The sequence below is a fragment of the Pseudoalteromonas amylolytica genome, assembly GCF_001854605.1.
GTDB lineage: Bacteria > Pseudomonadota > Gammaproteobacteria > Enterobacterales > Alteromonadaceae > Pseudoalteromonas > Pseudoalteromonas amylolytica.
The window spans coordinates 61,205-112,749 of the sequence record NZ_MKJU01000032.1; the positions used below are offsets into that span (position 1 = coordinate 61,205).

Genomic DNA, 51,545 nt, shown 5'->3' on the forward strand with positions numbered 1-51,545 from the left:
TACCGCCGTGAAAGGGCGGTGTCCTAGGCCTCTAGACGAAGGGGACGCAGAAATTGATTTGCAAATCACTGATTTGCTATTTCTGCGTTAGATGAGACCGAGCCTGCGAGGCGAATGGCCTTATTCAAAAAAGCAGAAATTGATTTAGAGTATCGAAGATGCTCCAAGTTGAGTATCGAAGATGCTCCAAGTTGAGTATCGAAGATGCTCCAAGTTGAGTATCGAAGATGCTCCAAGTTGAGTATCGAAGATGCTCCAAGTTGAGTATCGAAGATGCTCCAAGTTGAGTATCGAAGATGCTCTATTTCTGTGTCACTAGGACTGGCTATTTTAGCTCTCACCATATGAGCTTTATACATCTAAGTATTACTCGAGAATACTTAGAAAACATCACTTAAATTAAGTGGCGTCCCCTAGGGGATTCGAACCCCTGTTACCGCCGTGAAAGGGCGGTGTCCTAGGCCTCTAGACGAAGGGGACACAAATATGTGTTCTAGGACATTGCACTGTAAAATGGTGGAGCTATGCGGGATCGAACCGCAGACCTCTTCGCTGCCAGCGAAGCGCTCTCCCAGCTGAGCTATAGCCCCATTTCTAACGGACTTTGCAAAGTTAATCGCTCGTCTGTATCGCTGAGTGCGGGGCGCATTCTATGCAGGGCCACAAACAAAGTCAACAGTTTTTCACGAACTTTTTATCAAACGTTTTAAAAAACACCAATTCGATGACAATATAACCATCAAGCCATTAAAAAACAATAAAAAGCCTTGTTTTCGCTCAAAAAAACGACTGTAGGAAAGAGCTATAAATGTAACTTCACTCGAGGCCAGCTCACCTGCTGATTAATTTATTCCTCTTAGTCGTATCTTGTCGCGAAATATTTTAAAAACCTGACAGTGGTTCTTGCACTTTTTAATCGCTGCCGCCCTGCTCTTTCCAAAGCATTAGGTTTAGTGTGCCATAAATGAATGTGCTCCTAACCGAACAATTTCAATCTACAATTCAGAGTGTTTTTTCTACTCACGTTAATAACGTAAGCCCACTTCATTGATGAATAGGGTAATACGCTTATGTAGAACCACTTATATTTTTCGCGACGAATTTGCTTATGTAATAATGAAGAGCAATTACGAACTGGCGATAAAAACCGCACATAAACTAAAATTGTAACTTCAAGTATTGACACTATTTCAAGTCTCCCTATAATAGCGCCCCACAACGACGCAGCAATTGTCGTTGTAACTTAGATATGGGTCGTTAGCTCAGTTGGGAGAGCATCGCCCTTACAAGGCGAGGGTCACTGGTTCAAGTCCAGTACGACCCACCACTTTCAAAGGTGGTGTGTATTATCTAAGGTTCTATATCGGGTCGTTAGCTCAGTTGGGAGAGCATCGCCCTTACAAGGCGAGGGTCACTGGTTCAAGTCCAGTACGACCCACCATTTTAAAATGGTGAATTTGGGAGAGCATCACCGCCCTTTTAACGAAAGGCGAGGATAGCTGGTTAAATCCAGTAAAACCCAGTATTTTAAAATGGTGAATTTGGGAGAGCATCACCGCCTTTTTAACGAAAGGCGAGGATAACTGGTTAAATCCAGTAAAACCCACCATTATAGAACAAACCGATTAGGGTGATTAGCTCAGTTGGGAGAGCATCGCCCTTACAAGGCGAGGGTCACTGGTTCAAGTCCAGTATCACCCACCATCTTCTAAAGGTGGTAAATTTGGGAGAGCATCGCCGCCCTTCATAACGAAAGGCGAAGATAACTGGTTAAAACCAGATCACCCACCATCTTCTAAAGGTGGTAAATTTGGGAGAGCATCGCCGCCCTTCATAACGAAAGGCGAAGATAACTGGTTAAAACCAGATCACCCACCACTTTCTACAGAAAGTATAAAATCTAAATGGGTCGTTAGCTCAGTTGGGAGAGCATCGCCCTTACAAGGCGAGGGTCACTGGTTCAAGTCCAGTACGACCCACCATTTTAAAATTTAAAATGGTGAATTTGGGAGAGCATCACCGCCCTTTTAACGAAAGGCGAATATAACTGGTTAAGCCAGCCTCACCCACCATTTAGATACTCTTTGCGGGTCGTTAGCTCAGTTGGGAGAGCATCGCCCTTACAAGGCGAGGGTCACTGGTTCAAGTCCAGTACGACCCACCATTTTAGAATGGTGAATTTGGGAAAGCATCACCGCCCTTTTAACGAAAGGCGAGGATAACTGGTTAAACCCAGTAAGACCCAGCATTCATTTGGTAAACGCAAAGAACTGATTATTTGGGGTCGTTAGCTCAGTTGGGAGAGCATCGCCCTTACAAGGCGAGGGTCACTGGTTCAAGTCCAGTACGACCCACCATTTAATCAAAAGCATCTTCTTATAACTCCTTATTGAATATCCACCATAAAGCGCATCGCCGCCCCCTTTAACAAAAAGGCGAATGTCATTGGTTCATCTCCAGTACGACCCACCATTTAATCAAAAAGCACCTTCGTATAACTCCTTATTGAATATCACCATAAAGCGCATCGCCGCCCCTTTTAACAAAAAGGCGAAAGTCACCGATTCATCTCCAGTACGACCCACCATTTAATCAAAAGCATCTTCTTATAACTCCTTATTGAATATCCACCATAAAGCGCATCACCGCCCTTTTAACAAAAAGGCGAAAGTCACCGATTCATCTCCAGTACGACCCACCATTTAATCAAAACTCGCTTGCAAAAATCATCTCTTAATATTTTATGACTGGCGTTGTAGTTTTCGAATCCACGAGCATGCGTTTATCCTCCGTTGCAGAATTCTATATAAAGCTTACAGCACACAAAAACTAATACATTAGGATGGTTTGGTTTTATCAAATCCCTCTAAATATTTTAAATCCATAGATAAGCGTCTAGACTTGGAACAGGTCTTTCATCAGAAGTTGCTTTGGTAAGTGAGTATACAGCCCTTTGTTAATTCCAAAATTTTGATTGTTGAAGAGCAGCCACTCGCATTGAGTTATATGAAACGCTCTTTAGAACAATTAAGCTTTAGAGATATGCAGTTTGCAGAGAATAGCTCCGTTGCCAAAGACCTATGCAAAACGCATAACTTTGAACTTATCATTTGTTCATTTGATCTCACCCATGGGCAAGATGGCTACCAACTTTATGAAGAACTTAAGCATAAGAAGCTTATAAAAAAAACCACTGCGTTTATCTTTGTGTCTGCTGAAACCAGTCCTGCTGTAGTGCATAGTATTCTAGAACTAAACCCTGACGAATTTTTGGTAAAACCCTTCTCAATCAAAGAACTGAAAACCAGAATTGACAGAGTACTTAGACGTAAGCATGCACTCAAAAACATCTATGCATTGATCGATGACGGTAATGACTCTAAAGCGCTCAAGCTCATTGATAATGACCTTGATAAGCAAGATCACGCTTACAGTCCTATTTTATTGAAGCTTAAAGGTGAAATATTATTACGTCTTCGCCGTATAGACGATGCCAAACACTTTTATAAGTCAGCCCTTGAGCTGCAAAAGTTTACTTGGGCAAAAGTTGGGTTAATTGAAGCGCTCATCATAAATAATGAAGATGCGATTGCACATCGTATGCTGGCAAGCATGTTAGAGCAACCTGAGACACGCTTGGTCGCGCTCGACTTACTAGGCAGACTAGAGATTAAGCTAAACCTGCTTGAGCAAGCACAACAACGGCTTAAAGAGGCCTCAATTATTGCGCCGCGTAACATTGACAGGCAAAAATCACTAGGACGTGTGGCGTCACTTAATCACGACTATGAATGTAATTATAATGCCATGAAGGACATAGCTCATTTTGCTAAAAACTCTATTCATGACGGGCCCGAAGTATATTTAAACGCAGCAAGAGCGGGTATCGACTTTGCGTTAACCACCGATCAAGCCGAGTTGATCAACCGCATCACTAGGCAAACCCAGCAATATCTTGGCGATTTAAAAAAGCAATTTCCAGATGCCACTAACCAAGAGCAGATAGATGTGCTCCATGCCCGTATTCATTATCTCAAAGATGAAAGCAAAAAAGCACGCCAGCTCATTGAGCAACTTGATGATGAGCCCTCTATTCGCTCAGTCGATGCCGCGCTTGATAAAGCTAAAGCTTTACATGAGCTTGGTTTTCACTCTAAGGCACAAGATTTGTTTACTCAGATCACCGAACACTGTAAGCGCCACAAGCAGGTTAGCGACCCAATCACAATGCGCTACATACAACAGCAGCAAGATGAACGCCGCGACATTACTATGGGTCCAAAAGAGCTAAATAACCATGCCGTTACCCAGTTTAAAAAAGGTCAACTGGAAGTTGCTATGGAGGCTTTTGCACAGGCATTTAGGATTATGCCCAAAAACCCCAGCATCGCTTTAAATCTACTGCAATGTATGTTGGACCACACTGGCAAGAGCGGACAAACTTTTAATTCAGCTTTAGCAAAAAAATGCTACAACACCTTAAGCACAATGTCACTTGATGCTGAGCAACATACTCGCTTTGCAAAAATACTCTCACACATGCAAGAGCTTGGTCTGTCACTCGACTAAAGCTTTTTCATAGACAATGCATTTACACAATAGCGCAGCCCACTTGGCGGTGGCCCGTCAGGAAAAACATGCCCCAGATGTGCATCGCAAACATTACATACTATTTCAATACGCTGCATACCATGTGAACTATCGCTGATGTAAGCAATGGCATTAGTTTGGGCAGGCTGGGTGAATGAGGGCCAGCCAGAGCCACTTTCAAACTTTTCATCGCCATCAAACAATACATTACCACAACACGTACACGCATACTTACCCGGCTCAAACACGCTACAACTCCCCCCACTAAATGGCCGTTCAGTTCCTTTGTTACGCGTAATTTGGTAAACCTCATCACTGAGTTCACTTTGCCACTGCTGCGGGGTTTTATCAATTTTGTGACTGGGTTGTGGGTTGCCATGATTGGCAAAGTTTAAAATATCGCGCCATTTAAGCATAACCGCTCCTTATTTTTTCTTATTCTGCTGCTCTGATTCCGGCCAATCGTTAAAAAAGCAGCCTAAGTATTTGCTTTTGAGTAAGTATAGAATGACCCAAAGCAACATCACCATCTGCACCGCAATATACATAGAAAATTGATAGTGGCTTTGCGATGCTTGCATCACCAGCCAGCTTAAATCTGCAATCGCAGTAAACACGAGTGGCCAGCGCATGTAGCGCCAATATTTGGCAAGCTTTTGGGAGCTGCTAGGCCGGCGTAACGAAAAGAGCACCGTCGGTACTAATGCTATCGCACCGATACCTAAAGACACAAAAAAGTGTGTTTTTGATTGAAAAAACAAAGACATTAAATCTAAATCAGGACGACGAGCAAGGGCTGAGAAAATCCATAATAAGTAGGCCCGCAACAGCACCACGAGCGTTAAGTTAAATCCTATCGGCGTACGATACACTCCATACTTATCCCAGTATTCTGGGCCATACTGCTTCATTTATTCTCTCCCGCCGCCGACTCGTACTTAATTTAAATACATTTATTTTTTGATGTAACCGAAATGGAGGCCGTTTTAACATTATTCAAGACCATCATGCAGCCACTTTACCACTTGTTGCTGAGTGTTGCTGAGTGTTGCGAAAGCTCGCTAAGTGCAAACGTCTGTGCAAATGAATAATCTATTGACGCTTTATGATGTTATTCATAGTGTTTGTAGCTACATTTGATAATCACACACTGCAAGCAAACATAGTCTGGAGCTATTGCCTTTTAGCGCTATAGTGGCTATCAGAACAAATGAGAGGCTGGGAATTGTCAACTATTAAACTAAAACCTTTCTTCTTTGCTACGAGCTTAAGCGTGTGTGTCGGCCTTTCGCTACTGCTACTCATTGTTATCGTTGATTACTTTAAGTCAGGAGAATTAGAGATAGCTCGTTCTTTTACAGAGAATATGATGACACTGGTTTCTTGGATGGCAGTGTTGTTCTACGCTGCACTAGTTCTCCCAAAAGAATCTAACGAAAAAAAGAAAAGTTTGTATCGAATCAAATTCACCTTAAGTGGTGTTTTGTGCGTGTTGTTAATCAACACTGCAACAAGATATGAAAATGAGTTTGGTCATACCTTGGTTCCTTTTACCATAACCGACTTCATAACTTGGTTTATGATTGAAAATATTGGCTTCCTTGTTATTTTTCCGATACTTTTCTGGCATCTATCAGGAAAGTATTGGGAAGAAGTCAATCATCAATAAAGGTTGCTCACCTTGTAAGGGCTGATGGTCAAAAGTGCAGACTTGTGTCTGCACTTTTTAGGCACTCATCGTTACTCGTATTGTGCAAGCAATGCTATCAGTGCATCTTCATCCAGCACATCAATACCCAGCTCTTGTGCCTTGGTAAGCTTAGAGCCCGCCTTTTCACCGGCCACCAGCGCATGGGTGTTTTTAGACACACTCCCAGAGACTTTCGCGCCCAACGCTTGAAGTCGCGCCTTCGCATCGTTTCTATTTAACTGGCTCAGTGTGCCCGTCAATACATAGGTTAGTCCTGCCAATGGCTGTTGTTGCTCCGATTTTTGCTCTATGTCGGGCCAATTTAAGCCCACGGCTAATAGTGCACTGACTACCTCTTGGTTATGAGGCTCATTGAAAAACGCGTGAAGATGCTGTGCCACGATGACCCCTACATCACTCACCTCCTGCAAGGCATCTATCGATGCACTCATCACCTTATCAAGGGTTAAAAAGTGATTTGCCAAGTTTTGCGCGGTGGCTTCCCCGACTTCGCGAATACCCAGCGCGTAGAGAAATTTCGCTAGCGTTGTGGTTTTCGCAGTTTCTAAAGCCTCTACAAGGTTTTTCGCAGACTTTGGACCCATACGCTCAAGGGATTCAAAGTGCCCTTGCTTTAACACGAATAAATCCGCTGGCGTATGCACCAGCTCCCTATCCACCAACTGTTCGACAATTTTGTCGCCAAGACCATCAACATCCAATGCCTTACGAGAGGCAAAGTGCTTAATGGCCTGTTTGCGCTGTGCTTGGCACACCAAGCCACCCGTACAACGCGTCACCGCTTCTCCCTCAACGCGCTCCACATGTGAGTTACACACAGGGCAATGCTCAGGAAACTCAATATCACGGACATTGTCGGGGCGGCGATCTAAGACCACCTGTGTCACCTGAGGGATCACATCTCCTGCACGGCGCACAATCACGGTATCACCTATTTTTACACCTAAGCGGTCAATTTCATCGCGATTATGTAATGTCGCGTTTGATACCGTCACGCCGCCGACAAACACAGGCTCTAGCCTCGCAACGGGCGTGATGGCACCGGTTCTACCAACTTGAAACTCAACATCTAATAATTGCGTGATCTCTTCCTGAGCGGGAAACTTAAACGCAATCGCCCAACGTGGCGCTCGTGCCACAAAACCTAATTGTTCCTGATAGGCCTTATCATTGACTTTGATCACCACACCATCAATTTCATACGCCAACTCACCACGGCGAGTCAATATGTCTTGATAATATTCAATAACTTGCTCTGTGCCTTCAACAAGGCGTGTCTCTGGGCACATCGGAAACCCCCACTCGGTGAGTTTCTTCAACTGCGCAAAATGCTCATTAGGCAGCTGCGCGCCTTGCACAACACCAAGCGAATACGCGTAAAACATCAAAGGACGCTTAGCGGTAATTTTTGAGTCAAGCTGTCGCAAGCTCCCCGCCGCTGCATTACGCGGGTTGGCAAAGGTTTTTTCGCCTTTTGCTGAGGCGGTTTCATTTAGTCGTGCAAACCCTGCGCTATCCATGAATACTTCACCACGCACTTCTAACTCTTGAGGAATATCCTCACCACGCAGTCGCAGTGGAATATTACGGATGGTTTTAACGTTCTCGGTAATGTTTTCACCAACTTGACCGTCACCACGCGTGGCAGCCTGAACCAATACCCCATCACGATATAAAATCGATACCGCCAAACCATCCAGCTTAGGTTCGCAGCAAAACGCCAATTCTTGAGTACTTAACAAACGCTCTTTGATACGTCGATTGAATGCTGTAAATTCAGCCTCATCAAAGGCGTTGTCTAAAGACAGCATGGGAACTTGGTGTTGGACTTGCTCAAACTTACCCAATGCTTCACCACCCACTTTTTGCGAAGGTGAGTCTGCGGTTAAAAGCTCTGGATGTGCCGTTTCAAGCTCGATAAGCTCTCGCATTAGGCGATCATATTCCGCATCCGGTACCGTTGGATTATCCATCACATAATATTGATAGTTATGCTCTTCTAACTGCGCCCTTAGGCTGAGGATTTGATTATTAATTGGCTCTGACATTGGCACCTCTAAAACACAAAAGCCACGAACACACTTTGAGGCTTCGTGGCTTAAAAAATAATTACTTATAAATAATCGGGGTTATGAAAACTCACGTACCCTTTCAACATATGCGCGCACAGTGTTCACACTCAGCGGCTCGCGGTTGCTATCTAATACAGTTGCGCCAAATTCATCGGCTAGCTTCTTGGCTGCACCATGTAACATGTTAAAAGCAGCTAAGCCATCACCATCACAAGGCAATGTCATAAACAGGCTCACCCCAGCGGTGCTGAACTGTTCCATATTATCTATATCGAACGTGCCTGGGTTAAACATATTTACCAATCTAAACAATACAGGTCCATTGCCCGAAGGCTCCACATGGCGGTTAAAAAAGCCCTCTTCAGAGTATTTAAAGCCCAAGCTTAACACCGAAGGTAGTAGACGGGAGCCTGCCATACTTAGTCCCTCTGGCATCTCGATATGCAAAATAATAAAGTCTTGAGGCTCTTGTGCAGGCTGTGCCTGATCATCATCTGTTTCGTCTTGTTGAACGGTTTCAGCTTCGTCCTCAGCCACATGCGCCACGTTATCTTCTTGATGTTGCGGCTCGTCGTCCGTGGCGGCAAAGCTTAACTCACCTAATTCAGGTTCATCATCAAACGTCGCTTTGGTTGTGCTTGGCTCATCGGTAGGCTCTGCTTTGTTGCTTGCTTGTGTAGATTCTTCGCCGCCCTTTTTACGTACCGACCAAAGCCCATGGATCAACAGTCCACCAATTACCAATGCGCTGATCACAATTAACGCCCATCTTAACTCTGTGGCCATCACTCACCTTTTTTATTATTACGCTTGTGCCATCTGCACCGCTTGTTCAATATCTACAGCAACCATACGCGAAACACCAGGTTCTGCCATGGTTACCCCTGTCAACCGTCCAGCCATTTCCATGGCTATCTTGTTATGGCTGATATATATAAATTGCACCGTTTGCGACATTTCTTCAACCAGACGACAAAATCGTCCTACGTTGGCATCGTCAAGTGGCGCGTCAACTTCATCGAGCATACAAAATGGTGCTGGATTAAGTCTAAATATAGAAAACACCAATGATAATGCGGTCAGCGCTTTTTCTCCACCACTTAACAGGTGAATTGTCGAGTTTTTCTTACCTGGCGGCCTTGCCATGATAGAAACACCGCTTTCAAGTAGATCGTCACTGGTCAATTCCAGATATGCACTGCCGCCGCCAAACACTTTTGGAAACAGCTCTGCTAAGTCTTCATTAACTTGATCAAAGGTTGATTTAAAACGCGTTTTTGTTTCTCTGTCAATTTTCTTTATCGCCCCTTCCAAAGTATCTAGCGCCGCAGTTAAGTCATCTAATTGGGTATCTAAGTACTCTTTTCTGCTTTTTGCCTGTTCAAACTCATCAATCGCAGCAAGGTTTACCGCCCCCAGCTCAGATAAATTTTGACTGACTTTGTTCAGCTTTGCTTGATGTGCTCCCTGCTGAGCGTCATCAGATAACTGCTCTAACACGCTTTTTAAGTTTTGCTGTAACTCTTGCAAAGGCTCCAACGCGGCCTGTGCTTTGATCATTAAACCTTGTTCATCTAACTTAAGCTGTTGTAACTTCTCATTTAGCCCTTGTACTTCAGACTGCGCACTTTTCAAGCTAGCTTGTTTTTCTTGTAGTTCGCACTTTGCCTGTGCAAGCTGTTGTTGTAACTGTTCAAGTACTTGTTGCTGCGCTTGTTGAGTTGCCAACAATTGCGCTATCTTTTCATCCGCTTCAGCCAACGGCTCTTGCAACATCATTTGCTCTTCTAACAACTCCTGCAAGCGTTCTTGGCCTTGCTCTAAACTGTTTTGAAGATGTTCTGCCTTTGATTGGCTTAGCTGCCAGTCGCTATTGGTCTGTTGCTGAACCAACTTTGCATCGTGTAGATGCTGTTGCGCCTTTTGTTTGGCGGTTGCCGCTTGCTGCTGAGCATGTTTGGCGTCAGCAAATTGCTGTGAAAAACGCGAGCTCTCCTGTTCAAGCTGCGCCAAGTGTTCATCACATTGCATTAACGCTTGCTGACATTGCTGTTCTTTTTGCTCTTGGAGGTGTTGCCTCGCCACGCTTTGCTGCTGTTGCTCGCGTAACATTTGGCATTGCTCCTGCCATTGCACAACCTGCTCCTTGAGCATATCAATTCGAGTTTGTGCGCTGGCCATGTCCTGAGCCAGTTGATGGATCTGATCTTTGTTTTGCAGCTGGCGATGCTCACTTTGTCTGAGTGCCTCAGTTATCTCTGCCAGTTCACTCTGTACTTGCTGCTGTTGCTGTTCAAGTTCCGGTCGCTGTTGTTCCAGCTCCCTCAACTTGGCATGTTGTAGTAATACGCCGCTGCCCTGCTGAGTATCTGTTATGCCCGCTCGCCAATTCTTGCCATACAATGTGCCTTGCCTATCTACAGCCATCAACCAGTCTCCATCACTCTGATATGACTGATTACTTTCAAGCAGTTGAATATGATTCAGTAAATCGGGGTAGCAGCCCGACTCCACCATGGTTGCAACGCTGCCCTCTCGCGGCTGTGTTTCGCTAGGCCAAACCGCGTTATTACTTTCACCTACAGCTTGTTTTAGCTCTGTCAGCCCCAGCAAAGCGCGCTCTACCACACTTTCATAACCTGGTTTAACGCGTAAAGTGTTTAAATAACTTTCTTCATCGCTGGTGCTGTGTTCAGACAACACTTGGGTGAGCGCGTTAATGTTAGCAATACAGTTTGCATAGTCGGATTGGCAACTTTGAAAACGCTGCTGTAGCTGCTGCTGTTGCGCTTGCAATTGAGCAGCACGCTCTGAAAACTCTTTTGCTTGAGACTGCAAACGAGCCATACTCTGCGCTTTACTACTATAAGACTGGCGCTGCTGTGCCAACTCTGCGTCAGGGTTTTGTAATTCCAGTAACTTAAGTTGTTCTAAACTGGCCTGATATTTCTCTTTTTCATGGTTCAGCGACTGCTGCGCTTGAGATAAATTTTGCTGTGCTTGATGGTGCTGCTGCTGAGCCTGTGATTGCTCGGTTTGTAACGCGTGTTGACGCGCCTCTAGCTCAGCAAAGCGCTCTAATAAGGATTGGTAGCTTTGCTCACATTCTTGGTACTGCGCCTCATAAACAAGCATCTCTTCGGTACTTTGTTGCAATGCATCGTAGTACTCTTCCACCCGCTGCTTTTGCTGAGCAAGTAAATGTTCAGCTTCGCGATATGTTTGTTGCTGTTTGTCTAGTGCTTCTTGCAGTGCACGTAACTTGTCTAGCAAATGAATTTTTTGCTGCTCGCTACGTGTTAATTCGGTATGCGTTGCATGGATGCTTTGTTGTTGCACGCCGACGCCATCATTTATTTGCGCCACCTGTCCTTCGAGACTCGCCAGCACGTCATCATGACCACCATGCGCATTGTTAAAAAAGTCTAGCTCTTGCGTGAGCTTGGCGATTTGTTCTGACTTTTGCTGCTGTTTTTGATGTAGGGCTTGCCACTTCAGTACCGCAAGCTCCCCTTTTAGCGTGCGCTCTTGTGCTTTTAGGCTGCGATACGCTTTAGCGTCCTCAGCTTGCAGTGCTAACTTGTCCAGCTGTGCTTGCAGCTCCTGTCGCATGTCCAACAAACGTTCTAGGTTTTCTCGCGTACTTTTGATGCGAGTTTGCGTTTCTCTGCGTCGCTCCTTGTATTTTGACACACCTGCGGCTTCTTCAAGAAAAACTCTGAGCTCTTGAGGTTTACTTTCAATTAGACGAGAGATCATGCCTTGTTCAATAATGGCATAACTGCGTGGACCGAGTCCTGTACCTAGGAAAATATCGGTAATATCGCGCTTACGACACTTACTACCATTTAAGAAGTACAGTGATTGCCCATCTCTGGTAACCAAACGTTTTATCGCAACTTGGGTTCTATCGGCTAACGTGCCTGGTAGCTTTCCCGCAGCGTTGTCAAAAACCAGCTCTACAGAGGCCTGAGAGATGGCTTTACGATTAGTTGAGCCATTAAAGATAACATCGGTCATCGCATCGCCACGCAGGTTTTTTGCCGAGCTTTCACCCAGCACCCAGCGCACCGCATCAATCACATTAGATTTCCCGCAGCCGTTTGGGCCGACCACACAGGTCATAGGGTCTGGAAATGGGATCTTGGTTGGCTCGACAAATGACTTAAAGCCCGCCAGCTTGATACTGCTTAACCGCATATTGTTATTTTTATCCGCTACTTAAATGAAAGATAGCAAAGTGCACGATAAAAATTAACTACCACGCTTAATGTTATCCAAAATAATGCCCGTTGCCATGGCTACATTCAAAGACTCTGCGCCACCAAACGCTGGAATGGTGATGGGTGAGTTAATATATTGGCCTACTTGTTCGCTAATACCGTGTGATTCACTGCCCATCACCAGCACACCTTGTGTAGCAAACTGAGTGCTGTGAACGCTTTGTCCATCCAAGTAGGCACCATAAATTGCGCCATCATAGTCCGCTAAAAATTCTACTAAATTAGTACGCACCACACTTACTCGAACAAAGGAGCCCATTGTAGCACTGATCACTTTTGGGTTGAGATGATCAGCACATTCCTCGCTAAGCACAATCTGTTTAAATCCATACCAATCTGCAACGCGAATGATAGTGCCGAGATTGCCAGGATCAGATACACCGTCGAGGGCTAAAATCATACCCGCTCTATCGATAGGTTGTGTGTCTGGAAATTGGACTACCGCAATTGCAGCATTGTTGCTGGTTAACGTACTGGCTTTGGTTAAGCTGTCACTATCAGCTTCAATCACATTGATGCCTTCTAGCTGTGACTGGTGTTTGGCGATAAACTCAGCGCTGGCGAACAACTGCTCGGCAGGTATATTCGCTCCTAGCAACTCTAATACATTTTTTTCACCTTGTACTAGATACAAGCCGTGTTGTTTGCGATATTTTTTCTGTGCAAGCGCACGCAAGAGTTTTAGTTGATTTTTAGAGATCATAACAGCCCCGATAGATGAGCTTCGAATTATACCTGAGGCGCAGAAGATTGCGAGGACTCAGCACCACGTCCATTTTATTACCTCTGTGAGTAACTCTCTTAATCAGGAAGTGATGTTTAAACTACTTCTGAACACTTTAAGTTTCTATTTGAAAAATAAATAAAAATTTAATTACCCCCCAAAACAACAACAAATTCTCAATAAAGAGACCAAGCTGCAAGAGGACTTGCCAATAACAATTCAACTAATCTAAATAATTAAATTTTGTACCCAAAAAAAACCCATTGACTAATTAAAATCTGCGCGTTAGTTTTGTCGCGAATTTTTAAAAGGAAAATTAATTATGAAAAAGACAAGTATCGCACTTATTTTATCAACCTTAGCATTTTCATCATTCGCTAATGCATCGGCTTTAAATGTAAGCATCACTGAGCAGCCACGCCCAGGCGTACCACAAGCACGATGGACAGATGTATATGTTGGTGAGTATGGCACGGGCACTGCAAAGTTTGATTACACAGTTTCAAACTACACAGTATCTTTCAAATGGGTAACCAATGAAGGTGTTACTGGCGGCTGTAACATCTACTATGATGTAAACAGAGACAATTCTACTGACTTTGATTATCAAACAGCAAAAAGAAGATATAACAACACCAAGCAAATCTTGATGAACTTAAAAGCGGGTGACCACCTATTTATTCAATCTGGCTTTAGCAGCAACACAGCACCATGTGAAGTGACTTTAAAGCATAAAATTGGTCACTAATTTATATTCAGATTAAAAAAGCGAGGCTATTGGCCTCGCTTTTTCTTTTTTGCTAACTAGAAATTAATCAATTAGTTAAATGTAGCTGTTACTTCTTCTGAACAGATGTTTTCACCAACACAAATCTTATAAACATACTGCTCCTGCGTCGCTTGACGGATGAAGTCGCGGTATGTGCCTGTGTTGTCAGTAGTGTCAATTTTAACACCATCGCGGTACACATCTACCGTCTCTGATGTGGCACCTTGGTATGAAAGTTCGATACGCGCATAGTCAAGTCGTGTTTTGTTTGCACGCTTCACTTTAAGCTCAAGTACCGTATCTGCAACAGTCACAGACTGAACTTTGGTATTTGTACGACCACCTTCATCAGTCACACTCAGCGCTACATCATACGTACCTGCTGCGCCATAAGCATGTACAGGGTTTTGCTCTGTTGATGTATTGCCATCACCAAAGTCCCACTCCCAGCTGACAATGTCATTGTTTGCGTCAGTACTACTGTCAGTGAAGGTAACATTAAGCATATCTGCTACATAACTAAATCCTGCAACAGGTTCGGCCGGTGAAACGTCACCTAAGCCAGTTAATGTGAGTGACCACTGGTTCAATGTGCCCACATCTTGAGCATAGGTGTCTTCAACACGTAGTACCCAATCGCCGGTTGCCACTTCACCGTTGAATGCATCAGATTCGAATGACTGATTAATGTCATCGGCACTGCCACCCGCTTTATTGTGTAATATCGCCGTTGTACCCTGTGGAGAAGTTAAGCTAACCAGCAAATCGCCGATATAAGTATGTGTAATATCTAAGAATGTGCTTGAACCAAAGATAGTTACATCATCAGCAACGGTAATCACGGAAGTAATACCTGCGGGGTCGTTATCAGGAATATCTGCACTGGTATCATTGCTGTAATTGAACTCACTCAGACCTTGTGGATATACATAGACAGACACTGACTTAGTTTCTACCAATTCACCACTGGTTGCCGTAACCGTGAATGTGTAGCTACCCCACTGGGTATCTTCTGTGGTTGGTACACTCAGCGCAAAACTCTCTCCCGGTTGAACGATTTCAGAAGACAACACGGCCCCTGGTAACTCACTGTCTACCGTTAGTGCAATCTCACCCGTCCAATCAGCTACCGACAGCACATCAAAGTTGTAGCTTGCGCTTTCACCGGCAACGATCTCTTGCGACATCGGAGTGACTGACAGTCTAAAGCCTGGTTCTGGGTCTGCTGCTTCCAGTGCATTTGCTACATTTAAGCGTTTACCCGATACCACCTTACCATTGAGCGCGGCATTATCATCGCCAGAGTCCATCAAGATTGCTTTAAGCTCAGCGGTGGTAAGCGTTGGGTTGACTGATAATGTCAACGCAGCTGCACCAGCAACATGAGGTGTCGCCATAGACGTACCAGAATACGAAGAATAACCGCCACCAGGTACTGTCGATAGGATAGCTGAACCTGGCGCACCTAAGTCAACACTGGTTAAGCCCCATTGTGAAAAGCTAGACATATCATCTGTGTGAGTGGTACTTGCCACAGCTAATACTGATTCATGCTCATAGCTTGATGGATAATGTGGTGATGAATCATTATCAACCGCGCTGTTACCCGCTGCTGCAACAAATAAAATACCCGCTTCTTCAGACGCTGTAAGTGCATCAGCTAATGCTTGGCTAAAACCACCCCCACCCCAACTGTTGTTTGACACGCGAATATCCACGCCGGCTTCACGTAAACCAACTAGGTAATCGATACACTTGATAGCATCTGACGTTGTACCGCTGCCAGAGGCATCTAAGAACTTACAACCAACAATAGACACTTCATGGTTTACACCAGCTACGCCTGTACCATCATTGCCCAGAGCACCGATTGTACCAGAGACGTGTGTACCATGGCCTTGGTCATCCATAGGGTCGCCCACACCTGTGATAGCGTTGATACCGTGCACATCATCAATATAGCCGTTGCCATCATTGTCAATGCCATCTCCTGCGATTTCATTTGGGTTCACCCACATGTTGGCAGCAAGGTCAGGGTGAGTGTGGTCAACACCAGTGTCAATGACACCAACAATCACATCGCGACTACCGACAGAAATATCCCATGCTTCAGGGGCATCAATGTCAGCATCCGCCGTACCGCCTGTTTGACCTGTATTGTGTAAACCCCAAAGCTCATCAAATCGCGCGTCGTCCGGTATACCCATAACGCTTACCTTGTAATCTGGCTCAGCATACTCAACCGCAGGGTGCTGGCTCAACATGGCAATTGCTTCTTTGTGCGAGCGTTTTTTGTCTAATTTGAATTTGGCTAAGCGACCTTGCAAAACATAACGATAGGCATCATCGATTTCGTCATTGTTAAGGTCAGAGATTTTCGCGGCAACTAATTTTCGTGCCGAGATACGCTGCTCTTTCGTTGAATCTTTTTTGTAAACAACAATCAGCGCATCTTCAGATGCTGTGATCGACTGCTGTGTGTCCATTGAAATAGCCGCCTGTGAAAGGCAAGGAATAAGTGCAAGTGATAAAGCAGATAATTTTAATTTCATTGTTGGGATCCATAAATAAGTAATAGTCGTTCAGCCTTGGCTTTTGCCGCGAACTAAACACCTTTTGCAGCCTCAAAAACTGAGCCTACCGTTCATGAATTCCCACTTATCTAAACGCGAGTATATGAGTACATCGTATGAAATACTTCGTATGCACAATTACAAAGTACTTAAAACATAAATTAAGCAACCTAATCAGAAAACACCAAAAATTACTGTTCCGCAAGTACTTACCCGTAAAATCACAAAAACAGGTTAAAAACACAAAACAAAACATAAAATTAACAATAATGTATTATTACACCACGAATTTTGCGAATAACAACTCAACCTTTTTTACTGCTTTTAATCCCGAAAAAACAGACAAACAAATAAGATGTTGATTTAAATCAATTAATATTTCATTAAAATTTCGTATTTCTTATTTGGGGACACTTGTCTAATGTGAGGTACAAGGTTTGAGAATGAAGCAAAAGTGAAACAAAATGCTAACAAAAGAAAGGACCTGTTACCAAGCAAAAGCACACCTTCAACGTGGTGTCTTTTCCATGCTGACTGCGTGTTTTCTTTATAGCCCGTTCAACTTTGCAAGCACTCCAGATCTTATAGAGTCCCCCTTATCTTTGAGTATAAGCCCATCGTTGCAAATGCATGCACAGCTACACGCAACGGTTAAGCAAAATGGAACATTAAATAAAGCAACGATAAATCAAATAGGCGACGACATAAACTTGGTGTCCCTTGTGCAACTGGGTTCAAACAACTTGGCCGACATAACACAAGCAGGCGCTAACAATAGCGTTAACTTAATTCAGTATGGCGATAATAACTTTACCTCCATAGTGCAACAAGGTGACGCCAATATCGTCAATTTAACGCAACTTGGTGAGCAATCTTTGCTGATCCATCAGCTTGGTAGTGACATGGTGCTCAACATTAGCGTTACAAAATAAAAATGATTAACGAAGGAAACTATCATGCTTAAAAAGTCTCTCCTTACCTGTGCCATCGCAATGGCATTAGGTTGTGGCAATGCTGCGCTTGCAGCTGAGCAAACCAGCAAGAACACGCAAGGCGCTATTCAATCAGACTTTATGGCTGGTGCGCAGCACAACCGCGCTGAGATAACTCAAAACTCAACGGGCGGCTCCGGCGTGGGTAACGAAATCAACCTAACCCAAGGCGGCGAAACTAACGGCGCACAGCTATCAATCACAGGCGATGCCAACAAACTTAGCAGTGAACAAACAGGTAATAATAATTTACAGATCGCGACAGTAGACGGTTTAGATAACCAGATTAGTAATTATCAATCTGGAAATGATGCGAAAACTCAGTTAGCTGTGACTGGAGATGCCAACATGCTGTCCCTGTCGCAAAGCGGCAATGCAGGATTAGGTGACATCGGTAACGAAGTTAAGGTCAATGCACAAGGTGATGCAAATACCATTAATGTACGTCAAGGTTCTGGTGGACACTGGACCTATATCAATGACTTGCAAGGTCATAACAATGAGATTTCTATCGAGCAAGACGGCGAGTGGAACGAAGTTAGAGTTCTAGAGGCTGTCGGCGATAACAATGAATTTGAAGTTGAGCAAAATGGCTTTTGGAACATAGCCGATATCAATGAGCTAACAGGTAATGACAACAAAATAAAAATCAAGCAAGACGGTGACCAAAACAACCTCCTCGTAGACCTACTCAATGGCGACGACAACCGTTTAGCGAGCGAACAATACGGTAACAATAACACTATCGCTTTTGCAATTGTTGAAGGTGAAGACAACAACTTAATCGTACAACAGCGTGGCGATGATAATAGCTTTAGTAGTGGTCTTATCGTAGGAAATGACAACAACCTAAATGGCCAACAAACAGGGAATGAGAATACGCTTGAAGTGGACATGGTTGGTAATGACAATACCTTTACCTCATTACAGATGGGTAGTTTGAATACCGCTTACATGGGTGTCGTTGGTGATGATAACCAGTTTACCAATACGCAACTTGGTGATGGTAACGTAAACCACTTAGCTAACTTCAATGGCTCTGACAACGTGTTTGTGACCAATCAAGTAGGTGATGATAACCATGCAATGATACAAACATCTCACCCAGATACGAGTTTAACCACCTCAGCAAACGACATCACGCTTAACCAAATCGGTAACGAGAACGATACTAGCGTAACGCTTAGTAGCGAAACAAGTAGTCAAAACAACACGCTTGACCTTGTTCAAGAAGGTAACCTCAATGCCATCGACCTTATGCTTGAAGGCTCAAATAACAGCATCGACATTGCCCAAACAGGGGATATGAATATGATAGTAGGCGTTGACCAAGGTGCATTTGTGGTTGCCGGTAATGATTTGAGCTTGAATATCACTCAAACAGGCACGGGCAACCTCGTAGAAGGTGGTATGTCGCAGCTCAATGGAGATGTGTCTGTCACCCAAATTGGTGACTACAACACGACCACGATTGTACAGCAATGATTCTCCATCCAATGAGGAGCGGCGTTTAATGCGCCCTCCCCTTTATTCCACTCATTGTGTAATCAGGCAGTATGGCGGCGGTGTAACTTTTTATACGAGCAGTTAGATTTATGCACAAGATCATAAGAACTCTAGGAATCATTATTTCCATCAGCATCAGTTTTGGCGCTAAAGCCGTGGATATTAGCGGCTTCTTGTTAGACCAAAGCATCAGCCGTTCGGGGCATGAATTTTATCGACAACTTAGTATATTGTGGCGAGACATCCCAGCGACAACAGGTGCGACCGTCACTATTAAAGAAACATTGTTACCAAAAGCAGGCACCGTTTTAACCGTAGAACTCAATCATCAGGTAGTGTACACCACGTATTTAGGGAGACGCCTATCTCCAATAGACGAACAAGTAGAACAAGCAGCACTTATTCTTATCAAAGTACTTGCCAGCAATAACTTCAGCAAGTTTAGTGATGACTTATCAAGCAGTGGTCTTTAACTATGAAAAAATACTTACTATTAATATTGGCTTGTTGCCAATACAGCTATGCCAGTGAACTAGTTTACACACCTATCAACCCAAGCTTTGGCGGCAATCCCCTCAATGCGAATATGTTGATGAACAAGGCGCAGGCACAAAATAAACACAAAGCCCATATTGAACCAAAAAGCTATGCAGAAAAAATGCAGGAGTCTCTTGAGAGAGCCTACATCAACAGAATCGTAAGAGAAGTCACCGATCTGGCGTTTGGTGAAAGCTCAGACGAAAATGTGTTTGGACAAGACTCGGTGTTTACCAGTGGTGATTATCAAATTCAATTGCTTACTAGTAATGCTGACAGTATTACTATTCAGATCACACACCTTATTTCTGGCGAGGTTACAACGATAGAAATACCGAGGTTTGGCTAATGAATACACGTAAGCTCACCCTCGCTGGTCTAATTTACCTACTTCTGGCTGGATGTAGCCATATCAGTAAAACCCTGCCTCCAGAGACAACACAAGCGCAAACTCTAGAGCAAACGACAACCTTTTCACAGCTCAAAGCATTACCGAAACCTATGGGAAGTATTCCCGTTTCGGTCTACTCGTTTCGCGACCAAACAGGACAGTACAAACCGATTGCCAATGTCAGCTCGTTCTCAACCGCGGTTACTCAAGGTGCGTCAGCGATTCTGGTGCAAGCCTTGAGCGAAACCGATTGGTTTGTTCCCGTTGAGCGCGAGGGTTTACAAAATATTCTCACGGAGCGAAAAATTATTCGGGCTGCGCAAGAGAGTGATAACAATAGCAGCCAACTTCCTCCTCTCACCACAGCTAAGATTATTCTTGAAGGGGGAATTATAAGTTACGACTCAAACACAAAAACAGGCGGCTTAGGTGCAGAGTATTTTGGCATTGGCGTATCCGAACTGTATCGCGAAGATGTGATTTCAATCTATATGCGTGCTGTTGACGTTCGTACCGGCGTGGTGCTCACTTCCGTCGCCACGACCAAAAAAGTACTGAGCGTAGAAATGCGCGCGGGCTTTTTCAGATATGTAAGCTACAAACGTCTAGCTGAAGCCGAAGGTGGTTATTCGAATAACGAGCCTATGCATATCTGCGTCAAACAAGCCATTGAAAAGGCACTCGTGGACCTTATCAATAGCGGCATAGAAAAAGGCCTCTGGTCGGCCAAAAGCACTACTCAGAATAAGAGCGAGTCAACGCATCCGGGAAAAACTGTCTAGCCCAGTTCAGTAACTCTATGCGGTTTCGCGATTTGGTCTTACGAAATGCGCTGTAGAGGTGTGTTTTCACCGTGTGATCGCTGATATGTAGTTTATTGGCAATTTCTTTATTTTGTGCGCCTTCAGCTATCAACTTAACGATGGTTTTTTCTCTTTTTGTTAAATTGAAAGAACTGTCGTCTTGTTTAATCGTAGGTGCTGGTGTGTTGAAAATCGCATGATCGACCAATAGCTCTGAAAAAGTGCTACTGATAATGCTACGTCTAAACCATAGCTCTCCATCTTTAATCGCTTTGATGCCTTTGAGTTTAATATCTGGTTCGTCCTTAGCATATATCACCCCCTTCACACCTGAAAGCAAAGCGCGACGTTCGTCAACCTGACCTTCGGTGGCATTGAATAGAACCAATGACTTTCGCTTAGCGAGCACCGCCATATCAAACGAAAAGACCTCATCACACGTGAACCCGGTAAGGTCAACAAATACCAGTTGCTCATCAGGCAATGCGACAAATGACTTTTCGCAGCGTACAATGTTGCAAGGCATTTGCAACAGCTTAAGTAAACTTTGGATACACTCTAGACTTTGCTCCTGTGTCCCTTGTAAGGTTCGGGTGACTATCGTCGCTTTACAATTCACTTTGACCATGTTCAATCCTGCTATACCTAGTGACAAGCCTCATTTGTGCCTGTCTTGTTCCCATGAATCTTCAAGCTACACAAAATCCGCTTATATGTAAATATTATGTTTTATAACAAAACTAAAATATTAAATTTAAGTTAAATATAATTCCTATTTTCATGATTTTACGAGATTTCGATAAATTAAAATTCACCTTGAAATTTTAACAACTTCACTATTAAGGTGTCTTACCTGAACTGATTACCACCTATTCTGTGTAAATAAATAATCATTTTGTACTAAAGAAAACTATGTATAGGCCGATTTGATGTATAGTACGAAATCTCTGCTACCGAGCACGCTAAATGGCATGACAAATATATGCGTAGTATTTAAGTTTGAGTGTCAATAAATCTGGTGGGTAGCACTAATTAGAAGTAGGCCAAAGCAGTTATGGGAATTGAGTTTAATGTGGTCGTATTAAATATGATCGTGCTCACAATCGCATATGGGTTAGTCTATCCATATCGCGCAAATACGTTGAAGAAAATATCGATTCAGGACAGTATTGCGGCTTGTGTTTCTCTTAGCGTCGTAGGTTCGGTATTTTATAACACCGACATGCGATTTAGTTTTATCGTGATGGATGTTAATTGGTTTTGGTTCACACTGGTGACGTTTTTACTACTCGAAGTACCATTATTTATTTGGTATGCAAGGCGCTACCACCTCCCCTTTTTAGATCATTAAAAAAATGCCGAGCTGTGCTCGGCATTTTGCTATCAGGCTTACTTTAAGGCCTATGCTTTACAGCCCAAAGGTGTAATAACTCGTGAGCGATAGTCGCCGCCGCGATTGCTGTGAGTTCGCTTTGATCGTATGCAGGAGATACTTCAACCACATCCATACCAATCATGTTTACACCTTGCAAGGCTCGTAAAATTTTCAACACTTTATCCGTGGTTAAACCGCCACACACCGGAGTCCCTGTACCTGGTGCAAAGGCTGGATCTAAACAATCGATATCAAAAGTCAGATAGACCGGTAAATCACCCACTCTTGATTTTATCTGCTCAGCAATTTGCTGCGCGCTCAAATCATTTGCTTGCATGGCATCAATAACATCAAAACCATGATTACTCTGGTTATATTCAGTTCTAATACCAATCTGAATGGAATGCTCTTGACTGATTAAGCCTTCCATCGGCGCGTGATAAAACATAGTGCCATGATCATATCGAGATCCTTGGCTATAAGTATCTGTATGCGCATCAAAATGAACCAGTGCCATTTGACCATAGATTTTATGGTGTGCACGCAAAAGCGGCAGGGTCACAAAATGGTCGCCCCCCAACCCTAGCAAAGTCTTACCTTGAGAAATTATTTGCTGCGCCGCCAACTCCAGCTGCGCAGTAAAATATTCAGGGTCACCAATTGGATATGTAAAATCACCTGCATCAGAGACACTAAGCTTATCCCACAATGAAAATGTCCATGGGTACTTCTTCGACTCCCAAGCCAAATGGACCGATGCTCTTCTAATTGCATCAGGCCCTAACCGTGCGCCTGGTCGGCCAGAGGTCGCCAAATCAAATGGTAATCCTAATACCACCACATCGGTGTCAATCTGGGTCATATCTCGCACCATTGGCTGGCGCAAGAATGTCATACCATTTGAATACAGCGAGTGATCTGTGTGATCGAACAACTGGCTCATATCTTAAACATCTTCCAAATAAGTGTAACCATCTAACCCTTGCTCAAGCTCTGCAAGACACATTGCCTGCTCAGCTTTTGGCAATTTGCTTCTCACCAGTTTTGCATAGTTCGCTTTAAACTGTTCAACATCTAAGTGTACATAGCGCATCATATCCGCTACCGAGTCACCGACATCAACATCACTCAAATGCAGCACCCCATCATTATCTAATGTTGCTATCACACTGTGAGTATCGCCAAACAAGTTATGCATATCACCTAAAATCTCCTGATAGGCGCCAACGAGGAAAAAACCAAGTAAATAAGGTTGATCAGCATGATATTCAGGCACCGGCAAAGTACTTTCAATACCCTGACCATCTACATAGTGCTCAACCGTACCGTCCGAGTCACAGGTAATATCCAGTAGCACCGCACGCTTTTTCGGCTCCGCCGTTAAACCACTCAATGGCAACACAGGAAACACCTGCTCAATTCCCCACGCATCTGGCAGAGACTGAAACAATGAAAAGTTAACAAAGAACTTATCCGCCAGTTTCGCACTCAACTCGTCAATGATTGGGCGATGGAAACGATTCTTATTGTCCATGCGTTGATTAAGTTCATAGCACACTCTTAAGTTAATTTGTTCAGCCCATGCCCGTTGCTCAAGGTTTAACAATCCCATTGCAAATTGGCTATGCACTTCGGCAAGGTCGCCTTGAGTGTCGTGATAAATCTCAATCAAGGCGCGATCATCTCGCTGACCGTTGAGCGCCTGCCATGAACTCCACATGTTGTGCAATAAACGTGGTGCATCATGCTCTGGCGCAACTACAATTTCAGGTTGATAGCTTTCGGTACCGATCACATCTGTGATTAGCACCGCATGATGTGCTGTCAAAGCTCGTCCCGACTCAGAAATGATCCTCGGCATGGGTTGCTGATATTGCTTACACGTATCACCTATGGTGTACACGATATTGTTTGCATATTCCGCCAAGCTATAATTCATCGAGTTATGTGACTGACTGCGCGTGCCATCATAATCAACTGCCAGTCCACCACCTACATCTAAACACTGCAAGTTAGCCCCTAAACGGCGCAACTCACAATAAAAACGCGCAGCTTCACTCACGCCCAACCTTACATCACGTATATTGGCCATTTGCGAGCCAAGATGAAAATGCACTAACTGTAGTGCACTTAACAACTTGGCCTGCGCTAGCTGATCTATCACCGCCAAAACTTGTGACGCTGACAGACCAAACTTAGACTTTTCACCACCGCTTGCTTGCCACTTGCCCTTGCCTTGAGATGCAAGCCTGACTCGCAAACCCAAGCGAGGAGTCACATTCAATGCCTTAGCTTGTTCCATAACAATATCAAGCTCTGAACGCTTTTCTAATACGATGTAAACCTGATGGCCGAGCTTTTCACCCAGCAAAGCTAAACGTACATACTCTTTGTCTTTGTAACCGTTGCATACGATCACAGCCGAAGTCTGTTCGCTCATCGCCAATACTGTAAGTAGTTCAGCCTTACTGCCCGCCTCTAACCCAAGCTGCTTTTTATTGCTGCCCGCTTGACTGGCTATCAAACCTTCAACCACTTCACGTTGTTGGTTTACCTTGATTGGATATACCAACAAATAATCTTCTGGATATTGATAGTCTGAGATAGCCTGATTAAATGCATCACAAATGCTGTGTACGCGTTGACTCAATATTTGAGGAAAACGTACCAATGCAGGCAACGTGTACCCTTGTGATTTGATTTGCTCAGCAATGCTGAGCAAAGTTACTGCATGTTCTGGCTGTGTCAGCTTTGGCATTGCAGTAACCTCTCCCTGATCATTGATACCATAAAAACCTTGGCTCCAATGACGCACGTTATAGCAATCACGCGCGTGTTCAGAAGAGATGTTTTTGGCCATTAAAGTTCCTTAAAAGTCTAAAGTGTTCAGTGTTTATTTTTGCGCATTAGAAATAAATCGTGCCCCTGTGTCTAACAAAATATTTCACTCTTAAAGAGTAATAATTTAACTCGTGCTCAAATTAATTTTGGCATGAAAAAGGCACCTCGCGGTGCCTTGATTTTCATTAACTTTATTTCATAGGAGCATCTAATTTATCTGCTGAAAATCAGAAAGATTGACAGCAAGTAAATTGGAATCTGATTAAATTTCTGCATGGTGCCAAAGGCTATCAACTATTTCACTGAACGAGCTGGCCCGCTTGTGTTGATTCATTGCTTTGCCCGTCATACGGCTCATATCAATGAGATCAAAATAACCGCATATGCGAGCAGGCGCTTGACTCATTACCAGTAGATGTTCATGACCTGACGCTTCCATACTTTTGACAATGTCACCTACTTTAGCTGTACGTAGTGTTAACTCATTGACACTGTTGAGTGAAGCCAAAGGGATCATGACATCAGCAACGCTCAGCTCAGCACGACTAATGCCTTTTTTCGCAGAAATTCTCGGAACATAACTGCTGGATAATCTCGCTTTGGAGATAATACCAAGCATATTGTTTTGCTGATCGACCACGAAACTAATACGCATATGTGTTTGTTGCATGATCAACAAAGCATCTGCCACGCTAGTACTACTGTCTATGCGTTGCGGCGGAACTTGATGAAAGCCATGCATCACAGTCGTGGCAGGGCTATCCATTGAAACGGTAACAGCACTGTCCAAAGTGGTCTCAAAATGGGTCTCGGCACCAATGGTTTGGCTGCCAATTGTTTGGTATGTAGACATAACAACACCTGTTTTTAAATATAAGCTAACGACAAAAAGTTTGTATTAATTATTGTGAAGTGGGCTTACAAAACAGGAGGGGCACGAATACTAAAGTGTTGTGCTGTGTAAGTGTAGAAGTCACTACCCTTACACGCTATGAGACCAGCGCCTACAACATGAAACTCATAATCCAATGTACCAACTATTGGTTCCTGTGGATCATGGTCTATGGGATCTGCGTCGATATAGATAGATTGTTGCTGTTCATAGTGATTTTCAATCTTGGCATAGCTCAACGGTGCATTGATCACTGATAAGAACAACACACACAAACAAGATATGATAAACCACTTACTAAACCGCATTTTATCTCCCGACTATTAGGCGCTAAATTGCAACGCCTAATTTTCAGTGTATGGGCACGCTAAACAATAAGCAAGGCTAAAGTGTGAATTCCGCACCACCTTCTTTGTATCGACTGACCAAAAGCTGCTCGACCCGAACACCTTCAATATCAATTGCCTCAAATTTATAACCATCGCAAATGATGTGATCAGCACGCTTAGGTAAACGCTTTAAGCGATAGATCAAAAAGCCTGCGACCGTTTCATACTGATTTACTTCTGGTACATCTTCCCAGCCCAGCACACGACATAGGTCAACCATCGGCGTTGCGCCATCCACCAGCCAAGACTCACTGTCGCGTTGCACGATTTGTTCTTCGCCATGAAAAGTCACTAAATCTCCCATAAAGCTGCTCATTAAGTCTTTGATGGTCACAATACCGACGATCAAAGCATATTCATTGACCACAACCGCAAACTGCTCACTTGCCGATTTAAAGGCATTCAGTGCTTCGGATAAAGTAAGCGTTTCTGGTAGATAAAATACCTCTTTTTCAATGATCTGCTCATTCAAATGAACAGCTTCACCGCGTAACAGTTGCTTTAAAAGCTGCTTGGTATCAACAAACCCCAGTAGTTTATCGAGATGACCGTCACACACCAAAAATTGGTTATGCGGATTATTGAGAATTTTCTGGTTAATGGTATCGCTATCATCTTCTAAGTCTAAAAATACAATCGATTCTCGGGTTGTCATCGCCATAGGCAATGTTCGGCACTCTAGTTCTAACACATTACCTATCAGTTGATACTCTTGCGCCTGCAAACTACCACTTTTGGCACCAGCATCCATAATAGCGACAATTTCTTCCGTAGTGACTTCATCTTTGCGCTCGGTAGGAAAGCCAAAAATTTTCAACACTAAATTGGTTACACCATTGAAAAACAACACCAAAGGCTTAAATGCCGTGGTAATGGCATTCATCAGCGTCACCACTCTTACTGCGACCGCTTCGGGCATCAACATGGCTATGCGCTTAGGCAACAAGTCGGCAAAGAGAATGAACAATGAGGTGATCGTTAAAAACGATACCGCAAAACTAATCTTGTCAAGCAATGGTCCTTGATACACTAAGCTCACATAATAACTAACAGACTCGGTAAGCGCCTGCTCTCCTAAAATTCCTCCCAAAATGGCAATGGCATTCAAGGCTATCTGAACCATGGCAAAAAACGCCCCAGGATGCGCCTGCAGCTTTAATACTTGTTCAGCACCATGATGTCCTTCGTCCATCATAATCTTGAGCTTTATTTTGCGCGCGGCTGCAATCGCTATCTCAGACATAGCAAACAACGCACTGATCAGGATCAAGCACACAATACCCAGCAATTCGCTCACTTATTTTCTCCACTAGAATAGGCTATCGCTTTAAGAATCAGTCAAAAAGCGAGCAATTGTAGCCTAACCGAGATGCTAAGCAACAAATATAAACACTTCAAAATCAATGTGTTGAAATATATTTTTTTAGATGGCTAGGTTATGCAATAGTTTGTTACGCATTTTCGTTTATTCATCCACCTGCGCGGGCTTATACTATGGGGAAATTTAACCATGTTATTTGAGGTATGTTGTGCAGTTGACTCAAGGTATAGAGTACTTCCTCTCAGGCTTTTCTCTTATTACGCAAAAAGGGTTGAAGCGTTTTGTTTTTATTCCTTTGTTGATCAACGTATTACTGTTCGGGAGTTCATTATTCTTTTTATACGATTGGCTAACACAAGGGTTTGACTACCTAAATAATCTTTTACCAAGCTGGTTAAGTTGGCTTGAATGGCTAATGTGGCCCATTGCCATTATGGTGATTTTGTTTAGCTATAGTATGGTCTTTACGGTGATCACCAATTTTATCGCTGCGCCATTCAATGGCTTGCTCAGCGAAAAAGTAGAAATGTACTTAACTGGGCAAAAAATTAATGACGATGGACTGGCTGACTTACTCAAAGATGTACCACGTATGCTCGGTAGGGAGTGGACCAAATTGTGTTACTACCTGCCCCGTGCAATTGGCTTTTTTATTTTACTTTGGGTTTTACCACTGGTTGGACAAATACTCTGGGTGATGTTCACCTGTTGGATGTACAACGTACAATACAACGATTACCCATTCGATAATCATAAAATTCATTTTAAACAAATGAAAGCAGACCTAAAAACCAAGCAAGGCTTGTCTTATGGGTTCGGTTTTGCGGTGTTTATACTCACTTCTATCCCTGTGGTTAACCTGATTGTGATGCCGGTTGCAGTCTGTGGTGCAACGCGTCTATGGGTTGAAAATTACCGCCAAAACTACCGCTGAGATTACACTTCAACCTAGGCAATAGAGTTATGATTCTAAAATGACTCTATTGCTATATTTGTCATAGAGTTATCATTCTATTGTCATGTTTATAACTTAGCATTTGTTCTCTATTTATAAACAAGATGATGTACTCAAATGAAGTTCAAGCTATTACTTTCTCTCAGTGCTGCCATTGCGTTAAGCGGCTGCGACGACACAGAAGTCAAAGAAGTGACCAAAGAAGTGGTCGTAGAAAAGCCCGTTACCGTTATTGAAAAGGTAGAAGTGCCGGTGATCGTTGAAGTGCCAAAAGGGGCCGCAAACGATGTACAACTTGGTACCCGTGCACAATTTCTAGTAAATCAACTGGAAGATGGCGAGTTAAAAACCAAACTTCAGGCGTGTCAAGATGGGCCTTTTTACAAAACTGACTTTTCAATCGGTCACCGTGGTGCACCAATGCAATACCCTGAACACACCAAAGAGTCTTATGTTGCAGCTGCGAGAATGGGCGCAGGCATCTTAGAGTGTGACGTCACCTTTACCAAAGACAAAGAGCTAGTATGTCGTCACTCACAATGTGACTTACATACCACCACTAACATTTTAGCCATTCCTGAACTTGCGGCTAAGTGCTCGCAGCCATTTACGCCGGCCGATGAATCCACGGGGGCACCTGCTAGTGCGCAGTGTTGTACTTCTGACATCACCCTTGCTGAGTTTAGACAGCTCAAAGGTAAAATGGATGGTGCTAACCCAAATGCGAAAACCGTTGCAGAATACCTACAAGGCACCGCAAACTGGCGCACGGACTTATACGCCAGCCAAGGTACACTGTTAACGCACAAAGAAAGTATCGAGTTATTCAAATCACTCAACGTCAAAATGACACCAGAGCTAAAATCAGCCAACGTTCCTATGCCTTATGAAGGAATGACACAAGCGATGTACGCACAAAAAATGATTGATGAGTACAAAGCGCTTGATGTGGCTCCAGAGGATGTTTTTGCACAATCATTCAACCTAGAAGACGTTAAATACTGGATAAGTAACGAAGCACAATTTGGCGCGCAGGCGGTCTATCTCGACGACAGATACGATATCGCTGGCTTTAACCCAAACAACCCTGATACTTGGCAACCCACCATGGCGGAGCTTAAAAACGAAGGTGTGCAAATCATCGCGCCACCACTTTGGATGCTGGTAACACTCGACAACGACAGTAATATCGTCCCGTCTGAGTATGCCAAAGCAGCAAAAGCCGCGGGTCTAGATATCATCACTTGGACTTTAGAGCGTTCAGGTCCGCTTGCAGCAGGCGGCGGTTGGTATTATCAATCCATCAGTGATGCAGTTACCAACGACTCTGATGCGTTGGTACTACTCGACGTATTGGCCACACAAGTTGGTGTCATCGGCGTATTTAGCGACTGGCCCGCTACCACCAGCTTCTACGCTAGCTGCATGAACATGACTCCAAGCATTTAATAACAGTTACCATTAAGTAGTGTTTAGCCCCTCCTGCGAGGGGCTTTTTTATAATGACAAACCCCTTAAGTAAAGCTACCCGTACTAGTCGGTCACTGACCAATATTTACCTAAGTACCTAAATGTTTATAATGTGCCTATCGCTGATAATAAGAACAAACACATGCTGGTAGAATTTAACAAGTTTCGCTTTGATACCAAAAATGGGTTATTAACCCATGAAGGTAAGCCCATCTACCTCAAACCCAAGCAGCAAGCGCTCTTGAGCTTCTTTATTGAAAATGCAGGAACAACACTGAGCAAAGAGCAGATCTTAGAGACGGTATGGCAAGAGCGAGTTGTTTCAGAGCAGGTAGTATTTCAAACGATTAGTCAGTTACGGGCAATTATTGGTGAACGCGCGATTCAGACCTACTCCAAAAGGGGTTACAAATGGAATGTGCCAATACAAGAAGCCACCATACAAGCCCCACCTAATTCTGTTTCAGTAGCCCAAGAGATGCAACGTAAACGAAGCGCCCTTATCGTTCTCTCGCTCATCATCTTAGCACTTGGTTTTTGGCTAAAAACAACCCTCAGCCCTAGGCCCACAACTATCCATATTTTACCATTTAATGGCATTGAAAACATAAACTTGACAAGCTCAATGAGCTTATTTGAGCTTGCACCTTTGGCACAGCTTCCTCCCTTTGCTGGTGATTATTTGACGATGCCGAAACTGATATGGCAATCCCAGTTTGAGGATGACGCACACTGGTTGTTGGGCGGCCGTGTTTACACTCTGACCGATGGCGTTATCTTTGAGTTTCGTTTGCAGGGTAAAACTAAACATTGGCATGACTATATTTTTAGCAACGACCTAAAGCAATTAGGGCAATTGATCGAGCACAAAGTAAATAAGTTACACCAACTTGGGCTATTCGACACCGACCAGACACTTACACATTGGATCGATCTATTGCGTGAACGCAGTGCATATACATCTCAACCAAGTGTTGACTTGTTTTTGGCCAAGCACTTTAATGCATTAGGGCACACAGACACGGCACTGGCATATCTAACAAGCATCCTTAGATTGCCCAACACAACTGAAAACATGCCCATCAAGCTACAAGCAAACTTGCAAAAGGCACTTATTCATAAACACAGTGGCCAATACGAAGCCGCGCTTGAAACGCTAAACACCTTTGATACCCATAAGCTCTCGCAAATTTGGCCCCTTAAATTCGAACTCATTAAAGCACGCGCATTTTTAGCCTATGCCATGCGTAACCCTGAACAAGTCAGCGCACAACTGCAGTATGGTGCGGAACTTGCCAAACACAACATTGATGCAATAGGCCGTTTTCAGCTGCACATATTAGATTCGATTCTATCCGCCAAACTGGGTTTGAATGAACGCAAGTATATACAGTTAAATGAGGCTCAGCAGCTCATTGCTGAGCAACAGCTTCATCCTGCTAATTTGGCTTTTGTCTATTTACACTACGTTTTGTTTAGTAAAGACGATGACAGCATCATCAAGTACCTTGAGAAGATCATTAAGTTGCCACGGACTCAACATAACTTTTGGGTAATCGATGATTCTTTTGAACGACTATTTAACCAATACCTTAAAGCGGATAACCTAACCGCAGCAAGCGCTTTGTTAGCGCACAACAACGCCGAAACAGTTAACCACAGCCTGCTTCAAGCCAAGCTCTTGCTTGCACAAAATCAAACCCAGCAAGCTATTGCCCTGTTAGAGCAGAGTTATCAGCAATCTCAACGCGAGCTTGATAAAAATGGTAGTATCAATGCTGCGCGTGCGCTCTATCGATATCTAGGCACACAAGATAATAAGCGCCAGCTCTATCATGACTTCTTGCTACGAAATGGAGAACAAAAATGGTTAGAACGCCAACTTAATGAGCCGATGTAGTCAGCATATTTAACCCTACATAAACGCATCAACAAATTCGTTAGCAGCTATATGCTTTTACAAGCCTTAAGCCAAGCAGCGCTTTGCGTACTCAACTTAAGGTATTCCCTTGTCAGCTATCTATTTAAATTCTAACCAGTCCAATTCAAACCAAGACGATTCGTCTAGACGAACTTCCAACGGTGCATTACCAGCAACAAGCACGGCCGAGGCTGTATACGTTGCAAACTTATCACTTTTAGGAATGTCATAGCGACCCACTAAATGGTTTCCTTGCCACAGCTCAAAACGCGTGTCTTGTTCTGCTTGTGCTCTAAAAGAAAGCATTGCTGTTTTACTCTGCTTGACTGAAAAACCCAACTGAACCCACGCTGGCTTGTGTGGCTTAATGCCTGTAGGAAAGTGGTCAGGGTTAGCGCTAAACCCAGCTACGGTTGCACTATCACGCTTACCCAACCAATAATACTGACCATCAAAAAAGTGCTCTGTCTCTATACGCTCATCGTCTTTAAATATTTTAGCCGTGCCATAACTGACTATTTGACTGCCAAGCCCTTCACCTTGCTTGTTGTAAGAGAATACTTGATAACGAACATACGCTCCGTCAGGGGCTGAGCTATCAATATATTGTGGTGACTTTAGGTTATCTGAGAGTAAAGTAAAACCCGTCGCATGACCATTCGCAGAGTCACTCATTGCGCGATATACCGCGTACTTAACAGCTTCCCCTTTTACCTCTAACCAACTAATTTTATAGCTTTTATTTTCACCTGATTGCACCATAATACCGGTTGGAGTTGCGGGGATTTTTTGCAGTTGTAAGTGGTGTTGCCGCTGCGCAAGCTGCGCTTCTTTTAGTTGACGTGCAAACCTCGTAGTTGCCTCAGAGGCACGACCGGGGTCGTCGGTTTCCAGTACTAAGCGAATACCTTCAAGGCTACCTTGAAAGTCTTTATCAATCCAATCCAGTACATTTACTCCTCTTGGCTGCCAGTGCCACGCTTCACCCGCCACGATATATTGCTGACACACTTGCTGCTTTGAATCACTATATTCATGACAACTGCGGGTAAACTCTCTAACATTGCCCATCATGTCATACAGGCCAAATTGATTGGGCCGATACATTCCCACAACAGTATGGTAAACAGCCCCATCATTACAGTTGACGCTGCGCTTGTAACGCACTTGATGGTGCTTTTTAAACCCTGCGATATTGGCGATATCTTCGGTGTTTTCATACTTACAAACTTCCTGTTGTTTGAGGTCATCAGCAAATGCCATACGCCCTGTTTTACCTGCCATCGCAGCATAGCGCCATTGCGATATAGTGGGCAACTTATACGATTTACCCGTTTTTTCTGCGAGCCAGTTAGCGTAATCCAGCGCGCCACGAATGCCTGTACAGACAACTGGTCGATATGGGTTGGCAATGTACTCAGGCAAGTCCCAGGACCCAGGGTTGTCAGGGTCGGGCCAGCGCTTATCCGTAAAAGCCATACAGTTTTTTGGCACTTGATAGCCAGTATCTTTAACAAACTGGCTAAACTGCGCCACGGTGACTTCATACTTACTCATATAAAAGTCATTGTCTTTGGAGTTCTCACTCGTGGAAATACGCTGCAATATTGGCTCAATCACATCGTCTGAGACCATCGCTTTGGCACTCGATATGCCAATACTTGAGGTAATGATTAACGCTAAAGGAAAGTGGTTCATAAATACTCCTGTGTAAATTCCAAAAACACAGTAAGCAATCAAAGGAGGGGAATCTTATTAAACTTTTATTTTCTGAAAAGATTATTTCTTAAGCTTATTATTCATATGGTTATAAAAAACTCTATTTTTCTAACTGGTCAAAAAAGTTATTTCACTAACATGGGGATTGTTAATGGTAACTACCAGTTTTTGGATCTCATCAAGCACAACCAAACTGGTTTTCTCACCTTGGTTTAGTTGTATGCACTCTTGACGCGCCTCATTGCGCTTAGTGTCTAGCGCGATGCCCGTTACTACCTCGCCAGTTTTTAACGTGAGCCTTATGGGATATTGATACATACAAACAATCTCTATGTAATCATGTTCGTCGCAACTTAGCACCAGATTGCTCCCGTAAATATTACCAAGACCCCAATAAGGTAATAATGGGGTCTTGTAAAGTATTTAACTGTATAGCTTCTGTGGTACGCGATTCACCTTGATATGAACCGTTACCTCTTCCCTATCATGGTACAGATGCTTTGCCTGTAACTCATAGTCCACTTCATATTTAGGCAATTCTTCATGAATTAAAGTCAGACATTCATAAACGCTATCGAAGCGTTTTTTCATCGGTAACTTAAGGTTAAATATCAATTCTTTAGCGAAAGCGTTAACTATCCAGTCCAACATTAAGTTAGTCACCTTCAATGGCTTTTCAACCATATCGCATACTAACCAATTGATATTGCGCTTCTCTGGCAAGTATTTAAAGCCATCTTCGGTGAAGTGCTTCACTTGCCCTGATTCCATCAGGGATTCGTTCATTGGGCCATTGTCGATGGCGGCAACAAACATGCCTCGGCGCACTAGCTGATAAGTCCAACCGCCAGGGCATGCGCCTAAATCCACGGCCCGCATACCAGGCTGCACGCGCTGCTCCACCTCATCTTTAGGAACGAAAACATTAAACGCTTCATCCAATTTTAAGGTAGAACGACTCGGTGCATCACTGGGCATTTTTAGGCGCGGGATCCCCATAAAAAATGGTGAGTTGTTGTGACTGAATGAATACCCCACATAAGCCGTGTCATTAGCTAAAAACAACACGTGTAAGACGGGCTTAGACGGCTTGTGCTCCCGTGTCAGCTTGTTAAATTTCTCTAAGCTTTTTGCCAATGGCGTCGAGAACTTTTTACAAAATTTCGACAGCTCTTTACCCTCATTGGTATCCGGTGTTTCAACACGCAAATCACCACATAAAGGAAAGTCACTCACCGCGGCTTTTACCTCGCTGACTCTGTCTTCAATTGGCATATTGCTCAGCAACACACCCGCAAACCACTGACGTGCAAACACCAGGCTTTTAAAATCTACCTTTTTGATAAGTTCCTGAGCATCATTTGGTGCAAAGCATTCAAAAGTCACAAAGCCCGTGTTTGGCTTTGCTTTTACATAACCACCAACGCCCTGCAAAGCAGCGTGGTGGTTAATTTCAGCAGCGGCGTCGTTTTCAAATCCGCTGCGACAATAAATTACAACACTCGACATGGGTGCTCTCTTTTAAAATGTGTGTTTACTGATTTTAACGATCAAAACTATCCAGGCGGCGATAAAACATAGCCCGCCCAACGGCGTGATGGCACCAAGCCATTTTACTCCAGTTAGCGCTAGTAAGTATAAACTACCACTAAACAGCGCAATACCCGCTATCAACAACCAGCCAGATAGATTGACCTTAACGCCCCACTTTAACAGCAGGGCAACAGCTATCAATGCCAAACCATGGGTCATTTGATAGTCACTGGCAGTTTTGAAAATACTCAAAGCATACTCATCCAAATGACGCTTAAGGCCGTGCGCCGCAAATGCGCCGAGCATCACTGATAGCATGCAAAAGCCACTTCCAGCGAGTAAAAAGAGCTTAATCATTAGCATGTTCCCGCATAAATTTAGCGGCCTGTTGCGCCGCTTCTAGCAAATGTTCTGCTTCACTGTAACCACTTTTTTTACGCGGTTTAAGTGAGTGGTCACCATCTGCAAAAAATATGTACTCTGGCGCTTTATCAAGTTGCAGTTGCGCCAATTCAGCTTGATTGCCAAAGGTGTCGCGCTCTCCTTGTAACACTAGAAATGGACAAGGAATATCCGCAAAGTGCTCTGTTCTGAGCTTGTCGGGTTTACCTGGCGGGTGAAATGGGTAACCCATTGCAATCACGCCTTTTATTGGGTATTCCCCCTCGGTAACCAGCATTGACGCCATTCTTCCACCCATTGACTTACCGCCAACAAACAGTGGAAGCTGCGAGTCTATTTGCGCTAACTGACTGGCAAAACAGGCCAGTAATTTGGGCGCTCTATCTGGTGGGCGACGTTTTCCTAGCGCTTTAGCTTGTTGCATATATTCAAAATCAAACAGGCCAACTAAAATGCCTAAGTCACATAAATGTTGCGCCATGGTTTGCATGAATGGCGAGTCACTGCCCGCCCCTGCCCCGTGGGCAAAAACAAATTGCGCGATGGGTTTATTTGGTTTGAACCACTGTATTGTCATTACAATTGCTCTTGTTCTACAAGACTGAGCATCCAGTCTCTAAATGATACGATTTTACCCAGTTCAGCCTGCGATTCTCGCAGCACCAAATAGTAGGCATTTTTACTTTCTAGCACGTGATTGAACGGAATAATCAAACGCCCTGAGTCCAAATCTGGCTTAGCCAATACACTGTTGCCAAGTGCCACACCTTGGCCATGCACCGCGGCCTGCAACACCATGGAAGAGTGGCTGAAGATTGGCCCTTGGTTCACTTGTACATTCCTAACGCCCGCTGTTTTCATCCACGCTTTCCATGCCTTTCGAGTGGTGTCATGCAATAACGTATGATGAGCCAAGTCGCTGGGCTGATCTAAAGGCTTCGGGCCGTTAAGTAACAACGGGCTACACAACGGTACCAAGTACTCGGTGTGTAATTTATGTGTTTGTACGCCACTCCAATGTCCACGGCCATAATAGATAGCCACGTCAACATCATCGGTGAGTGAGTTTTCATCATGATCTTGTGCTTTGATCCGAACGTCAATTTCAGGGTGCAGCTCATTAAACAAACTGAGCCTTGGCACCAACCATTGAATCGCAAAACTCGGTGTCAAACTAACGGTTAATGACCCCTTAGCACCACGTGCTAATAGTTTTTCAGTGGCATCTATCAGTTGAGAAAAGATCTCTTTAATATCCAGAAAATAGCCCTGACCTTCTTCGGTCAATAACAACGAGCGATTCTTGCGTAGGAACAACTTCAGGCCCAAGTGCTCTTCTAAGATTTTTATTTGATGACTGACCGCAGCTTGGGTAACGTAAAGCTCTTCAGCAGCTTTTGTAAAGCTCAAATGTCTGGCTGCGGCTTCGAACGCTTTGAGCGCATTCAACGGAGGGAGTCTTCTGGACATAGCGAAAATGCCTTACAAGTTAAGCCACAAGCCCAGTATATACTGGGCTATCTATTTTGATTACAAGTCACTTGCACTGGTATCGAGCGCTGGGAAACTCTTGATCAATTCATCGACCGCTTTCATTTGTTTTAAGTAACCTTCCAGCTTAGCCAATGGCAAAGCACAGGGCCCGTCACATTTAGCTTCGTTCGGATTTGGATGTGCTTCGATAAATAACCCTGCCAGACCTAATGCCATACCACTACGGGCCAGCTCAGCGGCCTGTGCTCGACGTCCATCTGCTGAGTCACTGCGTCCTCCTGGTCGCTGCAATGCGTGAGTGGCATCAAAGATCACCGGTGCCATATGTTTCATATCATCCATGCCCAGCATATCCACCACTAGGTTGTTGTAACCGAAGCTACTACCTCGTTCACATAGAATAACCTGGTCATTTCCTGCTTCGTTGATTTTCTTCAAAATATGGCGCATTTCGTGCGGCGCTAAAAATTGCGGTTTTTTAACATTAATAACCGCCCCCGTTTTTGCCATCGCCACCACTAAATCAGTTTGGCGCGCTAAAAACGCAGGTAACTGGATAATATCAACCACCTCTGACACTGGCTGCGCCTGAAAAGGTTCATGAACATCCGTGATCAATGGTACATTAAAAGTGCTTTTTATCTCTTCAAAAATCTTTAACCCTTCTTCCATTCCCGGACCACGGTATGAATTGATAGAAGAACGGTTTGCTTTATCAAAAGATGCTTTAAACACATATGGAATATTTAGCTTTTGAGTCACTTCCACATAATGCTCAGCAATGCGCATCGCCAAGTCTCGCGACTCCAGTACGTTCATCCCACCAAACAACACAAACGGTTTGTCGTTTGCAATTTCTATGTTAGCCAGATTGATCGTTTGTGTATTCATATTTCTTCCAATTTAACTGCCAATGATACGCAGCAACTGACCACAGAGCCACGCCATATACGTACCCAGTGCATAACCAAGTACTGCTAATAATACCCCAACAGGAGCCAATGCGGGGTGAAATGCTGATGCAACAACCGGTGCCGAGGCAGCCCCGCCGATATTTGCTTTACTGCCCACCGCAACATAAAACACGGGCGCTTTGATAAGTTTTGCCACCAAGAATAATAGCCCAATATGGATCGCCATCCAAATTACACCAATTATTATATACTTAGGTGCTTCTACAATTTTGGTTATATCCATATGCAAGCCAATCGTTGCAATTAAGATATACAAAAAGCTTGCTCCGACCTTTGAGGCACCCACCGCTTCATACTGACGCGCTTTAGTGAATGACAATGCCAAGCCAATGCTGGTCACTAACACGATAATCCAGAATAGTTTACTGTGTAGTGAGAACTTTTTCAGGCCGGGATAATGTTCAACAAAAAACGGCACCAATAAGTCTGCCGCGAAATGCGCAAGGCCAGTTGCACCAAATGCTAAAGCCAGCATGATCATAAAATCTCTCAGTTCGGGTTTGCGTGCATGCTGAGCTTCAAACTGCTGAACCTTATCTATTAGACGGTCGATTGAACTAGTATCAGCGCCAGTTTTTTCATCTATCTTTTTGTGTTTTGCAGCGAGCATTAACAGCGCTGCCATCCACAAGTTGGCAACCACAATATCAACTGTGACCATCACCGTGAAAATTTCTCCGCCTGCGCCGTATATCTCTTTCATGGCAAGCATATTCGCTCCACCACCAATCCAGCTGCCGGCTAACGCAGCCATACCTCGCCATAATGCCTCAGGTCCCGAAACACCAAGTAATTCGGGCATGATAGTGGCAACGATGAGCAAAGCAACAGGACCACCGATCACCACCCCTATGGTGCCGGTTAAGAACATAATGATGGCTTTTTTACCTAAACCTAGAATGGCTTTAAGATCAATACTAAGTGTGAGTAAAACCAAGCATGCAGGCAATAGAAAGTATTTAGCAACCGTGTACACATCATTGCTACTGCCATCAACAATACCAAAGGTATTAAGTAATGATGGCAAGAAGTAACACATGAGTAGTGCGGGTACATATTTGTAAAATTTGGCCCAAAAACCCTGCTTTAGATTTGATGTATAAAACACAAACCCAAGAATGAGTGCAAGCAAGCCCAGAATAACAGCATTGTTTGTGATTAAAGCTGATCCTTGTTCCATAACAGCCCTCGTTATTATTTTTTAATGGAGTATGTTGTTGTGATCGGCAAGTTCTGCGATTTGGTGCTGAATAATCTCTATAGTTGGATCATCTGGGCACTCGTCAACAAAGAATTGTAGATCTTCCTTTGCCATTTTGGGGCAGTTGAGTTGATTAAGTAAATAACCTCTATCACGACGCTCGTAAGGATCATCACCAATTAAATCCATCAATAACTCAACGCAACTTAAGGCATGACTAAACTTATCTGCCGCAATAAAAGCCCACTTTTGTTGTGCAAGATAAAGCTTTACCGCTTCATCTCCCATCACCAACTCTAATGGCTCTTCATTCTTATCTGCGTCAGCGTCGTTTTCAGGCACAATATACCAGTTTTGCTGGCCACTATTTGGGTCAACTAAATAGCCTTCTTCGTTGCTCATTGCAACGTGCACCACAACCTCACCTTGGCTTAAAGCTAGATTCGCGTCAAACTCTGCTCGCTGCAATAGATGACTGAGGATCATCGCCAGTGCGGTAGGTGAACCACTACGCATATTAAGTACATAACACACGCTGTTGAGTGTATATTCTGGAATATTTTGGTCACTGCCACTGAATAGCCAAACAGTGTAAAAAGCATCTAATAGTTTATCTAACCGTTCATGTGGATGCGGGTATTGGACGCAAATTTTCTCTACCAGCAATTCTAACTCTGATAGCTGACAAAAGCTGGTTTCTAGTTTGGCTTGCGCATCCCAATGCCTCTCCGCCTTGATACAGCGAAATAGAGGATCCTGAGGTATGTAATCTGTACTACCGTCTTGTTCTTCGAACCAGATATCAGTCATATATCCCGAGTCAACTCACAATTTCTAATAAACGAAAGTCTAGTCTACCACTTTTTACTACAGACCCAAATAGCGATGCTATGAGCTGCATAGTTTTAATTATCTCCGTCACCCAAGAATAAGTGATAAGTACTAACCAAAGAAACTAAAAAAGCGCATCAAAGCGCTTTTTTAACATAGGCCTGTGGCGTTTAGGTTACAGGACCAGTGCACCTTTTGTACTTGCTAAATAGCCGACACCCAATAACGAGATTGTTGCGCCGATAAAAGTCGCTACTTGCGTTTGTCTATTGGTAGATTTCGCACCTATTATGCCAAGCGCAATGTAAGCGATTACCAATACTATCTTTTCAAGTAACCAAGGCTGGCCCAGAGGATTAATACTACCTGCGACTAACAAAGCGATTGCTGAAACCAATAACAGGGTGTCAACACCGTGGCTAGCTATGAAAACGCCCTTATTAGCAGCCAGTTTACCACTGCCAAAACGCGAAAAGGCGCGGGTATAAAATAATAAAATGCTGAGCACGACGAATAGCATATGTGTATGTTTTAACGCTAAGTAATCCATATTTACTCTTTATTAGTGTTGTTTGTCAGGGAAACGAGCCAAAATGGCTTCTACATCATCAATGTGTTCATTTAAAATATCAACCAAACTAGGGTCAAAATGTTTGCCTTTTTGGTTATTAATCTCTGCCAGCGCTTGTTCTTTGGTCCAAGGTTCTTTATAGCAACGTTTGTGACGCAGCGCATCATACACATCCGCTAATGCGACGATACGGCCAAAAATATGAATATCTTCACCTTTTTTACCTTCAGGATAACCTGTGCCGTCCCACTTTTCATGATGCTCTTTGGCAATCACCGCGCCAGCATTTACAATCTCACGCCTTGAGTCTTGGAGAATTCGATACCCTTTAAGCGTGTGTGACTTCATGACATCCCATTCTTCGTCATTCAGCTTGCCAGGCTTATTGAGAATAGCATCAGGAATACCGACCTTACCAACGTCATGCAGTGGTGATGACATTCTCAGCAGCTCAACATCATGGTGACTTAAACCGCTCTGGCTTGCGAATAGCTCACACATATATGCGACACGCTTAACATGATTACCCGTTTCAGTTGAGCGTTGCTCTAGCGCTTCGCTCAAACGGTAGACGAGCTCCTGCTGCGTGCTCTCAATCTCGGCTTGTAATTGCACATTTTCATATGCCAACTGTACATTTTGCGAGAATATTTTTATCAGGTGTTTTTGCGTGTCGGTTAAATATTCTGGGATACCTGACACAAAAAGCATAGAACTGTGATTGTACTCACTTGAGCAGTATGCAAATAAGTAATTGTTTTTATAAACAATGCCTTTCTCACTCAATGCTTGGTTGCAGGCATCAAGCTGCTCGGTAGTTAATACTTCTGTTATTGGCTTTCCTTCACAGCGCTCAAATTCGCCACGCCCAGTAAATACAACAAGTTGATCACTCTTTCGGCCACTTAAGTTACTGGCCACCAATGACGTGGCATACATCGCCTCATCCACGGTGCCAAGCAATGACGTTAACTGCTGCATCACTCCTTTGATAAAATGTTCAATTGAATGGGTGGCAAAAATATCCCGTGACGCACAAATGATTTTTTCCAAGCCTTGACGAGATTGTTCAATCGCTAAAATATCGCGATAAGATCGCAAGCTCGACATCACTACAGTGAATAGCTTTTGTGCGGTTAATTCGGTTTTTGATTTGTAATCGTTGATATCATAATTGACGATTACTTGACGCTCAGGGGCTTGTCCCGGTTGCCCCGTTCTTAAAATGATGCGAATGTGGTTATTCTTAGCTTCTTCACGAATAAACTTAGCAACTTGTAATCCAGCATCATCGGTTTCCATCACAACATCAAGCAGTACAATGGCTGCGTCAGGGTGTTCACTGATGACTTTACGTGCTTCTTCCCCTGAGTAGGCGCTTAAAAATTCTAAGCGCTTTTTTTGAAATTCAAAATCACTCAGAGCCAATTTAGTCACAGCATGGACTTCAGGTTCATCGTCTACGATGATCACTTTCCATTTGCCACTATGCTCTGGCTCAATGACTTCACTCGGTTCATCAGAAAACAAAAAATCATCCATATAGGGATCCTTTCAGTGCACGTCAAATAGGGTTTATAGGGACTCACCAAGCCATTGGGCTAGAGTGACACGATCACAGCCTGCCATATCTTTAATTGTAAGTATATTGCTATAACCCATTTGTGCAAAATACTGCTGCAATTTAGTAGCTTGCTGATAACCGTGCTCAATCAGTAAATAACCACCATGATTAAGGTGTTGTTTACCTTGCGCAATGATAATCTTAATATCAGACATTCCTTCGTCACCTGCCACTAATGCACTTAAGGGTTCAAACCTGACATCCCCTTGTGACAAATGATGATCATCATGCTCAATATATGGCGGGTTACTCACTATCAAGTCAAATCTTTGTTGCGCTACAGCCTGATACCAATCACTTTGAGCGATTTCTACGTTATTGAAACCTAACTTTTGCTGATTGCGTTTTGCAAGAGCTACTGCATCGTGCGAATAGTCAAGTGCAGTGATTTGCCAGTACGCTTGCTCAGATGCAAGTGCCAATGCGATGGCCCCCGTTCCGGTCCCTAAATCAAGCACTTTGGCCTTATCAGGTAACGCTAAACTTAATGCGTGCTCGACCAGCGTTTCGGTATCTGGTCTTGGGATCAACGTGCTGGCATTAACCTCCAGTGGCAAGCTCCAAAACTCGCGCATGCCCACAATATGGGCCACAGGCTCTCCCAGTCTTCGTCTGTCAATCAGCGCGATAAACTGAGTTTGCTGTTGCTGTGAAAGTTGCTCATCTGGCCAAGCAAAAAGATAACTGCGGGGTTTATCTAACACATGCAGCAGCAAGACTTCACTATCTAACTTAGCACTGTCGGAAGAGGTCGTTAAAAGTTCAGTAGCCCATGCAATTGCTTGGGCTACATTGTATGTCGTCACGTTTATTCTTCACCCATCGCGGCCAATAGATCAGCCTGATGTTCTAACAATAGCGGGTCGATGATAGCACCCAAGTCACCGGCTACGATTTCGTTAAGGCGATATAATGTCAGGTTGATACGGTGATCGGTAATACGACCTTGCGGGTAGTTATAAGTACGGATACGCTCTGAGCGATCTCCACTTCCCACTAGGTTTCGACGCTCTGATGCCTCTGCCGCTTGGCGCTTCTCGTCTTCAGCTTGCTGCAACCGAGCACCCAGTACAGATAGCGCTTTAGCACGGTTTTTGTGCTGTGAACGTTCGTCCTGACATTCAACTACCACGCCGGTTGGTATGTGGGTGATACGAATCGCGGAGTCCGTTTTGTTAACGTGCTGACCACCGGCACCTGAGGCGCGAAAGGTATCGATTTTTAGATCCGCAGGGTTAATCTGAATCGCTTCTGCTTCAGGGATCTCTGCCATCACGGCAACGGTACATGCGGAAGTATGTACTCGGCCTTGTGATTCGGTTTCTGGTACGCGTTGTACACGGTGTGCGCCTGACTCAAACTTCAGTTTACCATACACCCCATCACCACTAATGTTGGCTATGATTTCTTTGTAGCCGCCGTGCTCACCCTCATTGGCGCTCACTACTTCAACTTTCCACTTTTGCGTTTCTGCATAACGGCTATACATACGGAACAAGTCACCCGCAAAGATAGCAGCCTCATCACCACCGGTACCTGCTCGCACTTCAAGAAATACGTTGTTATCGTCTTTTGGATCTTTTGGCAACATCAACACTTGTAAATCATCTTCAAGCTGTGCAATTGCTGCTTTGGCTTCTTTGTATTCTTCTTGGGCCATTTCACGCATATCTGGGTCTGAATCTTTCAACATCTCTTCCGAGGTCGCGACATCCTCTTGCGCTTGTTGATAAGCAGCAAACGCCTTTACAACATCTTCAAGCTCTGAGTACTCTTTTGACAACGCGCGAAAACGGTTCTGATCACCGATCACTTCTGGGTCACTTAGCATCGCTTGAACTTCTTCATAGCGCTCGGCTAAGGTCTCTAACTTACGGTATACGGACTCTTTCATTAACGTCTTATTCCTGCTCAATTCCTAATGTTTGTTTAAGTTGTGCCAATTGCTCAACGTCACCCAATTTTGCAGCCTCTTGAATCGCTTTTGTTGGGGCATGTGTTAATCGATTGGTGAGCTTATTGGCCAACTCTAGCAATACCTTATCTGAAGGCTTGCCTGCTTCTAGCTGGTTAAGTGCTTTTTCAACCAACTCGGTTTTAATTTGTTGGGCGCTGTCGCGATATTGGCGAATCACATCCACAGACTTTAAAGAGCGCTGCCACTGGGCAAACTCTCTGGTTTTTTCTTCTATAATCGCCTGCGCTTGACGCGCGGCTTGCTCACGACTAGCCATATTTTCGCTGACAATGGCCTGTAAGTCATCTACTGAATACAAATAAGCCGCATCTAAATCACCCACCTGACTCTCAATATCACGCGGTACGGCGATATCGATAAGCAACATTGGCTTGTGTCGCCTTTGCTTGAGTGCCTGTTCTACAACGCCCTTGCCGATTATTGGCAAAGTACTTGCGGTGGAAGAAATAACAATATCAGCTTTGTGTAATTCTTCTGGCAATTGTGCTAATGAGATTACTTGGCCATCGACCTCTTCTGCCAACCCTTGTGCACGTTCAATCGTTCTATTTGCCACCGTGATTGATTTGGGGTGATGTTGAAATAAATGCTTAGCAACCAACTCTATGGTTTCGCCAGCACCAATCAATAACACGCGAGTTTTATCCAATTGACCATAAATGTGTTTTGCCAAATTGACTGCCGCATAGGCTACCGACACCGCACTGGCACCGATGTCAGTTTCGGTACGTACTTGTTTTGCAACCGAAAAAGTCTTTTGAAACAACCGCTCAAAGGTAGGCTTGATGCCATTGTGGTGCTTTGCGCTACTGTACGCTTGCTTGATTTGACCCAATATTTGCGGCTCACCTAACACTAACGAGTCTAATCCGCACGCTACACGCATCAAATGATTCACTGCGTCTTGATTATGATGAACATAAACATTATCACTCAGCTGTGCTTCATCTATGTTGTGAAAACATGCAAGCCACTGAAGAAGCGCTTGGGAATTCTCACTCTCAAGGCTACAATAGATTTCGGTACGATTGCAGGTTGAAACAATTACGGACTCTTTAAACTGAGCGTGATGGGCCAACTCAGTGAGTGCTTGAGACAATTGCTCAGGAGAAAAGGCAACTTTTTCACGTAGTTCTACCGATGCTGTTTTGTGATTTATACCGAGTGCGATGATGGTCATAGATGCCAGAATTGCCCGAGCCCTGTTTTAAAGCCAGCAATTTTACCAAAAATCAATCGAATATGGAAAGTAAGGAACATCATTTGACACGATTTCATTTGATTTTGCTCATGTTTTTTTTATTTCTTAACGGATGTGCGCAAAGAATCACCCCTACACAGCAGCCAAACCAAGACTGGAAAGCATTATTACAGGAACAAAAAAGCTGGCAAGCAAGTGGTAAGTTAGCTTTCCTCAGTGACAAGCAACGCCAGTCAGCCAATTTTAATTGGCAGCTCAAAGACTACAAACAACAACTGATCCTGACTAGCTTCATTGGCACTCGAATTTTATCCCTCACTGAATTGGGGCAGTACAGTGAACTTGAATATGATGGCAACACCTATTTAGACCGTGACAGTCAACAACTCGTTAAACGCTTAAGTGGCATGGATTTACCGGTTGCCCAAGCGCCTGCTTGGCTCACTGGCACAGTAAACAACGATAGCAATCAATACGATAGCTATGGGCGTTTAACCTCTAGCAGTTGGCAAGATGAGCAGGGGCAAATTTGGCAAGCAAACTATGCTCAGTATTCCTTAGTCGACGATATGTGGCTTCCAACGCGAATTAACCTGACTCATAATACACTCAAAATCAAAATTCAGCTCAACTCATGGCAGTTTTAATATGACTTCGCTTTCGTTAATGGCGCCAGCCAAACTTAATTTATTTTTACACATCAACGCACAACGTGCAGACGGCTATCATGAGTTAGAAACCCTGTTCACATTTTTAGAGTTTGGTGATGAACTCACGTTTTCCTGTACTGAGCATGATAAGGTAGAAATTATTGGGGATACCGGCGATATCCCCCTTGAAGACAACCTTATCTATAAAGCCGCATTAGCCCTGCGCCCTTTTCGCCGCGCAGAGACCGGCATTTTAGTCTCACTGAGCAAGAAGCTGCCAATGGGAGGTGGTGTTGGTGGTGGCTCATCAGACGCTGCCACAACATTATTAGCAATAAATCAATTGTGGCAATGTCATTTAAGCTTGCAAGAACTGGCTGAAATAGGTCTTAAATTGGGGGCTGATGTTCCTGTTTTTGTCAATGGAAAAACCGCTTTAGCACAAGGGGTCGGAGAAAAGTTAACCGCCGTAAAGCTGCCCCAGCGCTGGTTTTGCGTAGTATTTCCAAGTGTTCATGTCAGCACAGGTGCTATCTTCACTCACCCAGATTTACCTCGAAATACGGCAAAGCTGACAAGTGATTGGCAACTGGCAAATACCAGTAATGATTGTGAGGCTTTGGTTAAAAAGCTCTACCCCGAGGTTGAAAAGACCCTAGTCTGGTTGCTAAAATATGGCCCGTCCCGTATGACAGGAACCGGAGCGTGTTGTTTTGTTGAACTTGATTCAGCAGATGCAGCACAGCGTGTGCTCAGTTCATTACCGTCATACTGGCAAGGGTTTGTAGCCCCTAGTACCAACATATCACCTGCTCATACGCAGCTTGATAGTTGGCTTAAAATGCAGAAGTAAATTGTTTAAGTTAGCCTGTTTTGACTCTGTCATTGCATGTTAGTCCAAAAATTCAGTGCCTGAGGAACCCTACCGTGCCTGACATGAAGCTCTTCGCTGGTAACGCAACACCTGAGTTAGCTCAAAAAGTTGCAAAACGTTTATTCATTGAATTAGGTGACGCTGTAGTTGGTCGTTTTAGCGACGGCGAGATCAGTGTTCAAATCAATGAAAACGTACGCGGATCGGATGTTTTCATTATCCAGTCAACTTGTGCCCCAACTAACGATAACCTTATGGAGCTTATCGTTATGGTCGACGCGCTACGTCGTGCCTCTGCGGGTCGTATTACTGCCGTGATCCCTTACTTTGGTTACGCTCGTCAAGACCGTCGTGTACGCTCTGCCCGAGTGCCAATCACAGCTAAGGTTGTTGCTGATTTCCTATCTAGTGTTGGTGTTGACCGTGTATTAACGGTTGATCTTCACGCTGAACAAATCCAAGGATTCTTTGACGTTCCAGTTGATAACGTATTTGGTAGCCCAGTACTGTTAGATGATATGAAAGAACGTGAATTTGACGATGTGGTTGTTGTATCACCAGATATTGGTGGTGTTGTACGTGCTCGTGCTATCGCAAAGCTGCTTAATGATACCGACTTGGCAATCATTGATAAGCGTCGTCCACAAGCAAACGTATCACAAGTTATGCACATCATTGGTGACGTTGCAGGTCGCGACTGCATCATCGTGGATGATATGATTGATACTGGCGGTACATTATGCAAAGCAGCTGAAGCGCTTAAAGAGCATGGCGCAAAACGCGTATTTGCTTACGCTACACACCCTGTTTTGTCAGGGGCTGCTGCTGAAAATCTACGCAACTCAGTTATTGATGAAGTAATCGTTACAGACTCAATTCCACTATCAGACGAGCTACGTACTCTAGATAACATTAAAGTACTGACTCTGGCTGATATGCTAGCAGAAACGATTCGTCGTATTAGCAACGAAGAATCTATTTCGGCGATGTTTCAGCACTAAGATGTTGAATAAACATAGCAACTAGCACTATAAAAGCACCCCAGGGTGCTTTTTTTGTATCTCTATGTTTTATTTATCACTCAGCAATGGTATAGTAGCGCGCCTTTTTTAGGTAGGGTGTTTGGTCGCGAGCACCTTAAACTTTAAACTAAAATTTTTGGAGACATTATGTCTAACGAATTATACACATTGAATGCCGAAGTACGCGCTGAGTTAGGTACTGGTGCGAGCCGCCGCCTACGTCGTGCAGACAAGGTACCAGCAATCCTTTACGGTGCTGATAAAGAAGCGCTAACGCTAACTCTTGATCACAACAAAGTAATCAAAGCTCAAGAAGATGAAGGTTTCTACAGCCACATCCTTACGCTAAACATTGCTGGTGAGTCTGTAGAAGCAATTCTTAAAGACATTCAACGTCACCCGTACAAGCCTAAGATCACTCACTTAGACTTCCAACGTGTAGATGCTAACCACAAGATCCACACTAAAGTACCTGTCCACTTCCTAAATGAAGAAGCAGCAACTAAAGGCGGCAACACTATTGCTCACCACGTTACTGAAATCGACGTAACATGTTTACCAGCTGCACTTCCTGAGTTCATCGAAGTAGACGTAGCAGCGCTTGAAGTTGGTGCAACTTTACACCTAACTGACATCAAACTTCCAGCTGGTGTTGCTTCAGTTGAACTTGCTAAAGGCGAAGGTCATGACCAAGCGGTTGTTACTCTAAACGCGCCTAAAGGTTCTGCATCTGAAGAAGCAACTGAAGAAGCTGCTGAATAATTATTAAGGTGTCAGCACCTTGAATAATATTCAAATGCTTGTGGGCCTGGCTAATCCAGGCCCCGAATATCAAAACACACGTCACAATGCTGGTGAATGGTTCATTCTTGAACTGGCCAAGCGCTACAACTGCCAATTAAAACCTGACGCCAAACACTTTGGTCTGACAGGTAAAGTCATTATAAATAATAAAGAATTCAAACTTCTGATCCCTACCACCTATATGAATTTAAGTGGTAAGTCCGTGAGCAGTTTAGCGAATTTTTATAAAATTCCAGTTGAAGATATTCTCGTTGCACATGATGAAATGGACCTAGACCCTGGCATCGCCAAACTTAAAAAAGGCGGTGGGCATGGTGGTCATAATGGCCTAAAAGACATCATCGCGAAAATGGCCAACAATAAAGAATTTCTGCGTTTACGCATTGGTATTGGTCATCCTGGGCACAAAGATAAAGTGACTGGCTGGGTGCTTGGTAAAGCGCCTAAAGAAGATCAGGAAAAAATTGACGCAGCAGTGGATGAAGCGGTGCGTTGTATGGAAATACTGGCAAAAGACGGTGTGTTAAAAGCACAAAACAGACTACATTCATTTAAGCCGTGATCTAAATTTATATTGCGTTTATCTGAGACAAATTAGGGTTCAAAACTATGGGTTTTAAATGTGGCATTGTTGGTTTACCTAACGTTGGTAAATCTACCCTTTTCAATGCATTAACTAAAGCGGGTATCGAAGCCGCAAACTTTCCATTTTGTACTATCGAGCCAAATACGGGTGTGGTACCGGTTCCTGATAATCGCCTAAATCAATTAGCCGAGATCGTGAACCCTCAGCGTATTTTGCCTACAACCATGGAATTCGTTGATATCGCCGGCCTAGTTAAAGGGGCTTCTAAAGGTGAAGGTCTGGGTAACCAGTTTCTAGCGAACATTCGTGAAACGGACGCTATTGGTCATGTAGTACGCTGTTTTGAAAACGAAAATATCGTTCACGTAGCGGGCACTATCGATCCAGCTGATGATATTGATGTTATCAACACTGAGCTAGTACTGGCAGATATGGATGCAGCTGATCGCGCCATGCAAAGAAATGCCAAAAAAGCCAAAGGTGGCGATAAAGAAGCCAAATTCCAGAACGTTGTGTTAGAAAAAGTAAAAGCCCACTTAGATGAAGGCCTAACACTACGCTCATTACAGTTGGATAAAGAAGAAAAAGAGGCTATTAAGCCACTAAACTTCTTAACAATTAAGCCAACCATGTACATTGCTAACGTAAACGAAGACGGTTTTGAAAATAACCCTTACTTAGATAAAGTACGCGAAATCGCGGCAGCCGAAGATGCTGTTGTGATCCCGGTTTGTGCTGCAATTGAAGCAGAGCTGTCTGAACTTGAAGATGAAGACAAGCTTGAGTTTATGGAAGACCTTGGTCTTGAAGAGCCAGGTCTAAACCTAGTGATCCGTGGCGGATATGAACTACTTAAACTACAGACCTACTTCACCGCTGGAGTAAAGGAAGTGCGCGCTTGGACAATTCCTGTTGGCGCTACCGCTCCGCAGGCTGCTGGCAAGATCCATACGGATTTTGAACGTGGCTTTATCCGCGCGCAAACCATTGCTTTTGATGATTATATTCAATATCGTGGTGAAAGTGGCGCTAAAGATGCGGGTAAATTCCGCCAAGAAGGTAAAGATTACATCGTCAAAGATGGCGATGTAATGAACTTCTTATTTAATGTTTAAGACACCATAAAATATTAAAAGGGCCTGCTGGCCCTTTTTTGTTTGTTGCTGCATATTGCTCTTGTCGCAGCAGAGCATACTTTTTTATTAATCGATTAAAATAGCAGCGGACAGTGACATTTCCATGACCAATTCGGCTATTTAATCTGCAAACAAACACTCTGAGTCAGTTTTTTGCAAAAAAGGTGTTGACGTGTTTGGGGCATATCAGCATAATACGCCCCGCATCAGCGATGATGGGAAATAAAAAAAGATGGCTATGTAGCTCAGCTGGTTAGAGCACATCACTCATAATGATGGGGTCCCCTGTTCAAATCAGGGCATAGCCACCATGCTTTTATTACTACCAAACTCATCGATTTAGCTGGTCAAATTGCGGGGGTGGCGGAATTGGTAGACGCGCTGGATTTAGGTTCCAGTATCTTCGGGTGTGAGAGTTCAAGTCTCTCCCTCCGCACCAACTTTTTAAGTTGGTTTGAGTAAACGTTGTTGGAGTATCGCCAAGCGGTAAGGCAGCGGGTTTTGATCCCGCCATTCCCAGGTTCAAATCCTGGTACTCCAGCCAATGGCTATGTAGCTCAGCTGGTTAGAGCACATCACTCATAATGATGGGGTCCCCTGTTCAAATCAGGGCATAGCCACCATTTACTCCCACAAAGTGCAATGTGGTAAAAAGCACGACCTCCTGTGCAGAGGTGGCGGAATTGGCCAGATGTCGATTAGACGCTGGATTTAGGTTCCATCAGAATTAGTACAACCTCCTTGTGCGGGGGTGGCGGAATTGGTAGACGCGCTGGATTTAGGTTCCAGTATCTTCGGGTGTGAGAGTTCAAGTCTCTCCCTCCGCACCA

At 43.9% G+C, this 51,545-nt stretch carries 45 protein-coding genes and 14 tRNA genes (1 of these 59 cut by a window edge); 29 read left to right on the forward strand and 30 right to left on the reverse strand.

Annotated elements, in window-relative coordinates:
• The 3 genes from BET10_RS21690 to BET10_RS18630 all read right to left on the reverse strand — a co-directional run.
• Nucleotides 1–46 (reverse strand) — tRNA-OTHER (locus tag BET10_RS21690); it reaches 101 nt to the left of the window's first position.
• 358 nt (nucleotides 47–404) lie between these two features.
• Nucleotides 405–480, reverse strand: a tRNA-Glu gene (locus BET10_RS18625).
• Between the two features lie 34 nt (nucleotides 481–514).
• Nucleotides 515–590 (reverse strand) — tRNA-Ala (locus BET10_RS18630).
• Nucleotides 591–1,251: 661 nt separating this feature from the next.
• Between BET10_RS18630 and BET10_RS18635 the strand changes: the two genes are divergently transcribed.
• The 7 genes from BET10_RS18635 to BET10_RS18665 all read left to right on the forward strand — a co-directional run bounded on the left by BET10_RS18635 (nucleotide 1,252) and on the right by BET10_RS18665 (nucleotide 4,569).
• Nucleotides 1,252–1,327: transfer RNA gene (locus BET10_RS18635), tRNA-Val, on the forward strand.
• A 38-nt stretch (nucleotides 1,328–1,365) separates the two neighbouring features.
• Nucleotides 1,366–1,441, forward strand: a tRNA-Val gene (locus tag BET10_RS18640).
• Between the two features lie 187 nt (nucleotides 1,442–1,628).
• A tRNA-Val gene (locus tag BET10_RS18645) sits at nucleotides 1,629–1,704 on the forward strand.
• A 202-nt stretch (nucleotides 1,705–1,906) separates the two neighbouring features.
• Nucleotides 1,907–1,982, forward strand: a tRNA-Val gene (locus tag BET10_RS18650).
• Between the two features lie 106 nt (nucleotides 1,983–2,088).
• A tRNA-Val gene (locus BET10_RS18655) sits at nucleotides 2,089–2,164 on the forward strand.
• Nucleotides 2,165–2,281: 117 nt separating this feature from the next.
• Nucleotides 2,282–2,357 (forward strand) — tRNA-Val (locus BET10_RS18660).
• Between the two features lie 580 nt (nucleotides 2,358–2,937).
• Nucleotides 2,938–4,569, forward strand: coding sequence for a tetratricopeptide repeat-containing response regulator (locus BET10_RS18665; protein ID WP_070987232.1), 1,632 nt, complete (start codon nucleotides 2,938–2,940; stop codon nucleotides 4,567–4,569).
• Here BET10_RS18665 and msrB read toward each other — a convergent pair.
• Both msrB and BET10_RS18675 read right to left on the reverse strand, forming a co-directional pair.
• Complete coding sequence (gene msrB / locus BET10_RS18670) at nucleotides 4,566–5,006, reverse strand: peptide-methionine (R)-S-oxide reductase MsrB (RefSeq protein ID WP_070987234.1); 441 nt, start codon at nucleotides 5,004–5,006, stop codon at nucleotides 4,566–4,568. The two genes, BET10_RS18665 and msrB, sit on opposite strands and share 4 nt — an antisense overlap.
• 9 nt (nucleotides 5,007–5,015) lie before the next feature.
• On the reverse strand, nucleotides 5,016–5,501 hold the full coding sequence (locus BET10_RS18675; RefSeq protein WP_070987236.1) for a DUF2919 domain-containing protein: 486 nt from the start codon (nucleotides 5,499–5,501) through the stop codon (nucleotides 5,016–5,018).
• Nucleotides 5,502–5,815: 314 nt separating this feature from the next.
• On the opposite strand from BET10_RS18675, the gene BET10_RS18680 reads away from it, so the two are divergent.
• The gene (locus BET10_RS18680; RefSeq protein ID WP_139158566.1) at nucleotides 5,816–6,259 is read left to right on the forward strand and encodes a hypothetical protein; all 444 of its coding nucleotides are present in this window, start codon (nucleotides 5,816–5,818) and stop codon (nucleotides 6,257–6,259) included.
• A gap of 71 nt (nucleotides 6,260–6,330) precedes the next feature.
• Here the strand turns inward: BET10_RS18680 and ligA are convergent, their stop codons facing one another.
• The 4 genes from ligA to BET10_RS18700 form a co-directional block, all read right to left on the reverse strand.
• Complete coding sequence (ligA, locus tag BET10_RS18685) at nucleotides 6,331–8,349, reverse strand: NAD-dependent DNA ligase LigA (protein ID WP_070987239.1); 2,019 nt, start codon at nucleotides 8,347–8,349, stop codon at nucleotides 6,331–6,333.
• 81 nt (nucleotides 8,350–8,430) lie between these two features.
• On the reverse strand, nucleotides 8,431–9,159 hold the full coding sequence (zipA, locus tag BET10_RS18690; RefSeq protein ID WP_070987242.1) for a cell division protein ZipA: 729 nt from the start codon (nucleotides 9,157–9,159) through the stop codon (nucleotides 8,431–8,433).
• Nucleotides 9,160–9,177: 18 nt separating this feature from the next.
• Nucleotides 9,178–12,573, reverse strand: a complete 3,396-nt coding sequence (locus tag BET10_RS18695) for a chromosome segregation SMC family protein (RefSeq protein ID WP_070987244.1) — start codon at nucleotides 12,571–12,573, stop codon at nucleotides 9,178–9,180.
• A gap of 54 nt (nucleotides 12,574–12,627) precedes the next feature.
• Nucleotides 12,628–13,359 carry a TrmH family RNA methyltransferase gene (locus BET10_RS18700; protein WP_070987246.1) on the reverse strand — a complete coding sequence of 244 codons (732 nt, stop codon included), beginning with the start codon at nucleotides 13,357–13,359 and terminating at the stop codon, nucleotides 12,628–12,630.
• Nucleotides 13,360–13,702: 343 nt separating this feature from the next.
• On the opposite strand from BET10_RS18700, the gene BET10_RS18705 reads away from it, so the two are divergent.
• Nucleotides 13,703–14,128, forward strand: a complete 426-nt coding sequence (locus tag BET10_RS18705; protein ID WP_070987248.1) for a hypothetical protein — start codon at nucleotides 13,703–13,705, stop codon at nucleotides 14,126–14,128.
• Nucleotides 14,129–14,199: 71 nt separating this feature from the next.
• On the opposite strand, the gene BET10_RS18710 is transcribed toward BET10_RS18705, so the two are convergent.
• A complete protein-coding gene (locus tag BET10_RS18710; protein WP_070987250.1) occupies nucleotides 14,200–16,701 on the reverse strand; it encodes a S8 family serine peptidase in 2,502 nt (833 codons plus the stop codon).
• Nucleotides 16,702–17,186: 485 nt separating this feature from the next.
• Here BET10_RS18710 and BET10_RS18715 point away from each other — a divergent pair, with 485 nt between their 5' ends.
• The 5 genes from BET10_RS18715 (at nucleotide 17,187) to BET10_RS18735 (ending at nucleotide 20,930) form a co-directional block, all read left to right on the forward strand.
• Complete coding sequence (locus BET10_RS18715; RefSeq protein WP_070987252.1) at nucleotides 17,187–17,654, forward strand: hypothetical protein; 468 nt, start codon at nucleotides 17,187–17,189, stop codon at nucleotides 17,652–17,654.
• 24 nt (nucleotides 17,655–17,678) lie between these two features.
• Nucleotides 17,679–19,199 carry a hypothetical protein gene (locus BET10_RS18720; protein WP_070987254.1) on the forward strand — a complete coding sequence of 507 codons (1,521 nt, stop codon included), beginning with the start codon at nucleotides 17,679–17,681 and terminating at the stop codon, nucleotides 19,197–19,199.
• 110 nt (nucleotides 19,200–19,309) lie between these two features.
• Nucleotides 19,310–19,693, forward strand: coding sequence for a CsgE family curli-type amyloid fiber assembly protein (locus BET10_RS18725; protein WP_070987256.1), 384 nt, complete (start codon nucleotides 19,310–19,312; stop codon nucleotides 19,691–19,693).
• Nucleotides 19,694–19,695: 2 nt separating this feature from the next.
• The gene (locus tag BET10_RS18730; RefSeq protein ID WP_070987259.1) at nucleotides 19,696–20,106 is read left to right on the forward strand and encodes a curli assembly protein CsgF; all 411 of its coding nucleotides are present in this window, start codon (nucleotides 19,696–19,698) and stop codon (nucleotides 20,104–20,106) included.
• A complete protein-coding gene (locus BET10_RS18735) occupies nucleotides 20,106–20,930 on the forward strand; it encodes a CsgG/HfaB family protein (RefSeq protein ID WP_070987261.1) in 825 nt (274 codons plus the stop codon). The genes BET10_RS18730 and BET10_RS18735 overlap by 1 nt, the downstream gene beginning before the upstream one ends.
• Here the strand turns inward: BET10_RS18735 and BET10_RS18740 are convergent.
• Complete coding sequence (locus tag BET10_RS18740; protein ID WP_070987263.1) at nucleotides 20,884–21,579, reverse strand: helix-turn-helix transcriptional regulator; 696 nt, start codon at nucleotides 21,577–21,579, stop codon at nucleotides 20,884–20,886. The genes BET10_RS18735 and BET10_RS18740 overlap by 47 nt on opposite strands.
• Nucleotides 21,580–22,005: 426 nt before the next feature.
• Between BET10_RS18740 and BET10_RS18745 the strand changes: the two genes are divergently transcribed.
• Complete coding sequence (locus tag BET10_RS18745) at nucleotides 22,006–22,302, forward strand: hypothetical protein (protein ID WP_070987265.1); 297 nt, start codon at nucleotides 22,006–22,008, stop codon at nucleotides 22,300–22,302.
• A 43-nt stretch (nucleotides 22,303–22,345) separates the two neighbouring features.
• On the opposite strand, the gene speB is transcribed toward BET10_RS18745, so the two are convergent.
• The 5 genes from speB to paeA form a co-directional block, all read right to left on the reverse strand.
• Complete coding sequence (gene speB, locus BET10_RS18750) at nucleotides 22,346–23,269, reverse strand: agmatinase (protein ID WP_070987267.1); 924 nt, start codon at nucleotides 23,267–23,269, stop codon at nucleotides 22,346–22,348.
• Between the two features lie 3 nt (nucleotides 23,270–23,272).
• Nucleotides 23,273–25,186, reverse strand: a complete 1,914-nt coding sequence (gene speA, locus BET10_RS18755) for a biosynthetic arginine decarboxylase (protein WP_070987269.1) — start codon at nucleotides 25,184–25,186, stop codon at nucleotides 23,273–23,275.
• Between the two features lie 243 nt (nucleotides 25,187–25,429).
• A complete protein-coding gene (locus BET10_RS18760; RefSeq protein WP_070987272.1) occupies nucleotides 25,430–26,020 on the reverse strand; it encodes a CBS domain-containing protein in 591 nt (196 codons plus the stop codon).
• A gap of 65 nt (nucleotides 26,021–26,085) precedes the next feature.
• Nucleotides 26,086–26,367, reverse strand: a complete 282-nt coding sequence (locus tag BET10_RS18765) for a hypothetical protein (protein ID WP_070987274.1) — start codon at nucleotides 26,365–26,367, stop codon at nucleotides 26,086–26,088.
• Between the two features lie 76 nt (nucleotides 26,368–26,443).
• Nucleotides 26,444–27,745 (reverse strand): polyamine export protein PaeA, encoded by a 1,302-nt coding sequence (gene paeA, locus BET10_RS18770; RefSeq protein WP_070987276.1) that lies wholly within the window; start codon nucleotides 27,743–27,745, stop codon nucleotides 26,444–26,446.
• Between the two features lie 232 nt (nucleotides 27,746–27,977).
• On the opposite strand from paeA, the gene cysZ reads away from it, so the two are divergent.
• From cysZ to BET10_RS18785, 3 genes are all read left to right on the forward strand, one after another.
• Nucleotides 27,978–28,703, forward strand: a complete 726-nt coding sequence (gene cysZ, locus BET10_RS18775; RefSeq protein ID WP_070987278.1) for a sulfate transporter CysZ — start codon at nucleotides 27,978–27,980, stop codon at nucleotides 28,701–28,703.
• Nucleotides 28,704–28,841: 138 nt separating this feature from the next.
• On the forward strand, nucleotides 28,842–30,173 hold the full coding sequence (locus BET10_RS18780; RefSeq protein WP_070987281.1) for a glycerophosphodiester phosphodiesterase family protein: 1,332 nt from the start codon (nucleotides 28,842–28,844) through the stop codon (nucleotides 30,171–30,173).
• A 163-nt stretch (nucleotides 30,174–30,336) separates the two neighbouring features.
• On the forward strand, nucleotides 30,337–32,094 hold the full coding sequence (locus BET10_RS18785; protein WP_070987283.1) for a winged helix-turn-helix domain-containing protein: 1,758 nt from the start codon (nucleotides 30,337–30,339) through the stop codon (nucleotides 32,092–32,094).
• 120 nt (nucleotides 32,095–32,214) lie between these two features.
• On the opposite strand, the gene BET10_RS18790 is transcribed toward BET10_RS18785, so the two are convergent.
• From BET10_RS18790 to hemA, 14 genes are all read right to left on the reverse strand, one after another.
• Complete coding sequence (locus tag BET10_RS18790) at nucleotides 32,215–33,813, reverse strand: formylglycine-generating enzyme family protein (protein ID WP_070987286.1); 1,599 nt, start codon at nucleotides 33,811–33,813, stop codon at nucleotides 32,215–32,217.
• 129 nt (nucleotides 33,814–33,942) lie between these two features.
• Nucleotides 33,943–34,194: a Rho-binding antiterminator gene (locus BET10_RS18795; protein ID WP_083330612.1), complete on the reverse strand. Its 252-nt coding sequence runs from the start codon at nucleotides 34,192–34,194 to the stop codon at nucleotides 33,943–33,945.
• Nucleotides 34,195–34,257: 63 nt separating this feature from the next.
• Nucleotides 34,258–35,343, reverse strand: coding sequence for a 23S rRNA (cytidine(2498)-2'-O)-methyltransferase RlmM (gene rlmM, locus BET10_RS18800; protein WP_070987290.1), 1,086 nt, complete (start codon nucleotides 35,341–35,343; stop codon nucleotides 34,258–34,260).
• Between the two features lie 12 nt (nucleotides 35,344–35,355).
• Nucleotides 35,356–35,724 (reverse strand): DUF423 domain-containing protein, encoded by a 369-nt coding sequence (locus BET10_RS18805; protein ID WP_070987442.1) that lies wholly within the window; start codon nucleotides 35,722–35,724, stop codon nucleotides 35,356–35,358.
• The gene (locus BET10_RS18810; protein ID WP_070987292.1) at nucleotides 35,717–36,346 is read right to left on the reverse strand and encodes an alpha/beta family hydrolase; all 630 of its coding nucleotides are present in this window, start codon (nucleotides 36,344–36,346) and stop codon (nucleotides 35,717–35,719) included. The genes BET10_RS18805 and BET10_RS18810 overlap by 8 nt, the downstream gene beginning before the upstream one ends.
• Nucleotides 36,346–37,239 carry a transcriptional regulator GcvA gene (locus BET10_RS18815; RefSeq protein ID WP_070987294.1) on the reverse strand — a complete coding sequence of 298 codons (894 nt, stop codon included), beginning with the start codon at nucleotides 37,237–37,239 and terminating at the stop codon, nucleotides 36,346–36,348. Before BET10_RS18815 ends, BET10_RS18810 begins: the two co-directional genes overlap by 1 nt.
• 60 nt (nucleotides 37,240–37,299) lie before the next feature.
• A complete protein-coding gene (gene kdsA / locus BET10_RS18820; protein ID WP_070987296.1) occupies nucleotides 37,300–38,154 on the reverse strand; it encodes a 3-deoxy-8-phosphooctulonate synthase in 855 nt (284 codons plus the stop codon).
• A 12-nt stretch (nucleotides 38,155–38,166) separates the two neighbouring features.
• A complete protein-coding gene (locus BET10_RS18825) occupies nucleotides 38,167–39,417 on the reverse strand; it encodes a DUF819 family protein (protein WP_070987298.1) in 1,251 nt (416 codons plus the stop codon).
• 21 nt (nucleotides 39,418–39,438) lie between these two features.
• Nucleotides 39,439–40,248: a tetratricopeptide repeat protein gene (locus tag BET10_RS18830; RefSeq protein ID WP_070987300.1), complete on the reverse strand. Its 810-nt coding sequence runs from the start codon at nucleotides 40,246–40,248 to the stop codon at nucleotides 39,439–39,441.
• Nucleotides 40,249–40,444: 196 nt separating this feature from the next.
• On the reverse strand, nucleotides 40,445–40,819 hold the full coding sequence (locus BET10_RS18835) for a SirB2 family protein (RefSeq protein WP_070987302.1): 375 nt from the start codon (nucleotides 40,817–40,819) through the stop codon (nucleotides 40,445–40,447).
• 12 nt (nucleotides 40,820–40,831) lie between these two features.
• Nucleotides 40,832–42,382, reverse strand: coding sequence for a response regulator (locus BET10_RS18840; RefSeq protein WP_070987305.1), 1,551 nt, complete (start codon nucleotides 42,380–42,382; stop codon nucleotides 40,832–40,834).
• A 33-nt stretch (nucleotides 42,383–42,415) separates the two neighbouring features.
• Nucleotides 42,416–43,270, reverse strand: a complete 855-nt coding sequence (gene prmC, locus BET10_RS18845; RefSeq protein WP_070987307.1) for a peptide chain release factor N(5)-glutamine methyltransferase — start codon at nucleotides 43,268–43,270, stop codon at nucleotides 42,416–42,418.
• Between the two features lie 2 nt (nucleotides 43,271–43,272).
• Nucleotides 43,273–44,358, reverse strand: coding sequence for a peptide chain release factor 1 (gene prfA, locus BET10_RS18850; RefSeq protein WP_070987309.1), 1,086 nt, complete (start codon nucleotides 44,356–44,358; stop codon nucleotides 43,273–43,275).
• Between the two features lie 7 nt (nucleotides 44,359–44,365).
• On the reverse strand, nucleotides 44,366–45,622 hold the full coding sequence (gene hemA / locus BET10_RS18855) for a glutamyl-tRNA reductase (protein ID WP_070987311.1): 1,257 nt from the start codon (nucleotides 45,620–45,622) through the stop codon (nucleotides 44,366–44,368).
• Between the two features lie 110 nt (nucleotides 45,623–45,732).
• Between hemA and lolB the strand changes: the two genes are divergently transcribed.
• The 11 genes from lolB (at nucleotide 45,733) to BET10_RS18910 (ending at nucleotide 51,545) form a co-directional block, all read left to right on the forward strand.
• Complete coding sequence (gene lolB / locus BET10_RS18860; RefSeq protein WP_240503718.1) at nucleotides 45,733–46,290, forward strand: lipoprotein insertase outer membrane protein LolB; 558 nt, start codon at nucleotides 45,733–45,735, stop codon at nucleotides 46,288–46,290.
• 1 nt (nucleotide 46,291) lies between these two features.
• Nucleotides 46,292–47,146 carry a 4-(cytidine 5'-diphospho)-2-C-methyl-D-erythritol kinase gene (gene ispE, locus BET10_RS18865; protein ID WP_070987315.1) on the forward strand — a complete coding sequence of 285 codons (855 nt, stop codon included), beginning with the start codon at nucleotides 46,292–46,294 and terminating at the stop codon, nucleotides 47,144–47,146.
• A 74-nt stretch (nucleotides 47,147–47,220) separates the two neighbouring features.
• A complete protein-coding gene (locus BET10_RS18870) occupies nucleotides 47,221–48,168 on the forward strand; it encodes a ribose-phosphate pyrophosphokinase (protein ID WP_070987317.1) in 948 nt (315 codons plus the stop codon).
• A gap of 168 nt (nucleotides 48,169–48,336) precedes the next feature.
• Nucleotides 48,337–48,951 (forward strand): 50S ribosomal protein L25/general stress protein Ctc, encoded by a 615-nt coding sequence (locus BET10_RS18875; RefSeq protein ID WP_070987319.1) that lies wholly within the window; start codon nucleotides 48,337–48,339, stop codon nucleotides 48,949–48,951.
• A gap of 19 nt (nucleotides 48,952–48,970) precedes the next feature.
• Entirely contained in the window at nucleotides 48,971–49,555 is a 585-nt protein-coding gene (pth, locus tag BET10_RS18880) for an aminoacyl-tRNA hydrolase (RefSeq protein ID WP_070987321.1), read from the forward strand.
• Between the two features lie 47 nt (nucleotides 49,556–49,602).
• Nucleotides 49,603–50,694 (forward strand): redox-regulated ATPase YchF, encoded by a 1,092-nt coding sequence (gene ychF / locus BET10_RS18885; protein ID WP_070987324.1) that lies wholly within the window; start codon nucleotides 49,603–49,605, stop codon nucleotides 50,692–50,694.
• Between the two features lie 255 nt (nucleotides 50,695–50,949).
• Nucleotides 50,950–51,026, forward strand: a tRNA-Met gene (locus tag BET10_RS18890).
• 43 nt (nucleotides 51,027–51,069) lie between these two features.
• Nucleotides 51,070–51,154, forward strand: a tRNA-Leu gene (locus BET10_RS18895).
• A gap of 30 nt (nucleotides 51,155–51,184) precedes the next feature.
• Nucleotides 51,185–51,259: transfer RNA gene (locus BET10_RS18900), tRNA-Gln, on the forward strand.
• 2 nt (nucleotides 51,260–51,261) lie between these two features.
• A tRNA-Met gene (locus BET10_RS18905) sits at nucleotides 51,262–51,338 on the forward strand.
• A 122-nt stretch (nucleotides 51,339–51,460) separates the two neighbouring features.
• Nucleotides 51,461–51,545 (forward strand) — tRNA-Leu (locus tag BET10_RS18910).

Bases quoted from the DNA above. Each gene is read 5' to 3' on its own strand.
- BET10_RS18815 (WP_070987294.1), bottom strand. From the start codon at position 37,239: ATGTCCAGAAGACTCCCTCCGTTGAATGCGCTCAAAGCGTTCGAAGCC.
- rlmM (WP_070987290.1), bottom strand. From the start codon at position 35,343: ATGTCGAGTGTTGTAATTTATTGTCGCAGCGGATTTGAAAACGACGCC.
- BET10_RS18780 (WP_070987281.1), top strand. From the start codon at position 28,842: ATGAAGTTCAAGCTATTACTTTCTCTCAGTGCTGCCATTGCGTTAAGC.
- BET10_RS18765 (WP_070987274.1), bottom strand. From the start codon at position 26,367: ATGCGGTTTAGTAAGTGGTTTATCATATCTTGTTTGTGTGTGTTGTTC.
- BET10_RS18830 (WP_070987300.1), bottom strand. From the start codon at position 40,248: ATGACTGATATCTGGTTCGAAGAACAAGACGGTAGTACAGATTACATA.
- hemA (WP_070987311.1), bottom strand. From the start codon at position 45,622: ATGACCATCATCGCACTCGGTATAAATCACAAAACAGCATCGGTAGAA.
- BET10_RS18700 (WP_070987246.1), bottom strand. From the start codon at position 13,359: ATGATCTCTAAAAATCAACTAAAACTCTTGCGTGCGCTTGCACAGAAA.
- BET10_RS18835 (WP_070987302.1), bottom strand. From the start codon at position 40,819: ATGGATTACTTAGCGTTAAAACATACACATATGCTATTCGTCGTGCTC.
- BET10_RS18785 (WP_070987283.1), top strand. From the start codon at position 30,337: ATGCTGGTAGAATTTAACAAGTTTCGCTTTGATACCAAAAATGGGTTA.
- speB (WP_070987267.1), bottom strand. From the start codon at position 23,269: ATGAGCCAGTTGTTCGATCACACAGATCACTCGCTGTATTCAAATGGT.
- zipA (WP_070987242.1), bottom strand. From the start codon at position 9,159: ATGGCCACAGAGTTAAGATGGGCGTTAATTGTGATCAGCGCATTGGTA.
- ligA (WP_070987239.1), bottom strand. From the start codon at position 8,349: ATGTCAGAGCCAATTAATAATCAAATCCTCAGCCTAAGGGCGCAGTTA.
- BET10_RS18790 (WP_070987286.1), bottom strand. From the start codon at position 33,813: ATGAACCACTTTCCTTTAGCGTTAATCATTACCTCAAGTATTGGCATA.
- msrB (WP_070987234.1), bottom strand. From the start codon at position 5,006: ATGCTTAAATGGCGCGATATTTTAAACTTTGCCAATCATGGCAACCCA.
- BET10_RS18720 (WP_070987254.1), top strand. From the start codon at position 17,679: ATGCTTAAAAAGTCTCTCCTTACCTGTGCCATCGCAATGGCATTAGGT.
- lolB (WP_240503718.1), top strand. From the start codon at position 45,733: ATGTTTTTTTTATTTCTTAACGGATGTGCGCAAAGAATCACCCCTACA.
- kdsA (WP_070987296.1), bottom strand. From the start codon at position 38,154: ATGAATACACAAACGATCAATCTGGCTAACATAGAAATTGCAAACGAC.
- BET10_RS18825 (WP_070987298.1), bottom strand. From the start codon at position 39,417: ATGGAACAAGGATCAGCTTTAATCACAAACAATGCTGTTATTCTGGGC.
- BET10_RS18725 (WP_070987256.1), top strand. From the start codon at position 19,310: ATGCACAAGATCATAAGAACTCTAGGAATCATTATTTCCATCAGCATC.
- BET10_RS18715 (WP_070987252.1), top strand. From the start codon at position 17,187: ATGCTAACAAAAGAAAGGACCTGTTACCAAGCAAAAGCACACCTTCAA.
- BET10_RS18730 (WP_070987259.1), top strand. From the start codon at position 19,696: ATGAAAAAATACTTACTATTAATATTGGCTTGTTGCCAATACAGCTAT.
- BET10_RS18810 (WP_070987292.1), bottom strand. From the start codon at position 36,346: ATGACAATACAGTGGTTCAAACCAAATAAACCCATCGCGCAATTTGTT.
- BET10_RS18745 (WP_070987265.1), top strand. From the start codon at position 22,006: ATGGGAATTGAGTTTAATGTGGTCGTATTAAATATGATCGTGCTCACA.
- BET10_RS18675 (WP_070987236.1), bottom strand. From the start codon at position 5,501: ATGAAGCAGTATGGCCCAGAATACTGGGATAAGTATGGAGTGTATCGT.
- speA (WP_070987269.1), bottom strand. From the start codon at position 25,186: ATGGCCAAAAACATCTCTTCTGAACACGCGCGTGATTGCTATAACGTG.
- BET10_RS18760 (WP_070987272.1), bottom strand. From the start codon at position 26,020: ATGTCTACATACCAAACAATTGGCAGCCAAACCATTGGTGCCGAGACC.
- prfA (WP_070987309.1), bottom strand. From the start codon at position 44,358: ATGAAAGAGTCCGTATACCGTAAGTTAGAGACCTTAGCCGAGCGCTAT.
- ispE (WP_070987315.1), top strand. From the start codon at position 46,292: ATGACTTCGCTTTCGTTAATGGCGCCAGCCAAACTTAATTTATTTTTA.
- BET10_RS18710 (WP_070987250.1), bottom strand. From the start codon at position 16,701: ATGAAATTAAAATTATCTGCTTTATCACTTGCACTTATTCCTTGCCTT.
- BET10_RS18875 (WP_070987319.1), top strand. From the start codon at position 48,337: ATGTCTAACGAATTATACACATTGAATGCCGAAGTACGCGCTGAGTTA.
- BET10_RS18695 (WP_070987244.1), bottom strand. From the start codon at position 12,573: ATGCGGTTAAGCAGTATCAAGCTGGCGGGCTTTAAGTCATTTGTCGAG.
- BET10_RS18840 (WP_070987305.1), bottom strand. From the start codon at position 42,382: ATGGATGATTTTTTGTTTTCTGATGAACCGAGTGAAGTCATTGAGCCA.
- BET10_RS18740 (WP_070987263.1), bottom strand. From the start codon at position 21,579: ATGGTCAAAGTGAATTGTAAAGCGACGATAGTCACCCGAACCTTACAA.
- BET10_RS18735 (WP_070987261.1), top strand. From the start codon at position 20,106: ATGAATACACGTAAGCTCACCCTCGCTGGTCTAATTTACCTACTTCTG.
- ychF (WP_070987324.1), top strand. From the start codon at position 49,603: ATGGGTTTTAAATGTGGCATTGTTGGTTTACCTAACGTTGGTAAATCT.
- BET10_RS18805 (WP_070987442.1), bottom strand. From the start codon at position 35,724: ATGATTAAGCTCTTTTTACTCGCTGGAAGTGGCTTTTGCATGCTATCA.
- BET10_RS18705 (WP_070987248.1), top strand. From the start codon at position 13,703: ATGAAAAAGACAAGTATCGCACTTATTTTATCAACCTTAGCATTTTCA.